Source organism: Pradoshia sp. Z6_59 (assembly GCF_058267515.1).
Map to the genome: position 1 here is coordinate 1 of NZ_JBZCPP010000007.1, position 57,671 is coordinate 57,671.

At 37.1% G+C, this 57,671-nt stretch carries 53 protein-coding genes; 40 read left to right on the forward strand and 13 right to left on the reverse strand.

Annotation, left to right across the window (positions count from 1 at the left end):
- The coding region (locus AC4D4B_RS08925) for a glycoside hydrolase family 2 protein (RefSeq protein ID WP_490999715.1) at nt 1-1,661 on the reverse strand (1,661 nt) is incomplete at its 3' end.
- Between the two features lie 216 nt (nt 1,662-1,877).
- On the opposite strand from AC4D4B_RS08925, the gene AC4D4B_RS08930 reads away from it, so the two are divergent.
- Nucleotides 1,878-3,113 (forward strand): helix-turn-helix domain-containing protein, encoded by a 1,236-nt coding sequence (locus AC4D4B_RS08930; protein ID WP_490999716.1) that lies wholly within the window; start codon nt 1,878-1,880, stop codon nt 3,111-3,113.
- Nucleotides 3,114-3,213: 100 nt separating this feature from the next.
- Complete coding sequence (locus AC4D4B_RS08935; RefSeq protein WP_490999717.1) at nt 3,214-3,885, forward strand: DUF3885 domain-containing protein; 672 nt, start codon at nt 3,214-3,216, stop codon at nt 3,883-3,885.
- Here AC4D4B_RS08935 and AC4D4B_RS08940 read toward each other — a convergent pair.
- Nucleotides 3,865-4,446, reverse strand: coding sequence for a hypothetical protein (locus tag AC4D4B_RS08940; RefSeq protein WP_490999718.1), 582 nt, complete (start codon nt 4,444-4,446; stop codon nt 3,865-3,867). The genes AC4D4B_RS08935 and AC4D4B_RS08940 overlap by 21 nt on opposite strands.
- 238 nt (nt 4,447-4,684) lie before the next feature.
- Between AC4D4B_RS08940 and AC4D4B_RS08945 the strand changes: the two genes are divergently transcribed.
- From AC4D4B_RS08945 to AC4D4B_RS08955, 3 genes are all read left to right on the forward strand, one after another.
- The gene (locus AC4D4B_RS08945; RefSeq protein ID WP_490999719.1) at nt 4,685-5,791 is read left to right on the forward strand and encodes a CotH kinase family protein; all 1,107 of its coding nucleotides are present in this window, start codon (nt 4,685-4,687) and stop codon (nt 5,789-5,791) included.
- 100 nt (nt 5,792-5,891) lie between these two features.
- Nucleotides 5,892-6,929, forward strand: coding sequence for a hypothetical protein (locus AC4D4B_RS08950; protein ID WP_490999720.1), 1,038 nt, complete (start codon nt 5,892-5,894; stop codon nt 6,927-6,929).
- Between the two features lie 189 nt (nt 6,930-7,118).
- Nucleotides 7,119-10,616 carry a S8 family peptidase gene (locus AC4D4B_RS08955; RefSeq protein WP_490999721.1) on the forward strand — a complete coding sequence of 1,166 codons (3,498 nt, stop codon included), beginning with the start codon at nt 7,119-7,121 and terminating at the stop codon, nt 10,614-10,616.
- Between the two features lie 38 nt (nt 10,617-10,654).
- Here AC4D4B_RS08955 and AC4D4B_RS08960 read toward each other — a convergent pair whose 3' ends face one another.
- On the reverse strand, nt 10,655-10,810 hold the full coding sequence (locus AC4D4B_RS08960; protein WP_490994384.1) for a hypothetical protein: 156 nt from the start codon (nt 10,808-10,810) through the stop codon (nt 10,655-10,657).
- The gene (locus AC4D4B_RS08965; RefSeq protein WP_490999722.1) at nt 10,797-11,126 is read right to left on the reverse strand and encodes a hypothetical protein; all 330 of its coding nucleotides are present in this window, start codon (nt 11,124-11,126) and stop codon (nt 10,797-10,799) included. The genes AC4D4B_RS08960 and AC4D4B_RS08965 overlap by 14 nt, the downstream gene beginning before the upstream one ends.
- 230 nt (nt 11,127-11,356) lie before the next feature.
- Here AC4D4B_RS08965 and AC4D4B_RS08970 point away from each other — a divergent pair, with 230 nt between their 5' ends.
- The 3 genes from AC4D4B_RS08970 to floT are packed head-to-tail and all read left to right on the forward strand — an operon-like array spanning nt 11,357 to nt 14,151.
- A complete protein-coding gene (locus AC4D4B_RS08970) occupies nt 11,357-12,031 on the forward strand; it encodes a PspA/IM30 family protein (protein ID WP_490999723.1) in 675 nt (224 codons plus the stop codon).
- Between the two features lie 20 nt (nt 12,032-12,051).
- Entirely contained in the window at nt 12,052-12,585 is a 534-nt protein-coding gene (locus AC4D4B_RS08975; protein WP_490999724.1) for an NfeD family protein, read from the forward strand.
- Nucleotides 12,586-12,600: 15 nt separating this feature from the next.
- Nucleotides 12,601-14,151, forward strand: coding sequence for a flotillin lipid rafts scaffold protein FloT (gene floT / locus AC4D4B_RS08980; protein ID WP_490999725.1), 1,551 nt, complete (start codon nt 12,601-12,603; stop codon nt 14,149-14,151).
- Nucleotides 14,152-14,256: 105 nt separating this feature from the next.
- Here the strand turns inward: floT and AC4D4B_RS08985 are convergent, their stop codons facing one another.
- A complete protein-coding gene (locus AC4D4B_RS08985; protein WP_490994445.1) occupies nt 14,257-14,709 on the reverse strand; it encodes an OsmC family protein in 453 nt (150 codons plus the stop codon).
- Between the two features lie 443 nt (nt 14,710-15,152).
- Between AC4D4B_RS08985 and AC4D4B_RS08990 the strand changes: the two genes are divergently transcribed.
- The 15 genes from AC4D4B_RS08990 to AC4D4B_RS09060 all read left to right on the forward strand — a co-directional run bounded on the left by AC4D4B_RS08990 (nt 15,153) and on the right by AC4D4B_RS09060 (nt 31,038).
- Nucleotides 15,153-16,103 (forward strand): peptidylprolyl isomerase, encoded by a 951-nt coding sequence (locus AC4D4B_RS08990; RefSeq protein WP_490994446.1) that lies wholly within the window; start codon nt 15,153-15,155, stop codon nt 16,101-16,103.
- A 355-nt stretch (nt 16,104-16,458) separates the two neighbouring features.
- The gene (locus tag AC4D4B_RS08995) at nt 16,459-17,031 is read left to right on the forward strand and encodes a nitroreductase family protein (RefSeq protein WP_490994447.1); all 573 of its coding nucleotides are present in this window, start codon (nt 16,459-16,461) and stop codon (nt 17,029-17,031) included.
- A 144-nt stretch (nt 17,032-17,175) separates the two neighbouring features.
- Nucleotides 17,176-17,760, forward strand: a complete 585-nt coding sequence (locus tag AC4D4B_RS09000; RefSeq protein WP_490999726.1) for an RBBP9/YdeN family alpha/beta hydrolase — start codon at nt 17,176-17,178, stop codon at nt 17,758-17,760.
- A 27-nt stretch (nt 17,761-17,787) separates the two neighbouring features.
- Nucleotides 17,788-18,432, forward strand: coding sequence for an SDR family oxidoreductase (locus AC4D4B_RS09005; RefSeq protein WP_490999727.1), 645 nt, complete (start codon nt 17,788-17,790; stop codon nt 18,430-18,432).
- Between the two features lie 405 nt (nt 18,433-18,837).
- Complete coding sequence (gene kamA, locus AC4D4B_RS09010) at nt 18,838-20,268, forward strand: lysine 2,3-aminomutase (protein WP_490999728.1); 1,431 nt, start codon at nt 18,838-18,840, stop codon at nt 20,266-20,268.
- A complete protein-coding gene (locus tag AC4D4B_RS09015; protein WP_490999729.1) occupies nt 20,265-20,534 on the forward strand; it encodes a YokU family protein in 270 nt (89 codons plus the stop codon). Before kamA ends, AC4D4B_RS09015 begins: the two co-directional genes overlap by 4 nt.
- A gap of 95 nt (nt 20,535-20,629) precedes the next feature.
- Entirely contained in the window at nt 20,630-21,289 is a 660-nt protein-coding gene (locus AC4D4B_RS09020) for a CoA transferase subunit A (RefSeq protein WP_490999730.1), read from the forward strand.
- On the forward strand, nt 21,286-21,942 hold the full coding sequence (locus AC4D4B_RS09025) for a 3-oxoacid CoA-transferase subunit B (protein WP_490999731.1): 657 nt from the start codon (nt 21,286-21,288) through the stop codon (nt 21,940-21,942). The genes AC4D4B_RS09020 and AC4D4B_RS09025 overlap by 4 nt, the downstream gene beginning before the upstream one ends.
- 85 nt (nt 21,943-22,027) lie before the next feature.
- Entirely contained in the window at nt 22,028-23,392 is a 1,365-nt protein-coding gene (locus tag AC4D4B_RS09030; protein ID WP_490999732.1) for an aminotransferase family protein, read from the forward strand.
- A complete protein-coding gene (locus tag AC4D4B_RS09035; protein WP_490999733.1) occupies nt 23,379-24,677 on the forward strand; it encodes an aminotransferase class III-fold pyridoxal phosphate-dependent enzyme in 1,299 nt (432 codons plus the stop codon). Before AC4D4B_RS09030 ends, AC4D4B_RS09035 begins: the two co-directional genes overlap by 14 nt.
- Before the next feature lie 3 nt (nt 24,678-24,680).
- Complete coding sequence (locus AC4D4B_RS09040; RefSeq protein WP_490999734.1) at nt 24,681-26,132, forward strand: aldehyde dehydrogenase family protein; 1,452 nt, start codon at nt 24,681-24,683, stop codon at nt 26,130-26,132.
- Between the two features lie 13 nt (nt 26,133-26,145).
- Nucleotides 26,146-27,684 (forward strand): M81 family metallopeptidase, encoded by a 1,539-nt coding sequence (locus AC4D4B_RS09045; RefSeq protein WP_490999735.1) that lies wholly within the window; start codon nt 26,146-26,148, stop codon nt 27,682-27,684.
- Nucleotides 27,653-28,129, forward strand: a complete 477-nt coding sequence (locus tag AC4D4B_RS09050; RefSeq protein WP_490994458.1) for a GNAT family N-acetyltransferase — start codon at nt 27,653-27,655, stop codon at nt 28,127-28,129. Before AC4D4B_RS09045 ends, AC4D4B_RS09050 begins: the two co-directional genes overlap by 32 nt.
- A 499-nt stretch (nt 28,130-28,628) precedes the next feature.
- Nucleotides 28,629-29,192 carry an alkyl hydroperoxide reductase subunit C gene (gene ahpC, locus AC4D4B_RS09055; protein WP_490994459.1) on the forward strand — a complete coding sequence of 188 codons (564 nt, stop codon included), beginning with the start codon at nt 28,629-28,631 and terminating at the stop codon, nt 29,190-29,192.
- 178 nt (nt 29,193-29,370) lie between these two features.
- Nucleotides 29,371-31,038 (forward strand): FAD-dependent oxidoreductase, encoded by a 1,668-nt coding sequence (locus AC4D4B_RS09060; RefSeq protein WP_490999736.1) that lies wholly within the window; start codon nt 29,371-29,373, stop codon nt 31,036-31,038.
- A gap of 15 nt (nt 31,039-31,053) precedes the next feature.
- On the opposite strand, the gene AC4D4B_RS09065 is transcribed toward AC4D4B_RS09060, so the two are convergent.
- Nucleotides 31,054-31,428, reverse strand: coding sequence for a hypothetical protein (locus AC4D4B_RS09065; protein WP_490994461.1), 375 nt, complete (start codon nt 31,426-31,428; stop codon nt 31,054-31,056).
- Nucleotides 31,429-31,703: 275 nt separating this feature from the next.
- On the opposite strand from AC4D4B_RS09065, the gene AC4D4B_RS09070 reads away from it, so the two are divergent.
- Entirely contained in the window at nt 31,704-32,531 is an 828-nt protein-coding gene (locus tag AC4D4B_RS09070) for a GNAT family N-acetyltransferase (protein ID WP_490999841.1), read from the forward strand.
- Nucleotides 32,532-32,649: 118 nt separating this feature from the next.
- Here AC4D4B_RS09070 and AC4D4B_RS09075 read toward each other — a convergent pair whose 3' ends face one another.
- On the reverse strand, nt 32,650-32,886 hold the full coding sequence (locus AC4D4B_RS09075; RefSeq protein ID WP_490994463.1) for a hypothetical protein: 237 nt from the start codon (nt 32,884-32,886) through the stop codon (nt 32,650-32,652).
- Between the two features lie 213 nt (nt 32,887-33,099).
- Nucleotides 33,100-33,594 carry a hypothetical protein gene (locus AC4D4B_RS09080; RefSeq protein ID WP_490999737.1) on the reverse strand — a complete coding sequence of 165 codons (495 nt, stop codon included), beginning with the start codon at nt 33,592-33,594 and terminating at the stop codon, nt 33,100-33,102.
- A gap of 97 nt (nt 33,595-33,691) precedes the next feature.
- On the opposite strand from AC4D4B_RS09080, the gene AC4D4B_RS09085 reads away from it, so the two are divergent.
- From AC4D4B_RS09085 to AC4D4B_RS09100, 4 genes are all read left to right on the forward strand, one after another.
- A complete protein-coding gene (locus tag AC4D4B_RS09085) occupies nt 33,692-34,726 on the forward strand; it encodes a threonine synthase (RefSeq protein WP_490994465.1) in 1,035 nt (344 codons plus the stop codon).
- Between the two features lie 19 nt (nt 34,727-34,745).
- Nucleotides 34,746-36,620: a squalene--hopene cyclase gene (gene shc / locus AC4D4B_RS09090; RefSeq protein WP_490999738.1), complete on the forward strand. Its 1,875-nt coding sequence runs from the start codon at nt 34,746-34,748 to the stop codon at nt 36,618-36,620.
- A 93-nt stretch (nt 36,621-36,713) separates the two neighbouring features.
- Entirely contained in the window at nt 36,714-37,526 is an 813-nt protein-coding gene (gene proC / locus AC4D4B_RS09095) for a pyrroline-5-carboxylate reductase (protein WP_490999739.1), read from the forward strand.
- Nucleotides 37,527-37,766: 240 nt separating this feature from the next.
- On the forward strand, nt 37,767-39,320 hold the full coding sequence (locus AC4D4B_RS09100; protein WP_490999740.1) for a hypothetical protein: 1,554 nt from the start codon (nt 37,767-37,769) through the stop codon (nt 39,318-39,320).
- 34 nt (nt 39,321-39,354) lie between these two features.
- Here the strand turns inward: AC4D4B_RS09100 and AC4D4B_RS09105 are convergent, their stop codons facing one another.
- Complete coding sequence (locus AC4D4B_RS09105; protein ID WP_490994469.1) at nt 39,355-40,047, reverse strand: LrgB family protein; 693 nt, start codon at nt 40,045-40,047, stop codon at nt 39,355-39,357.
- Nucleotides 40,032-40,421 (reverse strand): CidA/LrgA family protein, encoded by a 390-nt coding sequence (locus AC4D4B_RS09110; RefSeq protein ID WP_490994470.1) that lies wholly within the window; start codon nt 40,419-40,421, stop codon nt 40,032-40,034. Before AC4D4B_RS09110 ends, AC4D4B_RS09105 begins: the two co-directional genes overlap by 16 nt.
- 775 nt (nt 40,422-41,196) lie before the next feature.
- Between AC4D4B_RS09110 and AC4D4B_RS09115 the strand changes: the two genes are divergently transcribed.
- From AC4D4B_RS09115 to AC4D4B_RS09165, 11 genes are all read left to right on the forward strand, one after another.
- A complete protein-coding gene (locus tag AC4D4B_RS09115; RefSeq protein WP_490994471.1) occupies nt 41,197-42,606 on the forward strand; it encodes an MFS transporter in 1,410 nt (469 codons plus the stop codon).
- Between the two features lie 250 nt (nt 42,607-42,856).
- Nucleotides 42,857-43,717 (forward strand): SDR family oxidoreductase, encoded by an 861-nt coding sequence (locus AC4D4B_RS09120; protein WP_490999741.1) that lies wholly within the window; start codon nt 42,857-42,859, stop codon nt 43,715-43,717.
- 87 nt (nt 43,718-43,804) lie between these two features.
- Nucleotides 43,805-44,449 (forward strand): bifunctional 2-keto-4-hydroxyglutarate aldolase/2-keto-3-deoxy-6-phosphogluconate aldolase, encoded by a 645-nt coding sequence (locus tag AC4D4B_RS09125; RefSeq protein ID WP_490999742.1) that lies wholly within the window; start codon nt 43,805-43,807, stop codon nt 44,447-44,449.
- 33 nt (nt 44,450-44,482) lie between these two features.
- Complete coding sequence (gene uxaC / locus AC4D4B_RS09130) at nt 44,483-45,901, forward strand: glucuronate isomerase (RefSeq protein WP_490994473.1); 1,419 nt, start codon at nt 44,483-44,485, stop codon at nt 45,899-45,901.
- A 20-nt stretch (nt 45,902-45,921) separates the two neighbouring features.
- Entirely contained in the window at nt 45,922-46,968 is a 1,047-nt protein-coding gene (gene uxuA, locus AC4D4B_RS09135; RefSeq protein WP_490994474.1) for a mannonate dehydratase, read from the forward strand.
- Between the two features lie 76 nt (nt 46,969-47,044).
- Nucleotides 47,045-47,887, forward strand: a complete 843-nt coding sequence (locus AC4D4B_RS09140; protein ID WP_490999743.1) for an HAD family hydrolase — start codon at nt 47,045-47,047, stop codon at nt 47,885-47,887.
- A gap of 18 nt (nt 47,888-47,905) precedes the next feature.
- A complete protein-coding gene (locus AC4D4B_RS09145) occupies nt 47,906-49,654 on the forward strand; it encodes a glycoside hydrolase family 3 protein (protein WP_490999744.1) in 1,749 nt (582 codons plus the stop codon).
- 348 nt (nt 49,655-50,002) lie between these two features.
- Nucleotides 50,003-50,383 carry a Replication termination protein gene (locus AC4D4B_RS09150; RefSeq protein WP_490994477.1) on the forward strand — a complete coding sequence of 127 codons (381 nt, stop codon included), beginning with the start codon at nt 50,003-50,005 and terminating at the stop codon, nt 50,381-50,383.
- A gap of 374 nt (nt 50,384-50,757) precedes the next feature.
- Complete coding sequence (locus AC4D4B_RS09155; protein WP_490999745.1) at nt 50,758-51,213, forward strand: HutP family protein; 456 nt, start codon at nt 50,758-50,760, stop codon at nt 51,211-51,213.
- Between the two features lie 377 nt (nt 51,214-51,590).
- Nucleotides 51,591-52,568, forward strand: a complete 978-nt coding sequence (locus AC4D4B_RS09160) for an NAD(P)H-dependent flavin oxidoreductase (protein WP_490999746.1) — start codon at nt 51,591-51,593, stop codon at nt 52,566-52,568.
- Between the two features lie 68 nt (nt 52,569-52,636).
- Nucleotides 52,637-53,791, forward strand: a complete 1,155-nt coding sequence (locus tag AC4D4B_RS09165; protein WP_490999747.1) for a thiolase family protein — start codon at nt 52,637-52,639, stop codon at nt 53,789-53,791.
- Between the two features lie 70 nt (nt 53,792-53,861).
- On the opposite strand, the gene AC4D4B_RS09170 is transcribed toward AC4D4B_RS09165, so the two are convergent.
- From AC4D4B_RS09170 to AC4D4B_RS09180, 3 genes are all read right to left on the reverse strand, one after another.
- Complete coding sequence (locus AC4D4B_RS09170) at nt 53,862-54,950, reverse strand: aldo/keto reductase (RefSeq protein WP_490999748.1); 1,089 nt, start codon at nt 54,948-54,950, stop codon at nt 53,862-53,864.
- Nucleotides 54,951-55,136: 186 nt separating this feature from the next.
- Nucleotides 55,137-56,033, reverse strand: coding sequence for a sulfurtransferase (locus AC4D4B_RS09175; protein WP_490999749.1), 897 nt, complete (start codon nt 56,031-56,033; stop codon nt 55,137-55,139).
- Between the two features lie 293 nt (nt 56,034-56,326).
- Nucleotides 56,327-56,770, reverse strand: a complete 444-nt coding sequence (locus tag AC4D4B_RS09180; RefSeq protein ID WP_490994483.1) for a hypothetical protein — start codon at nt 56,768-56,770, stop codon at nt 56,327-56,329.
- A gap of 363 nt (nt 56,771-57,133) precedes the next feature.
- Here AC4D4B_RS09180 and AC4D4B_RS09185 point away from each other — a divergent pair, with 363 nt between their 5' ends.
- Entirely contained in the window at nt 57,134-57,580 is a 447-nt protein-coding gene (locus AC4D4B_RS09185) for a DUF6376 family protein (protein WP_490999750.1), read from the forward strand.
- Nucleotides 57,581-57,671: the final 91 nt, after the last annotated feature.

The following is a 57,671-nucleotide window of genomic DNA, read 5'->3' on the forward strand; positions in this document are numbered from 1 at the left end:
GTCATTAGGCCTTTATTATTTCGTCCTTTTACGCCGCCTTCGTCACGGATATTGGCACCGAAGTCAAACATATTCCAAACATATGTTGACCAAAGGAAAGGACGATCAGCGAAGATATTCCATACTGTTTCATGGTATAAAGTATGATATTCCTCTGTGTAATCTTTTACTTTTGGATCGTTTGTATGGTACTGGATAATACCCTCTGCACCGTACTCAGAGATACCAAGGCTAACTTGTGGGTTCGTTGCATGATAACCATCAATCCACTCGGCAAAATCTTCTGCCTTACCTTGATACCATCCGTAATATTTATTGTAACCAACCGTGTCCGTGATATAGTTGTATTCATCTGTGTCAGGAACAAACATAACGTTGGCCTGTGTAGTTAAACGTGTTGGATCTTCTTTTTTTGTTAACTCATTAAGTTCCTTAACAACTTTTCTGACTTCTGGTCTGTTACCGCCAATTTGAATCTCGTTTTGAACACCCCAGAATATAATGGAAGGGTGGTTGTAATTTTGTCGGATTAACTCAACCATTTGCTGTTTAGCATTTATACCCTCAAGCTCAGTCTTGGACATGATAGAGATAAACGGAATCTCAGCCCAAACAACCATACCTTCCCGGTCGCATAAATCATAGAAATATTGATCGTGTTGGTAGTGGGCAAGACGAATGGAAGTAGCGCCAACTTCTTTGATGAATTCCATATCTTCTTTGTGCTCTTTTTTAGTGATAGCCCAGCCCATATCTTTACGGTCCTGGTGACGGGAAACCCCATTAAGACGAAGGTGTTCTCCATTTAAGAAGAAGCCTTTTTCAGGATCCACTTTAAAGTAACGGACCCCAAATGGAATGGAAAGTTCATCAATTACATCATTATAGCTTGTTAAAGATAGGTTAGCTTCATACATATAGGCATTTTTACGGCCATTCCAAAGGATTGGGTTTTCGATTTTGATTGGCAATTCAACAACAGTAGTTTGTCCTGCTGGAAGAACAACCTCTTTTGCTCCATAAGCAGCTGTCTTACCTTCAGCATCAAGCATATCAGCCCATAAACGAACTTTTTTCTCTTCTTCATGATCATTTGTAAGTCTAGTTTTAAGGGTAATGGACGCTTGTTCCTTCGTTACTTCGTCTTGAACGATATAAACCCCTTGAGAACCATGATCCATTAAATCAAAGTGAACATGGCTAGCAATAACTAAATTAACATCACGGTAAATTCCGCCAAAGAAAGTGAAGTCAGCCATTTGAGGATATACATCTTCAACAACTGTATTGTCGACTTTCACCGCAAGCGTGTTTTTGCCTCCAAAAGTAACAACATCTGTAATATCGAATCTGAAAATAGAATAACCGCCGCGATGCTGGCCAAGGTGTTGTCCATTAACATAAACATCTGTTATGCTATTGCTTCCATTAAATTCGATATATACTTTATTGCCGGCATTTACAGTATCTACAGTAAATTCTTTTCTGTACCAGCATGCTCCTTTATAAAAATCAAATCCATTTGCACCATCAATCGCATTCCACGTATGAGGGACATTTACAGACTCCCAATTAGCATCATCATAAACTTGGTTCATTGCATCTTGTACGTTTTCTTTAATGAATTTCCATGCGTCATTCAGATTAATTACTTTTCTCATGTATTGAACTCCCTGTTTATAAATTAATTCAGTAAACAATCAGGATATAAGAACAGATTGTCTTCATATATAGTGTTTACTGAATTAATTTCATTATAGGTATTAATTTTAGAAAAATATCGTACAATTTTTGTTTTTTTAGTATTATTTTTAGTTCATGATGGCGTTTTCATTGTATAATGAAAATAAAAAAGTGAATTTTAAAGGATGATTAGATTGAATCAGGAACAGATAAAAGTATACGCTCAGCTATGTAATCTGGTCAGTTCAATTGTTAAATTGGATGTAAAACTGCTTGACCTGGATGGAAATAAAATTATCCTAATGGCTAAACACCAGATACCAAGTGGATTGGCAAATAACGAAGAGGAAAATAAATCAATCACGGAATTGTTAAAGGCAAGCAAAAAAAATGAATATTTACATTATATTAATTCGGCTAAATTGGAATGTATTTTTGCTGGAATCTGGAAAGATGATCAATATGCAGGCACAGTGATGGTTGGCCCTTTTTTGTCTGATTTACCTTCAGATTTATTTATCAGCCAAATTATCTCCTCTCAAAGTTTACCCATTAGTGACAGAAAGCAATATCAAGATTTCTACGAGACTTTATCAATCCTAAGTGATGAAGAAATAAGAAGTATCGGAGAGTTATTAGTAAATTTGTGTCCTCACGACTATATTTCGTCATCACAGCTGGTTACACCGACTATTAATAAACAAAATAATCCAGTAAAACCTATTCAGCATGAAGAAGAGGATCGTGAAAAGATCATTGAACACCGTTATAAAATAGAAAAAAGAATTATAGACGCCATTGCAAGAGGGGATAAGGAAGGAGCATTAAAGCAATTAACGGGTTTAACTGATGTACATCTTAAAAATAGAGTTCCGGAAAATCCAATTCGATCGTCTAAAAACCTAACATTTGTTCAGAATACGTTATTTAGAATTGCTGCTGAAAAAGGTGGAGTTCATCCGGTTTATTTACATGATGTATCAGAAAAATATGCTATCCTGATTGAAAAAGCAGATAATCTACCATATTTACACAAGCTTATTAGGAATATGCTTGATGCCTATTGTGAACTGGTTAATGAGTTCTCCACACGTAAGTTTAGTCCTATCGTCAAAAATGCTGTGCAATATATTAATTTCAATTTGGAAAGCCCTTTGATGCTTAATGAAATAGCAGAGTCTATTCATGTGAATCCATCACATTTATCAAAAAAATTTAAAATGGAGACAGGCCAGAGTATCACCGATTTCATCAATTTAAAAAGAATAGAGGCGGCCAAATTATATTTATTAAATGGAAATATGTCAATCACAGATGTTGCTTACCTAGTTGGTTTTAATGATGTAAATTACTTCAGTAGAATATTTAAACGGATTACATCTATGACACCTTCTCAATATGTAAAAGGGACCGAAGTAATAGATGCGTAAAAATTTCTCTGGCATAAGAGAGCAAATATATTATTAACCCTATTTAATTAGCAAGGTCAGTCAGTGGTACTCTATCAATAATGAAAGAGAGAATAGAACAATGAGGGTAAAAGACTATCTGAATGGGAAATTTCCATCTATCGAATTAATACCAAGTATATATCATCAATGGGATATAGGAATCCACTTTACGCTCGGTGGTGATAATTATCAGTTCAAAATAAACGGTGAACTAAATTGTGATAGATTCAGGCTTGTGTATAAGCAACTTGATACGATTTTTAATCAGTTATTTGAACAAAATGATGACGTATTCCTTGTAACGAATGTGTACACGAATAAAACTAGTGTAAAGCATACAAGAAAGTTGAAAGTATATAAACCTTTTCTAAAGTATAGAAATTCTTTAAATCATATTCAGGTGAGGACATATCCATATCCTTTTGAGTTCGATGAAGAAGAATATGAAATGCAGCAATTTTCCTTATTGTGTAAAACAAAGGATATACGCATAACTGAATTATTAAAAGCAGCCACTCACGAAGATTTTCCTCTAAAGCCAAGATTCGGAGCGGACATGATTCATTATCCGGATGTCTTCTTCGTGAATATCACTAAAGACCTTATTTTCTTTGTCTATGATGACCGTGGATGTGAAGTTATTGCGCTAAGCGCTGAACGACTGCGCCCGCTATATGAACAACATAAGGATTGGGTGGAAGATGTGGACCGGAAAAAGATTGAGCGAGGATTAAACCGGAGAACAGGTTGATAGAATAAAAGAAGTGCAGTCATCATTTAAGATGCTGCACTTTCTACAGTATTGCTTATTTTTTCTGATGCAAAAGATACATATTACCTTCGTCCCAATATCTAGTTTGTCTTGATGGATTAAACACATCTTCTGTGCGCACGCTTCTTCTGCGACGGGAGCGATTATTGCTGCGGGAACGGCAAGAGCGGGAACGATTATTCTTACGGGAACGGCAAGAACGGGAACGATTATTGCTGCGGGATTGGCAAGAGCGAGAACGATTATTGTTGCGGGAACGACAAGAACGTGATTGCTTATTGTTGCGAGAACGGCAAGAACGTGATTGTTTATTGTTGCGAGAACGGCAAGAACGTGATTGCTTATTGTTGCGGGAACGGCAAGAACGTGATTGCTTATTGTTACGGGAACGGCAAGAGCGAGAACGATTATTGTTGCGAGAACGGCTTTTGTTGTGGGAGCGGTTTTTGTTACGTGAACGAGAACGATTACCTCCTCTGTTGCGAGAGCCAGAACGACCACGAGAACGTTCGGAAGTCGGCTCTTGGTACAAAAATCCATCCATTTGATGTCCTTTTACATCCTCAACCGCTTTCCTAATTTGATCTTCAGTGTATTTCTTCATAAAACAGCCTCCTATTACTTACTTCATAAACTTCTTACCTTAACAGATTACGCTAAAGAAGATTATTTGCTTTGGACAAACGTGTAATTATTTAAAAATAGACGAATTACATCAGTTCCCTCTCTATTTCTATGACATAGACATGTAATAGAAAAGATGATGAGGTGATATTTGATGAGTGTAAAGGAGCTTCCAGTTATTGAACTTTTTATACATCCGCATGATTTATTGGATTTGAAATCGGATATTTGGAATGACGAACCAGTAAATGGGAAATTGAAAGTGGGAAATAAACGGTTTCATATACATGCAAATTATCGGGGATCCCATATTAGAAAATCGAAAAAGAAGTCGTACTTTATAAAATATATTAGCCCTAAGAAACTAAGTGGAGCGAAAGAATTCCATCTAAATGCGGAATATAAAGACCCGTCCATGATACGGAATAAACTATCTTTAGATTTTTTTCGCGATATTGGTGTAATGGCCCCTTCAGCCAATCATGTCATTTTAAAATTGAATGGGAGGAATGAGGGGGTTTATTTACAGCTCGATTCAGTGGATGAATTGTTTTTACAAACTAAAAATAAACCAGCAGGCAGTATTTTTTATGCAGTAGATGATGATGCCAATTTTTCATTGATTGGTTCATTTGAAGAAGGGCCAAAAAAAACATTAATACAGGGCTATGAACAAAAATGTGGTCCAAAAGGAGATGGGAAGAAACTGGAGGAACTCATTTATATCACGAATACTACAGAACGGAACGAGTTTAAAAAGGAAATTGAGAAGTACTTGGATATAAAAAAGTACTTGCAGTGGCTTGCTGGTGTCGTATGTACACAAAATTTCGATGGTTTTGTTCATAACTATTCCTTATATTTAAATAGCGAAACAGGTTTACTTGAAATTATGCCATGGGATTTCGATGCAACATGGGGAAGAGATATTAATGGTAAAGAAATGCCTTATGATTATGTTAGATGCCAGGGTTTCAATACACTTAGTGCAAGATTATTAGATTTGCCCTATTATCAGAACATGTATATCGATATATTGAGAGATATATTGAATGAAATCTTTACTCCTGAATATATGAGCCCGATTATAAATAACCATTTTAATCGGCTTCGCCCATATATTTTGGATGATCCCTATCTTAAAGGACGGCAGGATCGACTTGAGAAAGAGTCTGATTTTATCCTCTCTTTCATAACCAAACGAAATAAATTTTTAAATGAGGATTTGGAAAAATGGGCGGCTGGGTTAGGCAAGAGTTGAATTTCTTCTAAATAGGCTTTTCGTTTAGTACGAATATTAGTAGTGTACGTACACTGTAGTATAAATATCTATGTGGAAAAGCACAGAGGAGGAAGCAGAAATGGCAAGAAGGCGAAAAAAATACCTCTCCCATAAAAAAATTACTGACAGGAATACAGAAGAACAAACACTAACATTTATAGAAGAGACAGCTCCTTTATCTCCATTATTCTCTCTAATAGGAGAAAAAGTTAAAATTAATAGAGGAGGTCCGAACTCAAAAGAAGGTATATTATTAAAAGCAAAGACGGATTATGTTGCACTTTTGGTTAATCAGGAAGTATTATATTTTGCCACCAGTCATATTCACAGTGTTACACACAATATTAAAGAGAGTTCATCCGGCCAAGTTGAGAAAACAGATGAGGAGTTTGAATGTGCTGAATCTGAAACATTTACAGACCTGTTAAGTGAATTCAAGTATCAAAGCATTCAGATTAATCAGGGACCAGAATCAAGAGTTGGTAAATTGTTGAATGTTAACTCATCCATGTTAGTTATCTTACATGAAGAGGATGGGCTAATCTATTATAATTTAGAACACGTGAAATTAATAAAGACCATTTTAACATCAGTAGATGAAAATAAGGGGAACAGCAATAAAAGCCTCAGAGGATATTCAAGGTATGATTATCACAAAAGTTCCAGTCCAGTCCATCCATGGAATTTAACCGATGGTGTTCTGTTTGAATCAGACTCCTTCTTCGAGTTCATTCAAACATTTAAGCATAAATGGGTATCTGTTAATAGAACAGGTCCAGAAGCGTTAGAAGGTGTATTATTAGAGGAAAGCGACGGATTTTTTACAATTGTCAACAATGAAGAAGCATTCCGTATCCATCCCTTTCATATTAAGAGTATTAGCTTAGGAGCAAAAGGGTCATTTAAAGCTGAAAAAGATAATGAGGATGGTAAAGATAGTAAGGAGCAAAGCGCAGAGGATTCATCTTCTTCCTATGAAGTGCAATCATCTTATCAAAGAGAATCTTCTTATAGAGAATCCTGTTCCTGTGAGGACTCCGTGTTATATGAGGATTCTGTAGAAGAAGTTACTTGGAATCCGCAGCATCGCATAAAAACATATGATGTTTTTAATTAAAGATATCCATGAAAATCATAACTCACTGTTTGGCATAAATGCTGAACAGTTTTTTGTCGATTTCAAAGTAGCTGAGAAAGAATTATGTCGAATCTTTTTCATAATTAACAGCAGGTTTTTTGCATAAATGTAACGAATTGGTAATAGTCTTCAATTTAAAAATCAGTGAAGACAAAAAGGGGAGAAAGAATGAAAAAATTAGTAACTGTCATAGCTACTGCCGCTTTACTTCTAACATCGGGCACAAGTGGGGTATTTGCTGCGGCAAAGGTGAGTTCAATAAACCAAAAGGGAGATGAAATCCGCAGTTCCGAAAAAATGGACAAACCAACAACGAAGAAATATGACGAATATATTCAGGCAGACACCTTGGTTATTGAGCATAGTGGACCGTTATCTAAGAAAACTCTGACCAAATATAAGGGTAAAGTGGTAAAGGCTGGCGGGAATCTTGGTTATTCAGTTGTTAAATTCAAAACAGCATCCGCAGCTAAACAAGCTTATACGGAATTAAGTAAGTCTAATTCGGTCACATCGATTGCGCCGAGCGTTAAGTATAAAACTTCTTCTGTCAAAACCGATCCTAAGATCAGTCAACAATATTATAACAAGTTGTTAAACTTACCTGCGGCACAGAAAAAAGCAGGGAAAAATAAAGTATTGGTGGCTGTGATTGATACGGGAATTGATAAAAATCACCCTGAATTAAAAAACAAAATTGTATCAAGCTATAATATCCATAATCCAGTTAACGCATCATTGCCTGAGTATCATGGAACACATGTAGCCGGCATAATTGCAGCTGAGAAGAATAATGGAATTGGCGGTTATGGCATCAATCCAAATGCTTCGGTTTTATCTATTGATGTATTTAATAGAGAAATGGGTGCGTACGATTACAATATCGCAGAAGGTGTTTTATATGCAATTAAAAAGAAAGCGAAGGTAATCAATTTGAGCTTAGGCGGCCCATTCAGTTCACCAGTTCTTGAAGCCGCAATCAAAAAAGCGAAAGCGGCTGGAATTGTGATTGTTGCTGCGGCTGGTAATGAAGGAGCTGATATGAAAAGTTACCCTGCTGCCTATGAAGGAGTCATTAGTGTCGGAGCTGTAAATAAAAGCAAAACACTGACATCCTGGTCATCCTATGGTGTTTCGACAGATATAGTAGCACCTGGGGATAATATTTATGCACCAATCTATGATTATGAGAAAAAGTCGACTTTTGCTTCATTGAGCGGCACATCGATGGCAGCTCCGATGGTGACTGGAACGGTTTCCTTGCTGTTATCTAAATATCCAAAATTAAAACCGGAACAGGTAGAATACATTTTAAAGAAAACAGCTAGTGATTTAAGTACGAAGGGCTACGATAAGAAATATGGATATGGACTAGTCAATCCATCCTCTGCTCTAAGCTTTGATATTAAAAAAATTCCATCCTTAACTGCTGCCGTGTGGAATAAGGATACGATTATGAAAAATGCTAAAACGGTTGGCAACAGCTATACGGTGAAAAAAACATTTATGAAACCATTGGAGCAGCACTGGATCAAGCATACCGTAAAAAAAGGTGAAACATATCAAATTAATTTAAAAGGCTCTAAAGTATTTGATTCCCAATTACTCGTAAATATGTATGGAAAAGATAAATCAAGCACGAAAAAAATCGATGATGTCAGTGAGGGTAAAACAGAGGGCTATTACTTTAAAGCACCATACGATGGTACTTTGACCATTGGTGTAAAAGATATTAGCGGAAATTACGATGTCGCCGGAAGCAAATTATCTGAATATGAATTAGTATTCAAAAAAGTAACTGTTTCAAAAGATGAATCCGGTAAAGAAAACCCGATTATAATACCTAAATTGTCCTATGATACAACAGGTAAAAAAATGCATCTTGTTGGCGAAAATGGAGATGATGATTATTTTCAATTTACAACTGGTGAAAAAGAGGAAAACATTAAGCTTTCTGTAAATGGTACACCTGGTGCAGACGTCAGCATATTTGTCTATGCACTGACAGACATTAGAGATGAAGAAGAGATTGAGGATGACGAGAAGATTACGGAAACTGTGGAAATTAATAAGGAAGCAGCTGAAGACGTAGAGGATGGTAACCAAGAAGATGGACCAACGCATGTAAATATCCTTGAACGTGAAATTAACAGCGGTACCATCGGTGAAAGTGAACAGGATGTCTTCACTGCTGAGCCTAAAACTACCTATACTATAAAAATATCTAACAAATATGAGGGATATTCCGAAAGCTTTACTGACTATTATATCTTCTCGGAAGGATTTGAAACATCGGCTACCAAGATAACTGGTGCAATTCGCCAAAACGCTGATCCTTATACTTTCAAAGCCAGCCTGGTCAAAATGCCAGAGGATGAGGATGGAATTCATTCCATATATGATCGTGAAGGGTATGACGAAGAAGGAGAATATATTGGTGATGATGAAGAATACTGGGAAGAAGAAGAGGGAGACGATTCTGTAATTGAAATGCTGGATGAAATGGCCCTCTCATATAAATTAACAAGTGAAAAATCAGGTTATTTACAGTCACGTTATGAGGAAGATTGGTATAAAGTCAATGTAACATCAGCAGGAATCCATGCTTTTGATTTAGGTACAGCTAAACATTTCTTCTCCATTTACCAGGCTGTGGAATATGAAGGGGAAAACGGTAATACGATCCGTGTACTTGAGACAGTTGCAGAAAATTATGATTGGTATACGGGAGCAAAGCTTAATACTTTTTATGCCTCACTTGAAGCTGGGAAAACGTATTATATGAAGGTTGAGATGGATTGGATGTCTGAATCCTATTCTACGGATAAATATTTCTTTGAATCAAGATTAGTAGGTAAGCCTGCTGATAAATACGAGAACAACGATTCTATGAAAAACGTAAAGACTCTTCCTGCTACGACTGTTAAAGGCGACTACGCAAAATATGCCGATATGGATCTTTATCGATACACAGCTAAAACATCAGGTAACTATGCATTAACGGTGGATAATAATAAACCAAGCACATCAGGACTCCCTGCACTAGTTAAAGGTGATGTTTATTCGTATATTGCCGTAATGGAAGATAAAAATAATAACAAGAATGTAGATGATGCAGATTTAGATACGATTAAATATATAGATTCCTATTATGATCCTGCAGGTGCATATGGCTCACATTATTTCCAAAAGGGTAAAGCGTATTTTATAGCGATTATGGGTGATGGCGAATTTTTACCATTCTCTTTAACACAATATACGTTTAAGCTCAGTCAAGTGAATCACAAAGATGAAGATGCCGGGACTGTTATTAAGAAAAATAAACCATCAAAACCAATCAGCTTTAAGAAATCGAAGGGAAAATGGGAGAAAACAGGCCGATTTAACGCATTTAATACAAAGAAAAATGATGAAGACTGGTACAAGCTTAAAGTGGATAAAGCTTTCAGCGGTCAAATCACTTTAAGTGGCGGCAGGGAATTGGATGGAGCCTTTGAGGTTTATCAAAATGGCAAAAAAATCGCCGGCTCTGACCGATATGCTGAAAATGATACAGAAGTTTTAAATATCAGTCTTAAAAAAGGTACCTATTATATAAAATTAAAAGATGCTCAAGGTTCTGCTTCTTTGTCACCGTACACAATCCGGGTGCAAGAAAAGAAATAGATATTTAGAAGGTTTCCAGGTTTTCTGGAAACCTTTTTTTACACTTCTTCCTTCTGTTTTGGGAGTTGATTTTGAAGATTTCGTTCGTTTTCAATTAGTTTGACTAGAATGTTCCAGAATTGTTGTTGGATAATGGGGTCTGATGTGATTGGCTTAATTTTGTCCCATAAATGATGAATGTCATTCTGTCTCATGTTTTTCACTCCACTTTTGCTTTGCCATCTTTTTGCATATTTTTTTGATGAAACGATTCGGATGAGAATTGGATAGTTCTTTTATTAGTTTGGATGCTATTTGTTGATCTGTTAGGTGTTGGTTTTGAGAAATCAATATACGAGCCATTGACGAAATGGCCATTATATCTGAATCTCTTAATTTTGCCAATTGGGTAGCCGCTTTCAACTCTTCAGGTGATTTTTTAAACGGTGAAAGAGTAGATAATGAGTAGCTTATTTCATTATTCAAGTCACTTATAATTGCATCGATTGATTCTGGTTTTTCTATATTCACTGAAAATCTCCTTTCAGAATAACTATGGCGTTATTTTTTAAGCTTACTATAAAGGTTATTGTTGAGTAAAAGATTGAGCAATAAGCATGATTAGATTATTCCTGGTGTGAATAACCATCGTATTTCACTTATAAATATTTTGTAAATTATTATAATATTTTAAAATAATTGAAACTTTCAGTGATATTCAATCGTATAAAATGGTAAGATTATCCTGGGAGGTTGATAAGATGTTTGAGTTTTTTAAGCGAATGAAGACGGTGGTCAGTTCAGAATTATATGCACTCATTGAAAAAGCAGAAGATCCCATAAAAATGGCCGATCAATACCTAAGAGAAATGAATCATGAAATTGAAGAAGCAGAGAAGACAACTGCAAAGGTCATGGCTGAGGAGAAATTAACCCACAGAAAAATCACCGATTTAAAATTACTGATTGAAAAACGTAATACTCAGGCAATGGAAGCCATTCAAGCTGGTAAAGAGACGCTTGCAAAACAAGCTTTAGAAAACAAACTTCAGCTCGGGACTGAGCTTGCCTCATTGGAGAATTTGCATGAACAGGCTAAACAAAATGTCAAGGATTTGCAAAATCGACTGCGAGAAATGAAAGCTGATTATCAGGAACTTGTGATGCGCAGAGATACATTAAAGGCAAGAGCGCTTTCTGCTAAAGTACAAACTTCAGTAAATCGTTCTTTCCATACAGAAAATCGAAATTCGGCGAAAGCTGGATTCGAACGAATGGAACAAAAAGTTATGGAATATGAAGCAGAAGCGGAAGTCAGTAAAGAGCTTAAAAGTAATCACCTTGAAATTGATAATGAGTTTAAAAAGATGGAAACCGAAAAATTAGTTAAATCAGAATTACAAAGATTAAAGGATTCATTGAATAGCGGAAAATAACTGATAAAGGGTTGATTAGTATGGAATTTTTAGGGGTGGAATTAGCTGACTTTTTCTTATATTCACTGATTATATCCGGTATCCTTACGTTTTTCTTTATATTATTTAATGATCTGTTTGCCGGATTAGATCTCCCTGATTTTTTAAACCCAACCCTTATTCTAAGCTTTTTGACCATTGCAAGCGGATCAGGGTATGTGCTTGTTTCTTTAACCTCATTGCGGGCACTTCCCATTTTTTTAATTTCCTTCGCAATCGCTTTTATACTTGTCTCTATTATTAATCTATTCGTTTTAGTGCCCTTGTCTCTCGCTCATGAATCTTTAACGATTACAGAGGATGAACTAAAGGGACGGTTGGGAAAAGTGATAACATCAGTACCTGTTAACGGGTACGGTGAAGTATTAATAACAAGTAAAAGCGGAACGTTTTCGAAGCCGGCCGTAAGTTTTGACCAAGAAGCGATACCATCTGAGACAAAGGTATTAATCATTGATATCCAAAATGGTGTTCTGCATGTCAGTCCACATGAAGAATTAAATGAACTGGGATAGGAGAGTGGGAGTAGTATGACATTAATCTACGGTATTATTGGGGCAGTGGTATTTATTATATTAGCCCTTATAGGAGTTTTTGTTACAAAATATAGAACAGCTGGACCTGATGAAGCATTGATTGTCACAGGCAGTTACTTAGGCAGTAAAAATGTACATGTTGATGAATCAGGTAATCGAATCAAAATTGTACGAGGAGGAGGGACCTTCGTTCTTCCAGTATTTCAGCAAGCTGAGCCATTGAGCTTATTATCAAGTAAATTAGAGGTTTCAACACCGGAAGTATACACGGAACAGGGTGTTCCGGTAATGGCAGATGGTGTATCCATTATTAAAATAGGTAATACCATTTCTGAAATTGCAACAGCTGCGGAACAATTTTTAGGGAAAACGAAGGATGACCGTGAACAGGAAGCAAGAGAAGTACTGGAGGGGCATTTACGCTCCATTCTTGGTTCGATGACAGTTGAGGAAATCTACAAAAACCGCGAAAAATTTTCACAGGAAGTACAAAGGGTTGCCTCGCAGGATTTAGCGAAAATGGGATTGGTTATCGTTTCTTTTACAATTAAAGATGTGCGTGATAAAAATGGTTATTTGGAATCGCTTGGTAAACCGAGAATAGCTCAGGTAAAAAGGGATGCGGATATCGCAACAGCCGAAGCCGATAAAGAAACACGAATCAAACGGGCTGAAGCATCCAAGGAAGCGCAAAAAGCTGAACTTGAACGTGCAACTGAAATCGCAGAGGCAGAAAAATTAAATCAATTGAAAATTGCTGAATTCAGACGTGAACAGGATATTGCTAAAGCAAAAGCCGATCAGGCATATGATTTAGAAACTGCACGTTCTAAGCAAGATGTTACGGAACAAGAGATGCAAATTAAAATCATTGAGCGGCAGAAGCTGATTGAATTAGAAGAAAAAGAAATTTTACGCCGTGAAAAACAATATGATTCAGAAGTGAAGAAAAAGGCAGATGCAGATCGTTACGCAGTTGAACAAGCAGCTTCTGCCGAAAAGACAAAGCAATTAACCGAAGCCGATGCTAATCAATATCGTATTGAATCAATGGCCAGAGCTGAAGCAGAGAGGGTACGTTTAGATGGTCTTGCAAAAGCGGAAGCCCAAAGAGCACAAGGGGTTTCTGAAGCGGAAATCATTCGTTTAAAAGGCTTGGCGGAAGCTGAAGCAAAGCAAAAAATCGCAGAAGCCTTCGAGCAATTTGGTCAGGCTGCTGTGATGGATATGATGTTAAAAATGCTTCCTGAATATGCAAGGGAAGTTGCTAAACCGTTGAGCAGTATTGATAAAATAACGATTGTTGATACAGGGAGCGGCGGTGCAGGCGGCGGTGCCAATAAAGTGACCGGATATGCGACGAATTTAATGGCAACTTTACAAGAATCATTAAAAGCATCCTCCGGAATCGACATGAAAGAGTTAATTGAAAGCTTTGCAGGTAAAAATTCAGGCGTCAGTCCTAGAATAAACCTTGAAGAAGAGTTGGCTAAAACTGAGATTCCTATTGTTAAGGGACTTGATCGTACTCCAGATCAACTCTAAATAAACAATAAACAAACCTGAGTTCATATGAGCTCAGGTTTTTTCTTGTTTAGTACGGATATTAGGATTGAATAAACTAGAAGCACCTTCTAGAGTTTATAACCATTATTCAGAAATGCGCTTAACTGTGATTTCTAATTCTATCTCTACATTGTCTTTGAGAGCACGGCTGATCATACAGGAAGTTTCTGCTTTTTGGGCTAGTTTTTGGACGAGTGCGATATCATTTGCAGTTGCAGAGTCCTTTAGTATAATCGATGGCCGATGAATAATCTTTTTATAGGTAAACACACCGTTTGTTACATCGACAATTCCCTCTGACTGTAAAGTTAACCCTTCTTTATCTATATGACTGCGTTCCATCATAGCTGCCAGCGTAATAATATAACAGGTTGCTGCAGCACCAAGTAACATCTCATCTGGATTTGTCCCGATTCCGGGTCCATCCATTTCCTCCGGTATCGAAATTTTCGTATGAAGATTTTTAGTATGTATTTCACCTATATCATTACGTAATCCAGGCCAAACAGCCTCTAAAATAAACTGATGCTCTGCCATTATAAAATCCCCTTTATTTACCTATTATTCTTCATTTTAATGTGTAAATGAATCTAATTCACATAAAGTGCTTAAAAATAGTTAAAAAGGGGGTTTTCTTGTTAATTGTCTAATCATACTTTAGAGCAATATTGAAGCATAGAATATTTTATTTATTATCTTAGGAAATTAATGATTGATGAATACCAAATTGTGACTAGTTGTTTACAGGGAGCAAATATCATCTAATGTAGTTTCAAACAAGGATTATATTTTCACTTTATGATGTTTTCATATACTATAATAGGTAATATTACATATAGTCATATTGATTGTATCCATATTTTCATTAACTAAACAATATTTAACATAGGGTATTTTATATTTGACATATTCCTGACACATTATATGATTATAGTAATGTTAACGCAAATCATAAATTTTATTTTGATAGGAGTTATATTATGACCAACGAGATAAAGAATACTTCAGATACAGAAGAGAAAGCTACTGAAATTAAAGCAGATCAAACAAAAAAACCTAAAAATAAGAAATGGATTGCCGGTATTGCAGCAGCTGTCGTATTAACAGGAGCAATAGCTGGTGGGGCATATGCATATACAAAATCTCAAACAGTAGGCAGCGTCAATGGCGACCGCATTACTAAAAATGAATTATATGACACAATGGCCAATGTGTACGGAGCATCTGCTGTAGATAGCTTAATTACGATGAAGGTCATTGAAAAGGAAGCCGATGATCGCAAAGTAAAAGTTTCAGATAGTGAAATAAATGAACAAGTAGATGTTTATAAAGAGAATTATGGCGGAGAAGAAGGCTTAAAATCAGCACTTGAATCCAGTGGTTTATCTATAGAGGATTTGAAAGAAGATATCGCAATAAACATTAAAATTGAAAAGTTAATGCAGGAAGATGTTGAGATCACAGAGGATGAAGTAAAAACTTATTATGAAGAGAATAAAGCAAACTTTGACCAACCTGAACAGGTTGAAGTTAGCCACATCCTTGTTGAAGACGAAGACAAAGCAAATGAACTAATGAAAAAAATCAAAGACGGCGAAGATTTTGCTAAACTAGCCAAAGAAAACTCTACTGATACAGCATCTGCTGAAAGTGGTGGAGAGCTCGGTTATATTTCTAAAGGAGAAATGGTAGAAGAGTTTGAAAAAGCAGCTTTCGCTTTAGAGGTTGATGAAGTTAGTGATGTGGTTAAATCAGAATATGGATACCACATTATTAAATCTACAGGCTATAAAGAAGCGAAAGAATCCACTTATGAAGAATCAAAAGCGGATGCTAAAGAAGCCGCTCTAAGCGAAAAGATTTCTTCTGAGTACAACACATGGCTAGAAGACTTAAAGAAAGATTATAAAATTAAAAATAAATTTGAATAATAATGTTCAAATATCAAGAAGAAGTGACATAAGTATTTCAGTCAATAATAAATCCGACCTATTAGGTGATATTTTAATAAATATCGCCTAATAGGTCGGATTTTTATTTGTTTTCAATAGATTGTTTCCTTCTGTATACCATTATTAAACTTAGCGCAATGGAACGAACTTTTTAAGTAACAAAGTCGATAAATTAGCTATCGTTCGTCTTTACAGGATCGTTTATAAGTTATGTCCCATGCTCTTTTATATTTAAGAAGAAGAAATTTTTGTACTTTCCAACATAGGGATATATAGTATAGTAGTAACTAAATTTTACAAAATATAGAGATAACTAGATAGGGAGGTAATGTTTATGGAACTATTTGAAGCCATTAAAGGAAGAAGAAGTATTGGCAAGGTTAAAAATGAACCAATACCTGATGAGCTCATACATAAAATTATTGAAGCGGGAACATGGGCACCCTGTCATCATCGTACAGAACCATGGAAGTTTTTTGTTTTGAAAGAGGATGGCAGAAAAATCCTCAGTGATGTGTTGGTGGATATCCTGAAATCTGAATTAGATGATTTTGAGTCAGAAGAAAGTAAAAACAGATTAGAAAAAGTGAGCAAGAATCCCTATCGTGCTCCTGTCATCATAGTGACTGCCGTTGAACCAGTGAAGAATGATAAGGTTCTGATTGAAGAAGAATACGCTGCTGTACATGCAGCTACGCAAAATATCCTGCTGGCAGCTCATGCTCTTGGACTGGGTGCCGTATGGAGAACCGGAAAACAATGCCATGATAAACGAATGAGCAAGGCTTTTAATCTTTCTGAGGATGGTGCTGTAACTGGGTTTATCTATATAGGATATCCAGATATGAGTCCTAAAGAAGGTTCAAGAAAATCTATTGATGAAGTGACCAAGTGGATAACCAAGTGATAATGAAAGCCGGTACCAGAGTATATTCACTCTGTACCGGTTTATTTTTTTGAAGAAAGTTTGTTTACTGTAAAAGTAGACATAAAATATATTAATCTGATAAACTTAGTATGAAATTAAATCGGTAAAATAGGAGGGGTTAAAATGGAGCGCAATTTTCTCATATTGCATGGGCTTGGAGGAAGCGGACCTGAACATTGGCAATCCTGGCTGTATAATGAGCTGTTGGATGCAGGTGAAACAGTTTATTATCCGACCCTTCCTGAATATAATGATCCTTATAAAGATAAGTGGATAAAAAAATTGGAAGATACCTTTCATACTATTACCTCAGACCATATAACCATTGTTGCTCACAGTTTAGGGTGTGTCCTATGGATTCATTTTGCTCTCAAAAATGCTCATAAGATAAAAAATTTGGTTAACCGTGTTATTTTAGTGGCACCGCCCTCTCCATATTTAAAGCATGAAATCATCCAAAGGTTTTTCCCCCTTTCAATTAAGGGTAAAGAATTAATACAGTCTTTTGATCATACATTGCAAATTCAATCCACAAACGATACTTATTGCACTGTTGAAGACAGTCAGTATTATAAAGACTTGGGTATTAGACAACTTTTGGTTGTAAATAAAGGACATATTAATATCGACTCCGGTTATGGAAAATGGCAGTGGATGCTTGATTATTGTCTGGATCAAAATCATGATTTTGCAGTAAATGAAGGCTGATGTTTAAATAGGAAGGTGATTGTTTCTATGAATATAGTAGTAGTGGGCGCAAATGGACAAATTGGCAATCAATTGGTTCACCTCATTAAGGAAGATGGACAACACAATGTAAAAGCGATGATCAGAAAAGAAGAACAGACAAAATCATTTGAAAAGATTGGAATACAGACTGTTCTTGCTAATTTAGAAGATAGTGTAGAAAACTTGGCGAGGGCAATTGAAGGATCAGATGCGATTTGTTTTACAGCCGGGTCAGGAGGAAGCACAGGTCATGACAAAACGCTTTTAATTGATCTGGATGGTGCAGTGAAAATGATGGAAGCAGCTGAAAAGGTTGGAATCAAACGATTTATTTTGGTCAGTGCTCTTCAGGCTAACAACCGCGAAAACTGGAGCAATGAAATTAAACCTTATTATGTTGCCAAGCATTATGCTGATCGAATTCTCGAAAACAGCCCATTAACGTATACAATCATAAGGCCTGGTGGATTGTTGAATGAACCAGGAAACGGGAAAATCCGTACGGGGGATACAATAAAGGCTGGAACGATTCCGCGTGAGGATGTGGCCCGAACTATTTTGGCTTCCCTCGAAAATGAGGCAAGCTATAATCGTTCTTTTGATCTAATATCAGGCGATACCCTGATTGAGGAAGCTCTCAACCAATTATAAAATTTGTCGAAGCAGTTCAGTTTTTAGCTGAACTGCTTTATTTGTTTGTCATAAAAAATATGAGTATCTTTCGACTCGAATTATCAAAATTTTTGATCATTGACAATGTAAGGTTAGAGGTGATAGGTTGGGTTAAATACACAAAATTTCCATTCGTTCATATATTAGATTTTGTATCTGTAAATCCAAATTAACTGTTAATCGTCATTCCAATAGGAGACTCCTCTTCGGCTCTCAGCATAGGAACGGAATGATTTAAAATGAGCTTACCATTCAGATATAGTACAATTCACCATAATTCGAATGGCGATAAAGCCTCCGGGAGATGGTGAGAAAGTGATAATGTCTTTTGAGCAGGCTCGAACAATTATCCATTCACATACGAAGTGTTATTGAATATGTACCATGGGAGGGAGAATAGTGGACTATAACTTATACAAACCCAAACGCCATTGGAGTGAAATCGAGTTATGGAAGGACGTAGCGGACGACCAGTGGAATGACTGGATTTGGCAATTAACACACACCATCAAAACATTGGATGATTTAAAAAAAGTGATTCACCTTACACCTGAAGAGGAAGAAGGTGTACGGATCTCTACTAAAACGATTCCCTTGAACATAACACCCTATTACGCATCTTTAATGGATCCTGATGATGAACGCTGTCCAATCCGTATGCAATCCGTTCCTATAGGAAAAGAGCTCCACAAAACGGTGTATGATTTAGAGGATCCCTTACATGAAGATGAGGATTCCCCAGTCCCAGGGTTAACTCACCGTTATCCAGACCGTGTCCTATTTTTAGTAACAAATCAATGCTCCATGTACTGCCGTTATTGTACGAGAAGAAGGTTTTCCGGTCAGATTGGTATGGGAGTTCCAAAGAAGCAGTTAGATAAAGCAATCAATTACATCAGCCAAACACCGGCAGTCCGGGATGTTTTAATCTCTGGTGGTGATGGCCTTCTCATTAATGACAGTATACTGGAATATATATTAAAAAACTTACGCGCCATTCCTCATGTAGAAATTATTCGTATTGGAACTAGAGCCCCGGTAGTATTTCCGCAAAGAATCACAAAAGAATTATGTACTATCCTTAAAAAGTACCATCCTGTTTGGCTGAACACACATTTTAATACATCGATCGAAATTACAGAAGAATCAAAGCGTGCCTGCGAGCTGCTTATTGATTCAGGAGTACCTGTGGGCAATCAGGCGGTTATTTTGGCTGGGATTAATGACAGTGTCCCAATCATGAGAAAATTAATGCATGATTTAGTCAAAATAAGAGTTCGTCCTTATTATATTTACCAATGTGATTTATCAGAAGGGATTGGGCATTTCAGAGCTCCGATTAGTAAAGGCCTAGAAATTATGGAGGGGCTGCGCGGCCATACAAGTGGATATGCTGTTCCGACTTTTGTGGTTGATGCACCAGGCGGGGGTGGGAAAATACCGCTTCAGCCGAACTACATCATTTCACAAAGTTCAAATAAAGTGATCTTACGTAATTTTGAAGGTGTGATTACATCCTATCCAGAACCGGAGAACTATGTGTCCGGTCGTGCAGATGAATATTTCAAACAAACATACCCAAATGTCTATGAGGATTACAACAGCACAGGTATCTTGTCCATTATGGATGATAAAAAGTTTAATATTACACCGGATGGATTAGAAAGATACAACAAGCGCAACGCCTATCAGCAAAATCCGGAGCATTCGTCACTTAAAGATCAACGAGATAAACGGGATGTTTTAAAAGAAAAGAAATTCAAGGCTCAGCAAACAAAAACGACCAAAATCGATGAAGAGGATTCAAAAGTATGAAATGCCAATGGTGCGAACAAGATGGGGCAATAGAGACCAATACTACTGTATTTTGGGAGCTGCCAGATGGAACACAATCACTGGAAATAAAGGAAACACCAGCTATCCATTGTGCCAATTGCCAAATGGAATATTTAACGGATGAACTGACTGAAGAGATAGAGGACCATTTATTGCTCATTAATACTAAACAATTAACAGCTACTGTTCGATTTGAAGAATTGATGAAAATTCCAAGGCTTTTAAAGCGGAACTATTTTAAATAGACAAAATAGTTGTAAGCGGTTTCGAATCTGGACGTCAAAGAAAAGCTATATTCTTTGGCGTTTTTATTAAATTGAAATGGACAGAGGTGAATGGGGTGAAACCAGTACTTACACCTGATGCAGCTGCTTCCTTGCTAAAGAATGGAGCCCGTATTATGGTTGGGGGCTTTGGACTGGTAGGATGTCCAATAACATTGGTACACGCTCTAGACCGAAGGGGGATATATAATCTTGAAATTATCAGTAATAATCTCGGTGAGCCAGGCAGGGGGCTTGGAGTTCTTGTACAGAAAAAGAAGGTAAGAAAGGGCATTGGTTCTTATTTCACATCCAACCCTGATGTAGTGGAGGCTTATCTTCGGGGAGAGCTTGAGATTGAACTTATGCCGCAGGGAACATTGGCAGAAGCGATTCGTGCTGGTGGAGCTGGAATACCGGCATTCTATACACCCGTAGGAGCGGGTACTGACTTAGCAAAGGGGAAAGAAGAAAAGATTTTCAATGATAAAAAATATATATTGCAACATTCTTTAAAGGCTGATTTTTCACTGATCAAGGCCTATAAAGCAGACAAACTCGGTAATTTAATTTATATAAAGTCTGCCCGGAATTTTAATCCTACTATGGCGACGGCCGGGAATATCGTGATTGCTGAAGTGGATGAAATAGTAGAAGCGGGAGAACTTGATTCTGAGGATATTATCACACAGCATTTGTATGTTGATTTCTTAGTTTTAAAGGAGGAGTCGTTGTGAGTTCAAAAGAGACGATTGCCAAACGTGCTGCACGATTCCTTGAAAATGGTAATATTGTCAACTTAGGAATTGGGATTCCAACATTGGTAGCAGATTTTATCGAGCCTCATCTATCCGTATTTCTACATACAGAGAACGGGATTCTTGGGGTGGGACCTACCCCATTAAATGAACCAGATCCCAATTTGGTGAATGCAGGAAAGCTACCCGTAACTGTATTGACCGGCGCCTCTTATTTTGATAGTGCATCATCTTTTGCGATGATACGAGGGGGCCATATTAATATCTCGATTTTAGGTGTTTTACAAATTGATGAGATTGGCAGGATTGCGAATTGGGCGGTTCCGGGAAAAGCAGTTTTAGGTGTAGGAGGGGCGATGGATTTATTAGAGGGCTCTAAAAAAATTATCGTGACAACCTTGCATACAACAAAAGCAGGGAAGCCGAAGCTCGTTAAACATCTTAATTATCCACTAACATCTGAGCGGAAAGTGGATTTTATTATAACTGAATTAGCCGTTTTTGCAGTCGATGATGAGGGGCTTATTTTAGTGGAAACTGCTCCAGGAATAACAGTAGAAATGGTTAAAGAGAAAACGGAAGCTAATTTCAGAATTCAGTTAAACAATGGATTTGTTGGCTTTAATATGTAGCGTAAAAAAGTCTTGAATTCGCTTTTTAAGCATATCTTGTTTGTAGAAAAATGATAGAACATCTCTATGAAATGGAGAGAAGCAAATGGCTGACCATGTCTTTCATCGTGATTTTATGAATAAATACCCTATTATTACACATGGGCAAGGGATTTATTTATACGATCAGGATGGCAAGCAATATATTGATGCATGCTCGGGTGCTGTTGCCGCAAATTTAGGTCACGGGGATGTAACGATTGCTGAAGCGATGGCTGAACAGGCAAAAAAAGCAGCCTTTGTACATTCGATGCGTTTTGAAACCGAGGTATTGCATCTTCTGGCAGAGAGAATTGCCGAGATCGCTCCCGTTCCATTAAACAAGGTTTATTTCACCTGCGGTGGATCGGAGGCGAATGAAAGTGCTATTAAACTTGCAAGGCAATACCATAAAGGTGCAGGAAATCCGGAAAAACATATTGTGATTGGCAGATGGCAATCTTATCATGGAAATACTTTAGGGTCCTTATCTGCCGGAGGTGATATTAAAAGAAGGCAGGTATATACGCAAAATCTACTTGATTTTAAACATGTTTATTCTCCCCATTGTAAACGATGCCCATACCAAAGGAATCTTGATGATTGCAATCAACAACATAATTGGTCATGCATTAAGGATATAGAGAAGTTGATTATTGAGATAGGTCCGGAACAAATATCCTGCTTCATAGCTGAACCAATTGTCGGGAGCCAATTGGGAAGTGTGAGTCCGCCAGAATCGTATTTTAAAGAGGTCAGAAAATTATGTGACGATTACAATATTCTTTTGATTGCAGACGAAGTGATGACGGGGTTTGGGAGAACAGGGACCTATTTTGCTGTAGAGCATTTTGGTTTTATACCGGATATTATTACATTTGGCAAGGGAGTATCAGCCGGTTATTCCCCTCTTGGCGGTATGATTGTTCACGATCGATTAATTGAAGGGATTATTCAAAACAGCAATGGGAAATTTGCACATGGATATACATACAGTGGCCACCCGGTCTCTGTTGCTGCCGGATTGGCAGTTCTGAAAAAATTAGCTGACTATAAAATCCTTTCCAACGCAGTTGTGCAGGGTGAATATTTAATCACACAACTTAAATTGCTTCAGAATCGTTACCCTGTCATTTGGGATGTAAGGGGTAAGGGCCTTTTAATAGGCATTGAATTTGCTGCCAATCCGAAAGGAGACCCTTTCCCTCCCTCTATCTCTGCGTCTGAAGTGATTAATCGGATTGCCATGCAAATTGGAGCTGTCTTTTATCCAGGAAGTGGATCAATTAACGGCTATGAAGGAGATCATTTGTTAATTGCTCCGCCGTTAACAGTCTCCAGGGATGAAATTGATTCAATCATAAATATTTTAGAACTTGCTCTGCAACAATTTATGTATTCAAGGGGGGAAGTAATTCATGAGTCATTCTGAAAAAGTTACTGAATTAACAGAGAAAGCGAGAAAACATATATCTCCAGTTAGCACAAGAGTGACGGAATTAATTATAGACCGAGGCAAGGGAGCGCGTTTTTGGACGAAGGATGGAGAGGAGTATATAGACTTTGTTTCAGGGGTAGCTGTAAATGCACTTGGCCATTCTCATGAAAGAATCGTTAACGCTATAAAAATACAGGCGGAACGACTCGTCCATTTTGGTTTAAATTATGGCTATTACGAGACTGTGATTGGCTTGGCTGAAAAGCTGGCACAAATCACGCCGGGTAATTTGGATACGGTATTCTTCTCCAATTCAGGCGGTGAAGCAATTGATGGAGCACTGAAGCTGGCACGTGCGGCTACTGACCGCCCGGGAATTATCGCTTTCAATGGATCCTTTCATGGACGCACATTAGGTGCTACTACTGTAACAGGATCCAGCAGTAAATATAAAAAGTACTACGAACCGCTGGTAGGAGAGGTTTACCATACACCTTATCCATATCCCGGTTTAGTAAAAAATATCAATCATGCCGATTTGACAAATTATTGTATCAACCAATTACATTCGTTATTTGATTTACATATTGACCCATCGAGAGTGGCCGCTATACTTGTTGAACCTGTTTTGGGGGAAGGCGGATACTATCCCGCACCTCCGTTGTTTTTGCAGGAATTAAGGAGTATTGCTGATGAGCATGGGATTTTATTGATATTTGATGAAGTTCAAACTGGATTTGGCAGAACTGGCCGGATGTTTGCTTCGGAGCACTCAGGAGTAACTCCAGATATCCTCGTTTTAGCAAAGGCTTTATCAGGCGGCCTGCCACTTGGTGCGATTGTGGCAAATAGGGATCTACATAATAAATGGCCTGTAGGGGGACATGGCTCCACATTTGGCGGCAACCCCATTTCATGTGCAGCTGCCCTTGCGAGTATACAGGTGATTGAAGAAGAGAATCTGGTAAAGAGGAGTAAAGAACTCGGTGAGCAAATTGTTAATAGGCTGCAAACTAGTTTGCTAGGATACGAGACAATAAAAGAAGTCCGCGGAGTCGGTATGATGATTGGCATTGAATTCAATGAAACCGATACGAAGTCCATTGTGCCGCTTATCAAAGCGCGATGCCTGGATAAGCATTTACTAATCATGAACTGCGGAGTTAACGGGCAAACCATCAGGCTCATGCTGCCATTAAATATATCAACAGAAGAATTGGATGCCGGGTTAACCATTCTAGAAAGCGTTATTGGAGACGTGGTAAAGGAGGGTATTTAGTAAATGTCCAAAGGATTTACGAAACAGCTGCTTTACATGAATGGTCATTGGACTCACGATTTAGATCAGAATTATCGGGAAAGTAAGAATCCTGCAACGAATGAAGTGGTGGGTAAGTATGCAATCGCAACTTCAAGCCAGGTTGACCAAGCTGTGCAGCATGCTCACCTTGCCTTTAAAAGCTGGAGACGAACACCCGCGCCTGAACGTGCTGTATTTTTATGGAAGGCCGCAGAATTGTTTGAACGAAAAAGAGATCAATTAGCCGAAGTTATGACCAAAGAAATGGGGAAAGTTCTGGCGGAAACACGCGGGGAAGTGAATGTCGTCAAAGAAACATGCCGCTATATGGCTGGAGAAGGCCGCAGAATGTATGGGGAAACCATTGCTTCCGGTAACACCAATCGAACGATTACGATGAATCGGGAGCCGCTTGGTGTAGTTGCATGTATTACTCCATGGAATTTTCCGGTAGCGCTTGCCTCTTATAAAATTTGTGCTGCTTTAATCAGTGGGAATACGATTGTGTGGAAACCAGCTTCTGAGGTTGCACTCTCGGCAGGTATATTTATGCAAGTCTTTCATGAGACCGGACTCCCAAATGGGGTTTTAAATCTCATTACAGGGAGCGGCAGTCAGGTGGGAATGCAGCTTGCTGAACATGAAGATGTCAAAGTGATCTCTTTTACAGGCTCTACTGAAGTAGGCATGCAACTTTCACAGGTAGGTGCCAAACAATTAAAAAGGGTTTCCCTTGAGCTAGGTGGGAAAAATGCAGCAATTGTTCTACAGGACGCAGATTTAGATTATGCAGCAGAGTGTATTGTTAAAGGTGCATTTGGAACAACAGGACAAAAATGCACGGCGACAAGCCGGGTTATTGTTGAACAATCGATAAAAGAGGATTTATTGAAAAGGGTCGTAAAGTTAACGAAGGAATTGAAAATAGGTAATGGCCTTAAAGAAAATATAGACATAGGTCCTTTGGTAAATGAGCAGCAAATGAAGGTGGTTGAGAAATACGTGAGGATAGCTACAGAAGAAGGAGCCTTATTGGAGTGTGGAGGAAAGAAATTAGCTAACGAAGAAGGGTGTTTTTTTGAACCAACTATCTTCAGTGAGGTGAAAAAGGAACATACGATTGCAAAGGAAGAAATATTTGGCCCTGTTCTTGCCTTTATTGAAGTGGATAGCTATGAAGAGGCGATTGAGGTTAATAATAGTACGAAATATGGACTATCGACCGCCATTTTCACGAGCAGTTTGTCTAGTGCAACCCGAGCTGCCGCTGATATTGAAAGTGGATTGGTTTATGTGAATAACGGAACTGCAAATGCTGAAATTGGTGTTGCGTTTGGCGGGATGAAATATTCAGGGAATGGCCATCGGGAAGTATCCCACCATGCTTTGGATAGTATGACGGAATGGAAATCAGTATATATGACTTATCTATAGGAGGGTTTCCCTTGTGAAACATTTGAGAATTGGTATAGCTTTTTTTTATCATGAATCCCATAGTTTCTCTAGAACGATGACGACCATTCAAGATTTTAAGAATGAAGGTTATTTTAAAGGGAACCAAATTTTTGATATTTATACAAATACAAAAACAGAGGTTGGCGGGTTTATTGATGTTCTGAGGAACCTGGAAGACGTAGAGATCGTCCCCCTTCTTTGTGCAGCAGCTGTTCCTTCAGGTCCGGTAACCTATGACACATACGAAGAGATTGAAACAGAGCTTATGGGTTTAATGGAAGCGGCAGGAAAGATTGATGGATTATTGATTGCCCTACATGGAGCAATGGTCATTGAGGGTATTCATGATGCAGAAGAATATTTACTTTTAAAGATTAGAGAAAAACTTGGAGTAGATATTCCAATTGCAACAACCCTGGATCTACATGCCAATATCAGTCCGGCCATTGTTGAGATTACACCCTATCATTTTGGATTTAAAACCTATCCGCATATTGATATGTATGAGCAAGGGGTTAATGCCGCGAATGCTTTGATGAATCATCTTTCACTTGGAGTTAATTATGTAGCAAGATGTGTGAAAATTCCCATGCTGCTTCCCTCGATCAATATGAGAACAAAGGAAGGTCCTATGGCTAAAATGGTGGAGCTTGCTCAACGCCATGAAGAGGAAGATGGTATTTTAAACATCTCTGTATTTGGAGGATTTCCGTATTCAGATGTACCGAGCGCAGGTGCAAGTGTGATAGTGATTGCTGAGAATCAGTTATTGGCCGATCGAACGGCCAGTAACTTGGCCAAATTTTTTTGGAGTCTAAGGGAAGATTTTATCGTCAATTTGCCCGATGTTGCAGAAGCATTTCAACTTGCGTTTGCAATGAAGAAAAACAAACCAATCGCATTAGTCGATATTTCTGATAATCCGTTGAGCGGAGGCAGTGGAGATACAACGAGGCTTTTGAGAGAATGTATAGACCTTAATAGAGAGAAAACACTTTTTGGAGCCCTAACTGCTTCTAAGGCAATTGATATATGCAGGAGCGTGGGAGCTGGTGCAACTGTACGTCTGTCACTTGGCGGGAAAACTTATCCTGAGTTTGGCTTACCGGTTGATGTGCTAGCGACTGTAATCAGGTTAACTGATGGTATATTTTATAATAGTGGTCCATTTAATAGAAATTTGAGAGTAGATGTTAAGGGGGCTTGTTTGATTCAAGTAGGCAAAATAGATATTCTCCTAATTGGAAGACCTATGTCTGCCAATGATCCTGAGCTTTTCCGTCATATTGGGATTGAACCAAGTACGTATAGGTATTTGATATTGAAAGCTAAAAATCATTTCAGAGCAGCGTTTGATCCGCTAATAAGTGAGGTCATTTATGTTGATGCACCAGGCGCAGCCACGAATAATATTGCACAGCTGCCCTATAAAAATATACCGGAACAAACATGGCCCTTAAGAAATATAGAATATCTAAAGGTAGAAGAGAGGAAGAATCATGACACAAACGAATTCGATGTATTACATTGAAATACCCGAATCCCTAACGCCTGCACAGCAGAACATGATGATGGAGCTCGAAAAGGATGCCTTTCCCGGGTTGGGAGCGGTAGATGAACAAACACTGGTTCCATTAGCGAGATACGGAAAACTAATCCTTTATAGACAGCAGGGAGATGAGAGACCAGTTGCGGTTTGTGAATGTATGAGAGATTATAATCAGCCAAATAAAGCTTATATATTTGGCTACTATGTACGATCAGACCAGCATGGTAAAGGCTTGGGGACACAATTTTTACATGAGGTCTTGAACATTCTGAAGGCTGATGGCTTTCATAAAGTCAGTTTAACGGTAAGCGAAGCCAACACGGCTGCTGTTAAATTATATAAAAACATCGGTTTTACTGTAAATGAATGGAGATATGGTGAATTCGGAGATGGTGAGGACCGGTTATATATGGAGAAAATTTTATAATCATCAACGAAAAGACGTGTGACACATCACACGTCTTTTTTGTTGATGAATAATTGCTGTAAAGACCATTACGGCTAGTGCTTCATCTTACTTGATATAAAACAGAAACTTAAAATGGAGATAAAGAGAACGTTGAAAATAGATTGTTTTGAAACATGAACAGATGAAAAAAAATGAACGTTTTTGGGCATGCTAGCAGTGAAAGTAAAAAACAAAATAAATTATATCTATATAATATAATTTGGTGTTTCCCCTTAAGTTTTATCATTAGAATATATTTTAATTGATAAAATTACTGTATCGACAGTAAGTATGTTGAACCTGATTAAGGTTGATATTTAAAGGTTTTATTAAGTTTATCTAATGGAAAGAACGAAAAAAATTAAAGAAATATGATAATAATTATAAATAAGCAATTGACAAATTTCTTTTTAATAATTATTATAATATAGTATTAAACATCACTTAGTTGATGATATTGTTTAGGAGGATATACGATATGTCACTTATTAATAAAAAAATAGAGGATTTTACAGTACAGGCTTACCATGATGGAGAGTTTAAAGAAGTAAGTCTTTCGGATGTTCAAGGTAAATGGTCAATCTTTTTCTTCTATCCAGCTGATTTCACTTTTGTGTGCCCAACTGAATTAGCTGATCTGCAAGATAATTATGATGCCCTTAAAGAAATTAACTGCGAAGTGTACTCCGTATCTACGGACTCTCATTTTGTACATAAAGCTTGGGCAGATGCTACGGATACAATCGGCAAAATTAAATATCCTATGCTTGCAGATCCAGCGCATGTTCTTTCCCGTCAATTTGGAGTATTAATTGAAGAAGCTGGTCAAGCACTTCGCGGAACATTCATTGTGAATCCTGAGGGTGAAATTAAAGCTTATGAAATTCACGACCTAGGTATTGGCCGTAATGCTGAAGAAGTAGTACGTAAAGTACAAGCTGCTCAGTTTGTTGCAGAACACGGTGATAAAGTATGCCCGGCAAAATGGACTCCTGGTGAAGAAACAATTGAGCCAAGCCTTGACCTAGTAGGTAAAATATAATTTTTTAATCATTTGCATTCATCTTTTCAATGAAAGATGAATGCAAATTTTATCTAAAGACACAGACTGACAGCTACTTGTCCAGTTTTTAAATGTTTTTCTATCAGAAGATCAAATGAGGTACTTAACATGATAAGTACCTTTTTTATTAAAAGTTTACGTAAATTAGGTGAGTATTTTGACAAAAGGAATTTTAGATTTAATTATCATTGGCGGAGGTCCTGCTGGATTGTCAGCTGGTATATATGCCGGACGTGGAAAATTAAACACTCTTATTATTGAAAAAGGAAATATGGGTGGCCAAGCTGCTACGACAAATGAAATTGTTAACTACCCTGGTGTTCGCAAAACAACTGGACCTTTATTAATAGAAGAAATGAAAAAACAATGTGAAGATTTTGGTGTTAGATTTACCAAAACAGATGTTACGGATGTTGACCTATCAGGAGAAGTTAAGATAATCAAAACAATCAATGGTGAGTTTCAGGCAAGATCTGTAATCATTGCAGCAGGTGCAGGTCCTCGTAAACTTGGATTCCCTGGAGAAGCAGAATTCACGGGACGTGGTGTTGCCTACTGTTCAACATGCGATGGTGAATTCTTCGAAGGATTAGAAGTGTTTGTCATTGGAGCAGGATTTGCCGCAGCTGAAGAAGCGATGTATTTAACCCGTTTTGCCAGCAAGGTTACCATTATTGCTCGTGAACCTGAGTTTACATGTGCTCCTTCTATCGCAGATAAGGTTTTTGCCAACGAAAATATAGAAGTTAAATTTAATACGGAATTGCTTGAGGTTTCAGGGGTGGAGATGGTTCAGCATGCCCGATTTATTAATAATGTAACGAAGGAAGAATGGGAATACACAGCGAAAGAAGAGGATGGCGCATTCGGTGTATTTGTTTTCGTGGGATATCAGCCTAAGACAGAGATCTTTAAAGGTCATGTAGACATGGATGAACGTGGCTATATTATTACGGATGAAGAAATGAGAACAAATATTAAAGGTGTATATGCTGTTGGAGATCTTCGTCCGAAATCTTTACGTCAAGTTATTACAGCTGTTGCCGATGGGGCGATTGCTGGAACAGACGTACAAAAATATGTTGCTGAAGAAAAAGAGCGTCTTGGCATTGTTGATGAGCCAAAAGAAGAAAAAATGGCAGAGAAAAAAGAATCTGCACCAAAAGAAACAGCTAAAAGTGGTAAGAGCAGCCTACTAAGCGATGCCATCAAAGGACAACTAAAAGGTATTTTCGCCAAAATGGAGAATGATGTAACATTAGTAAGCATTGTGGATGAAAGTATGCCTAAATCTGTAGAATTACGTGATTTCTTGATCGATGTTGCTGAACTTGGCGATAAACTACATTTGGAAGTTTATCCAAAAGGCGAAAATGTTGAAATGGAAACAAAAATCAATGCTGATAAATTCCCGGTTGTTTCGTTGCTTGATCATAAAGGAAATTACAGCGGTGTAAAATTCCATGGTATACCGGGAGGACACGAGCTTAATTCCTTCATCCTCGCCATTTATAACCTGGCAGGTCCTGGACAAGCTTTAGATTCCTCTATCCAACAGTCAATTAAAGCAATAGATAAAAAAGCAAATATTAAGGTTATGGTATCTTTATCATGCCACTACTGCCCAGATGTTGTTGTTGGTGCTCAAAGAATTGCAATTGAAAACCCAAATGTTGAAGCAGAAATGATTGATATCAGCAACTTCCAGGATATTAAAAAGAAATATAAAGTAATGAGTGTTCCAGCCATGATTATTAATGATGAACAAGTAGTCTTTGGTGCTAAAAAAATTAATGAAATTGTAGAAGTGCTTCAGCAAGCTTAAACAATTAACCCAGCCTTACATCAAGGCTGGGTTTTTGTTTTTCCAGGTTTTTATGATCATGGTAACAGATGCAATGACTGAAAGTGAAAAGATTATTATGCCGGTGGTCTCATACAAATGCATGAATAAAAGGAAGGCAATTATTTGAGTGACAGCAATGATTATTCCATAAATTGTGTTCTGTTTTTGATTCTTTTTTATGGCAATGAAGAGCTGGAGTGTAATGAAATTACTGATAACCATAATGGTAATTGCCAAAGTATAGTCCATTGTGGTAATGTTTGTCCCTTTTTCAAACGCGAAAATCGAATAGATCGAAATGGCAAGGGCACAAAGATTTATGCTTAATAAAATCGATACCCATATCATACGATACAAAATTTTCTGCATATATTAGACTCCTTGTTATATTCTATTTTATATTTTGTGCATTATAGAGATGATTATACCCGACTATAAATACTCCAGTTTATATTGCTTGAATTCTTAAACAAATAACTAAATAAATGAAGTATAACTTGTAAATTATGGTAGAATTTCTTTAATACTTTCAAAATTTAGGGAATTTTCTTTAGATTATCCAATCGAATTTTGAAAAAGGAGATTACAATTTGATAACAATTGAAAAAGCAATCTTATGTGACGCTGAAAAATTAACAGAACTAATGAAGAAAACATTTGATGAAGAAGCAACAAGATGGCTAATAAATCAAGAAATTGTGGATTACAATATTCAGCCCCCTGGCTATACTTCAGTTGAAATGACTAAATACATGATCGAAGAATTAGGCTATTACAAAATTATCTATAACGAGGCTATAGTTGGTGGAGTTATCGTTACGATTACCGGTAAATCATATGGAAGGATAGACCGCATATACGTTGATCCGGATTTTCAGAATCTTAAAATCGGTTCCAGAGTAATGGAATTAATTGAGGAGATATTTCCAAGCGTAAGAATATGGGACCTTGAGACATCCAGCAGGCAGCTTAATAATCACCATTTTTACGAGAAATTGGGCTATAAATCGACCTTTAAGTCGGAAGATGAGTTTTGCTACATAAAGAGAATAGAGAGTTCGACAAAATCTGAAAACTTAGTAGAACATCATGATATTTCAAATAAACAATATGAAAATTGCGGTATGGCATATACAGAATGTTACCAAGTTAACTTAGAAGAGAGTTCTTTTAGTAATAGTAACTTGAGAAGTACTCAATTCAGTAACTGTAATCTTAGTCAGTCAAAATTCCAAAACATAAATTTAAAGCAATCCTATTTTGCAGATTTAAACTTTTCCTTTACTAAAATGAGATTAGTTACCCTGGCAGGAACCAAATTTATGGATACAAATCTTGGAGATGACAAAAATCCGATATCCTTTGAAAGATGTGACCTTCAAGGATCAAAGATTAGGAACTGTGACCTCAGTAATCTGGAAATTACGGAAAGTGAGATAACAGGTATGAAGGATATGGCTGGACCGTTATAAATCCATTCTCGAAATAAGTTTTAATTTAACCAAGGTTCAAGGAAATTGAGTGATTTGCTAAAACCATACTTAAATAGTCACAAACAAAAAGAACGAAGATGGTGCGACTATTCACCATTCATCCATTCTTTTTTGCGTTCTCTTCTAGTTTACTGATTCTTTGTTCGAGTTCTTCCATCCCTAATAGTTTGGATTGTCCATCCAGAAAAATATTGAATATCGACGTTAACAGGAAGCCACCGCCCAAACCAACAAGACACCCTACACCTGGAGATCCAATGGATAGTCCAATTCCAAGGCCGGTTAACAGACTGCCTGGAATAAGGTATTCAGTTAATGAATGCTGTTTAGCCAACAAATCTCCTCCGATCTTTTTCGAAAGTTTATGTATTCTGGTTAATATTATAACAACTTTAATTTGCAGAATATATACATATTCTTGAAATTAACCTTATTTAACCATTTAGTATCTAAAAACTTATCATTCAGCCTGGAACCAGGGAACAGTTTTTAAAAAAACGCCATAAGGAAATTGGTGAGGTTTCTCGAATAGCTAGATGGAGGTGGTTTACATGCTAATACAGCTAAGGTCATAAATTGTCAGATCAAAAAATGGACCTTTACTATCTTCTGATGAGATAACAATACCTTTGTAGCCGTTAGAAGTGAGCATTTCGCGAAGCAAGCTGCCTATTTTAAATTCAGTATCTCTAATAAATAATTTAATGTTTGTTCTGTTATTAACTTTAGATAAATTACGAATTTTATCGAATTGTTTATGGTATATATATGCACTTATCGTTTCGTAAGGTTGTACGAATTCATTGGTAAATGAATCATATAATTTAGCATAGTCCTCATCTTCAATAAATAAGAAGTGATCTGTATTGACGTGAAACTCTATAATGTTTGGTCCAAACTTCTTAGCCCAATGTTTACGAGTTGTGGCATAAATAGCATCACCATGCTTTTTGCCATGACTGAACGAGGTTCCAAGTGTAAGGCCTTTATCTAGAATTTTTTCATAATTGGTAGTAGAGGTGCCATGAAATACATCAATCATCTAATCGCCTCCATATTCTCTTACCATCATCATAAATGAAAAAAGCAAACTTTTCCATCTTAATATGTTGATTAACTGATTAACGAGAGGAGCAGGAATGAGTGAAATTCGATTTATTTGCGTAGATTGCCAGGAGCTATTCATGGAGGAACCGGATAAAAATTGTTGTACATGCGGTGGGCTGTTAATCATCAAAACAAGTAATAGTATTTTTAAGGATAATTGGATTAATGGTGAGAACCAGACGATGTGGAAGTACTATCGAGGAGTATCAGTACAAGCAAAAAAACGTGCATGGGAGAAGGTATCATTAGGTGAGGGGAATACCGTCCTCGATAAATTGGACTCGGACAATCAGCAAATCTATTTAAAATTAGAAAATACTTTACCAAGCCAGTCTTATATAGATAGATGCTCAGCATTATTAGTGACTAAGTTACTAGAGAATACGATACAAAACATCCTTATAACGGAGGCGACTTGTATGAGTCTATCTGTTGCTAAATATGCAAAACATGCTCAAATTGCCTGTGAGTTAGCTTTACCTGAAAATACATCATGTCAGCTGGTGGATGCACATAGAAATGAAGGAGTCAGAGTAAGCGATTTTGCTTCTGATCAAGAATCTGCTGCAACTAATTTTATTTTACCCGATTTTCACCCCTATATGATTGAGGGAGCAAAAACATATGCATATGAGATATGGGAGCAGTTAGGACAACAACCTGACATCGTTACGTTTTCGGTTGAAAGCAGCTTGTTAGCAATAGGTGCTTATTATGGATTTAAGGATCTTACAAACAATCATTTAATAGAAAAACTCCCCAGATTTATCATTGTCGACATTCAATCAACTTCTCTGCCTGTAAAAAGGAAAGCTGCTTCTATCCCTCAAACCCTATATAAAGAATTGATAAAAATAATTAAAGAGACAGATGGGCACTTACAAACCATGACGGAAGCTGAAGTCATTCAGGCCAATAAAGCGCTTTTTATGAGAGGTTATCAGACAGATGAACAAAGTGCAGCAGCCTATGCGGGTTGTATGAGATATTATCGCGATTTTTCAATAAAAAATGAATCGATTGTGATCCCCCTTAGTAATTTTAGTGCAATATGCGAATCTAAATAGTTTGTTGGGGTGATAAGAAATGACAAAATCCATAGTTGGAAAATATATAGACTCAAAGATAAAATGGTTAGAAAAAACACAAAATCAGTCAGGATCTTGGACATTCAATTTTGAAGGTTCTTCATTAACGGATTGTTTTATGATCTTACTTATACGGACCTTAGGAATAGAGGAAGAAGAATTAATGCATCAATTAGTGAAAAGGCTACTGCGCACTCAAAATGACAATGGGTCTTGGAGTATCTATCCGGATGAGAAGGATGGTAATTTATCTGCCACCGTTCAATCTTATACAGCTCTGCTCGTTACAGGCAATTTTACTCGGATGGATGAGGAGATGAAGCGAGCTGAACAGTTTATAAATAAGCATGGTGGAGTGTCAAAATCTCACTTTATGACTAAAATGATGCTCGCAGTCAACGGAATGTATAAGTATCCAAGCTTTTTTCATTTTCCGATGAGTTATTTTATGCTTCCGCCCCATGTACCTTTTAACATGTATCAATGCAGTAACTACGCCAGAGTGCATTTAACTCCTATGACCATCTGCATGAATAAACGCTTTATGCATAAACACAAGGGAATTGATACGAGTTTCTTTAATGGGCAGGAAGGAGGTTGGTTTAGAGAGGAACGCTTTTTTCAGACCGATCAATTGATTAAACACCTAAAGTCCCTCGATTTTTCTCCATCCTCTTGGCAAAAAGCTGGCTATCAATCTGCAGAAAAACTGATGATTGACCGGATTGAAAAGAATGGGACATTGTATAGTTATAGTTCAGCTACCTGTTATATGATCTATGCTTTACTTGCTTTGGGGTATAAACGAAACTCACCGATTATTCTTAAGGCGGTGGAAGGGATGAAGAGCTATTTAACAGATACACCATATGGCCTTCATTTGCAAAATTCTCCGTCCATGGTGTGGGATACAGCTTTATTGAGCTATTCCTTACAAGAAGCTGGGTTAAAGACAACTCATCCTGTTATCGAACGAGCAAATGCGTATTTGCTGAAAAAACAACAAAACACGAGAGGGGATTGGATAGTACATGCTCCAGACGTGATTGCTGGGGGATGGGGATTTTCCGATAGCAATCATTATATACCGGATAATGATGATACAAGTGCTGGTTTACGAGCATTAACAATGCAAAGTAAAGTGAACCAACAAGCAAATCTTGCTTGGAAAAAAGGTTTCTCGTATTTGAAGGGTATGCAAAATAAGGATGGAGGATGGGGTGCCTTTGAAAAAGATGCCTATAATTCCTTATTTGCGTATCTGCCAATTGAAAATGCAAAGGATGCCATCATTGACGATTCTACTGCAGACTTGACAGGTCGTGTTTTAGAATTCATGGGTAATTATACTGGATTAACCCATGATCATTCCTTCATTAAACGAGCGGCTGCCTGGCTTCTGAAAGAGCAATTGTCTGATGGCAGCTGGTATGGAAAATGGGGTGTTTGTTATATATATGGTACGTGGGCAGCAGTGACAGGATTATGTGCAATCGGAATCAAGCCTGAGCACCCTTCTATCCAAAAAGCAATCAGATGGCTGGAGTCTATCCAGCTTAAAGATGGAGGGTGGGGAGAATCCTGTATGAGTGCAGATAAAGAACGTTTTATACCATTGTCCTACAGTACTCCGTCCCAAACAGCCTGGGCATTGGACGCCCTCTTAGCAGTTAAACGGGCAACTTCACCAAGTATACAGAAAGGGGTTAACTTTTTAATAAACGAAGAGTTATACCATCCAAATGCAAACAGGTATCCAACAGGTCTTGGTTTACGGGGTGGTTTTTATATCATTTATGAAAGCTATAATTATATTTTTCCTCTGCTAGCACTAGGTCATTATGAAAAGAAACTTATTGCGGAAAATACATAGCTGCTTATGAATAAGCATGTTAATCCTAATTTTCTATTTTTTACTTGTTTTATGTTAGAATAGTGTCAAATGAGGAAGAATAGGTGTTGAAGCATGAATAAAAGAATAGGTTTTATTGGCTGTGGAAATATGGGGAAAGCGATGGTTGGTTCTTTGATCAACAGTAATCCAAAACTCGCTGATCAATTGTTGGTATCTGTGCGCTCAGAAGAATCAAAGGTTGCTATTTCTAAAAAGTGGCCGATTCATACAATCCTGGACAATAAAGAAGTTGTCCAAAATTCAGATATAATCTTTTTAGCAGTTAATCCGAACCAATATGAAGAGGTCATTAAAGAGATACGAGAATATGTTACTGATAAGAAGATTCTTATTTCGATTGCTGCTGGAATTAAAATAAAGCAAATGGGCGAGTGGATTGGAGCAGAGTCGAAATTTATATTGTCTATGCCTAATACTCCTGTCCTGGTGAATGCAGGAATGACAGCTATTTGTCCAAATGAACATGTCACAGGTGAAGAGTTAGAGGAAATTTGCCGTTTATTTAGTGTGTTTGGAGAATATGAAATTCTTAAGGAGGATGATTTCGAAGCGTTTATTGCTTTATGCGGTTCTTCTCCAGCCTATATTTTTGTGTTAATTGAAGCTATGGCAGATGCAGCTGTAAAATTAGGTATAGATCGAAAAAAAGCCTATCGAATGGCTGAACAGACCATTATGGGTTCGGCACAGCTCGCTTTGGAAACAGGGATTCATCCAGCAGAACTGAAGGATCAAGTCTGCTCCCCGGGTGGTGCAACGATTGCTGCGATCACAGAACTGGAGGCACATGGATTCAGAAATTCTGTCATTAAAGCGATGGAGGTTTGTGCTGAACATTCAAAGAAAATGAATGATGAAGTTTAAGTTTACTAGAAGCGAAATAATGAAGCATCCATGTAACCGTTAGGGATAGGATGCTTTTTTTATGCAGTGATTAGTCATGCTTCAACAAATCTCGAAATTAAACCATTTTCTGTCCCTCTATTTATGAAATACACTTTTATCAATCTTAATTAAATTGAAAAGATTTACATTCACACGTATATTAACAACTATTTCCATGTTAAAATGTTTCTATCCGTTAAGGTCGGGAGAGTGAGTATTATGGATGGAACTTTATTATCCAACAGTATCTATTCGTTGAAAGGAACCGATTTACGAATCATTTATAGTTTATTAACAAATATAAATCTAAAAAAACTAATCCCATTTAATTTCAACAAAATCGTTTCAAGGAAACATAATGTAGATTATGTAAACTACCTTCTTGAAAAAACCAACGAATATAATCATCTCTCAGATGAAGCATTACAGGTCAGTTTGTTTCAGGAAATGAATAAAACTCTAGCACTTGAAGGCATGGATTATAGCGAGGTTTCCCATGTGGATAATCAATGTGAAGAAATTGTTAACAAAATATATCAAATATATATAAATCAGGAGAAATCATTCCTCCAAAATACGAAGGAGCAAATTGAGTTTACCAGGATCCACCACATTATTCACTATCAGCTCAGACAGTTGTTTTATGAGGTGGAATATCGCTTTCAAAATCTTTCCGCTGAGGACCAGCAGGATTTTTTAAACACTATATATGAATTTATATTTAAACTCTCAGAGGATGAAAAATGGATCCTGCTTCAACAATTGCCTGTAAATTATTTATCAATTGAGGTTTTTAAGGAAATTGAATTATCCACTTTATTAATTCAGGTATCAAATATTAGTCTTCCTTCATTTTTTGATATGTTCACAAAGCTATTAATGAACTACAATGAAAAACTTCCAATGAATATCCCATTAATCAATCAAGAAAATATTTCCCCTACGATAAAATTATTAACTTCTCCATATTTTATTACACCCTATGTCCTTGGCGGCAGAGTCCTTCAAATAAACTATCAGCAACAGGCTATAAAAAAAAGGCTACTGCCTTATATCCTTATGCAGATTACCTTAACGTATTTATGTGATGAAAAATCTGTATCCAGTCCTGTTTTATTCCTGGATGAATGGAAGAGAAGAGTAGAGGAATACCGTCAATTGGAGTATCATTCTGACTTATTAGAAATGAAACATATCGAAATGAGTACACATGTCCAAAAATCACGGCAAAGAATAAACGAATTTTCATATCAAAAAAATCATATTCAGGAACGTTTGAATATTGAAATATATAAGCTTAAATCTACCCTCCTTTTTATAGATATAAATGAGTTGACGATAAACGAAAGCTTTGAAAGACATCGTACTGAGTACTTTAAAATCCAAAAAACATTAAACCAATTAGCCGCATCAAAAAGCAATGAGATACTGGAAACCAGTTTAATAAAACAATTTACTAATAAATTGCTGAATATGTCAGTGACACTTGATCAGTTTGGTAAAGAGAAAAAAGTGGACGAGCTTTTGGAGAGCTTAGTCAAAGACATTTTAGATTCGGACAGTGACTTTAAACGGACTGATCGAATTGTAATTAAACAAATACAGAAGGAACTGTCGGATATAGATCTCATGATTGAAACGGAGAATAGGATTAAAAATAAATATGAGAAGGAGCTTATCAAACTGAATCAACAATTACAGGAATGCAGCGAAAGGGTAAAGCAAATCGAGAACGAAAATTACGGGATTAAAGAGGTAGCGCAAAGTATATAAAAAGTCCGTTACAGCAAAAACGGACTTTTTATTCCTAATTAATAAATAGGTTCATGATAATTGGGCCTAAAATGGAACCAAAAATTGCACTTAATGTCATGGAGATAGAACTCATGGAAAAGGTTAATTCACCGAATTCAAAAGCCTTTGAGGTACCGATTGCATGGGATGCGCTGCCCAAAGCAATCCCCTTACTTACGGGATTTGTGATGTGGAACAGATTTAAAATAAGCGGTCCTAAAATAGCCCCAGTTAGACCTGCTATCATGACAAAAATAGCTGTTAATGTTGGAACCCCTCCTAATTCCTCTGATATTTGTATAGCAACCGGTGAAGTTAATGATTTTGGCAATATAGAAACGGCCATCTTTTCGGCAACACCAGCAAGTTTACTAAATAGAAGCCCGCTGACCATTCCTGCCAATACCCCAAGGAAGACACCTCCCAAAATGACGAATATATGATCCTTTAGCATTTTCCGTTGTTTATAAAGCGGAAAAGCCAATGCAACTACTGCGGGACCAAGTAATTGATTAATCCAATCTCCGCCAATCATATATGTATCATAAGAAATATTAAAAAATGAAAGGATGCAAACAATTAAAATGGTTGTTGTTAAGATTGGTAAAAGAAATGGAAAGGAAAATCGGATATACAGTTTATTTAATAAAAGAAATATGATGACAGTTATAATAATAATCGAAATTGCAATCAGTAATTTCTCCATTTATTTTGATCCTTTCGCTTGTTCACAGAATTTTCGAGTATCTGGCTTGTTCCTCCTGATATCAGCAGGGTAATGATTGTACTAATAAATACGACACACATAATGATGATCCCTTTAGAGGAGAACAGCTCGGGATACTTTATAATACCGATACAGATAGGAACAAATAACAAAGGCAAGAAAGCAATTAAAAAACCAGCTCCACGATTAATGTATTCAACCGGGATTACTTTGAATTTCAAGCAGACTAATAGTAATAATAACCCAATAATACTTGCGGGGATTGGAATGCTAAGCAGCTCTTGTATGAATACACCGATATAATAAAAAAGAAAAAGAACAAGGATTTGCGAGCATAAGACTAAATATTTCATAATACCTATCGGCTACTATAGAGTAACAGTAACCTTCACCTCCAAATTTAAATGATAATTTGATATTACGCCTACATTCTGACAAGTCAAACAATTTGCACTTTGTGGAAATTACACTTGTATTTCAGCTAGTACTTCTTATTAGCATTTTGCATCCGGTTAAATCAGAGGCTCTGTTTTGAGTTTTCCAAAAGTATTTCTTATTGCTTCTCGTTTGGTTAAGCAAAGATAAGAGAGCGAAATAAGGGTGAAAAGTAATTTGACACTTTACAATCTAGAAAAACGTATGTCCGTATCTCTTCGGGTTGTATCTTTTAAAGCTTCCAGTCTGAAAACGGAAACAGAAAAATTAGTGAGGATTCTTGTTTGGTTTATTTTACCTCCAAAAAAATTAAAAAAAGGTCTTTTAATCTCATCATGCGCATGCTAGTATACTAGTGTAAATGAACGAAACACAGTTTGAACCAAGAAGGAGTTTCAAACATTTATTTTACTCTTGTTTGTGAAATGATGAGCAATAGTAATTATAATCTATTTTTACACGAAATATTAATAATCAGTTTTAGAACAAATTAAATCCAACATTTTATTTTACTTCATTTTGTGAAATGATGAGCAAAAGAAATGTAAATAAAATTTGGGAGTAAGTATATACTACCTGTTAGAGTAGCCTTTACAGTTTTCAGGAGATTGATGGAAGTATGGAGTGTAAGTGTTTGAACCTGCTTGGCGGTATTTTCGTCATTTATAACATAATGTATTTGGAGGTATTTAAATGAGTGCAGAAGCTTTGAAAAAACAAGGCTCACCAGAAGGAAATTCTAATCCTAATGTTCGTCCATTCGGCATGAGGGATAAAATTGGTTACCTATTAGGTGACTTTGGAAACGATTTCTTCTTCTTATTGGTAAGTGCTTACTTAATGGTATTCTATACCGATATTTTTGGCATCAATGCAGCGACAGTTGGTGCACTCTTCATGGCTGCTCGTTTATGGGACGCAGTAGCAGACGTAACTTGGGGACGTTTTATTGACACAAGAAAACCTACTAAAAATGGTAAATTTAGACCATGGGTTTTAAGAATGTCATTCCCGTTAGTTTTCTCAGGAGTTTTAATGTTCGTTACAATTCCTGGTATGGGCGACGGATTCTATCTGGCATGGGCGTTCGTAACATATATCGTTTGGGGTACTTTGTACAGTACAGTTAATATTCCTTACGGATCTATGGCTTCTGTTATGACAGATAAACCTGTTGAACGTACTTCTTTATCTACTTACAGAACAGCTGGTATGATGCTTGCGAGCTTGATCATCAATGCAGTCGGACCAATGATTGTCTTTGTTGATAACAAAATCGATGCAAACCGTATGTTCATGGCTGCTTGTATCTTTGGTGTGTTGGCAATTTCTTGCTACATCGGTTGCTACAAATTAACAACTGAACGTATCGTTCCTGAAACAAATGACGCAGAAAAAATGGATCTTCGTAAAACTCTTAAAGCGATTGGTCAAAACAAACCACTTATTTGGATTTTAACTGCATCCTTATTATTCATGACAAACAGCATGCTTATGGGGGCAGTAAACGTTTACCTATTTAAAGATTATTTCACTAGCACTGCAGCACTAAGCCTTGTTGGTGTTATGACAACAGTTACTTCTTTCATTGCAATGCCAATGGTTAAACCATTAGTTGCTCGTTTCGGTAAAAAAGAAATTGCTTCTATTGGTATGGGATTTGCGGCTATCATTTACTTCGTACTATTCATGCTGAAAGATATTGATGCAATGACATTTGTATGGATTGCAGCACTTGGTATGTTTGGTACAGCATTCTTAAACGTTGTAATTTGGGCGTTTGTAACGGATGTTATTGATTACCATGAGTTCTTAACAGGTCTACGTGAAGATGCAACAATCTATTCCGTTTACTCCTTCGCTCGTAAAGTAGGTCAAGCGGTTGCTGGTGGACTTGGCGGTTTCTTGATCGCAGCAGTTGGTTACAATGCAGCACTTGAGACACAAACAGAAGGTACGTTAAATGGAATTCATGCACTTGGTACATTAGCACCAGCATTGTTCTATGCAGTTATTTTCTTAATCCTAATGTTCTTGTACCCATTAAACAAGAAACGTACAGAGCAACTTGCAATTGATATTGCGGAAAGACGTAAAAAATAATTAGTAAAGAGATAGCTCCGAAACGGGAGCTATCTTTTTTTGTTAGAAACTGAAAAAGAAACACGGAAAATACATACTTTGCTTTGGATGGAGCATCATAAGTAATGAGCATTTAAGTATGAGTTATGTTCAAATTTAGAAAAATAAATTATTGATATAACTCTTCAAGTATGCTAGTATACAAGCATGCAATAACACGTATACATAGTGTTTTTCAAAATTCAATGCAAATATATGGAGGTATGACGAAATGACTACTTTACCTTTTAAAGTTGATTTAACAGATAAAGTTGCAGTTGTTACAGGCGGCGCTGGAATCCTTTGCGGAGCATTTGTTGATGCTTTGGCTGCATGTGGAGCGAAAGTTGCCATTCTTGACCGTGCTTTAGAAGCGGCTGAAAAAAAAGCTGAAGAAGTTCGCCAAAAAGGTGGAAATGCAATTGGTGTTGAAGCTAACGTATTAGACAAAGAAAGCTTGAAAGCTGCTCATGCAGTTGTAAAAGAAAAGTTAGGTCTTTGCGATATCTTAATCAATGGTGCTGGTGGTAACCATCCACTTGGAACTACTACTAAAGAATATTTATTCCCAGAAGATTTGAATGGTCAATTGAAAGATACAATCACGTTCTTCGATTTAGATCCAGAAGGAGTTCAATTCGTATTCAACTTGAATTTCTTAGGTACTCTTTTACCTTCTCAAGAATTCGCAAGTGATATGGTGAATCGTAAAGGTGCAACAATCATCAATGTATCTTCTATGAATGCATACACACCATTAACAAAAATTCCTGCATACAGCGGTGCGAAAGCAGCAGTAAGTAACTTTACACAATGGTTGGCTGTACATATGTCTAAAGTGGGCATCCGTGTTAATGCGATTGCTCCAGGATTCTTCGTTACAGCACAAAACGAAAAATTGTTGAAGAATGAGGATGGTTCTTACACAGAGCGTTCTGAAAAAATTCTTCGCAATACGCCAATGGATCGTTTTGGGGAAGCAGACGAGCTTGTTGGAACAATGTTATATCTTGCAAGCCATGAAGCTTCTAGCTTTGTAAACGGTGTAATTATCCCGGTTGATGGTGCATTCTCTGCATATTCCGGTGTTTAATTTGTTCTAAAAAATAGCAAACAAATAGCGATTAACTATCGCTATTTGTTTTGTTGATATCGACTCGAGAACTGGAGAGTGAATGATATGTTACCAAAATTTGAAGTATTAAATGAAATGCGCAAAGGCTATGTTGTAGCGGTTGTTCGTGGGAAAACAAAAGAAGAAGCTGTTGAAATTGCTAAACAAGCATATGCAGGCGGTATTCGTTCTTTAGAGATTACGTTTACAACACCTGATGCAGGAGATGTTATTGCTGAACTTGCGAGCTTAAATGACAAAAACATGATCATCGGTGCAGGAACTGTATTGGATGAAGCAACTGCTCGTTTAGCAATTATGAAGGGTGCACGCTATATCGTAAGCCCACACTTCGATAAAAATATTTCTTTAATGTGTAATCGTTACTGTGTTCCTTACTTACCAGGCTGCGGTTCTGTAACGGAAGTAATGGAGGCTGTTACATACGGTTCTGATGTTATCAAAATGTTCCCTGGAAGCCTTCTTGGCAAATCCTTCATTAAGGATGTACACGGACCACTTCCACATGTTCAAATGATGCCTTCTGGCGGTGTAAGCAAGGATAATCTTGCTGATTGGATCGAAGTGGGAGCTTTTGCAGTAGGTATCGGAAGTGCCTTGACGAAGAACGTGAAAGATGGAGATTACAGCTCTGTCCAAGCAGTTGCAAGAGAGTTTATGGACCATTTAGCAACACTTCAAAATAAATAATCAAGACCTGCTACATAAAGGAGGGTAAAGCTGATGAGTTCATTTATACATGAGAACTTTATATTGCAAAATGAAACAGCTGTGAAGTTGTATCATGAATACGCTAAGAATATGCCAATTTACGACTACCACTGCCATTTATCCCCAAAGGATATTGCAGAGAATCGTAAATTTAAAAATATTACTGAACTATGGCTCGAAGGTGACCATTATAAATGGAGAGCCATGAGAGCGCATGGTATTGCTGAAAAGTATATTACTGGTGATGCAGATCCGAAGGAGAAGTTTGAAGCCTGGGCTAAAACGGTTCCATATACAGTTGGAAACGCTTTGTATCACTGGACTCATATCGAGTTAAAAAACTACTTCGGTATTGAAGAATTATTAAACGAACATACATGGGAAAGCATTTGGAACCGTTGCAATGAATTGTTGCAGCAAGATGATTTTTCTGTTCGCGAACTCATTAAACGCTCAAATGTAAAAGTAATTGGCACGACAGATGAGCCGACGGATGATCTTCAGTATCATGCACAAATCGCTGAATTGCCTGATTTCCCAGTGAAGGTTCTTCCTTCATTCCGACCTGACAAAGGATTGGAAATCAATAAAGCTACATTCGTTCCATTCGTGGAGACTCTTGAAAAGGTTGCTGACAAATCATTAGCAACTTATGCGGATTATATTGCGGCTCTATTAGATCGAGTTCAATATTTCCACGAAAAAGGCTGCAGAATTTCTGACCATGGTTTATCTGAGGTTCCATTTGCTGAATTCGATGAAAGCGAATTAGATGGAATTTATCAATCTGGACGCAGTGGTAAAGCTGTAAGCCTGGAGGATGAAAATAAATTCAAGACAGCCATCTTGATTGCTCTTGCAAAAGCCTACACAGAAAGAGGCTGGGCAATGCAGCTTCACTTTGGTGCAATCCGCAATAACAACACAAAAATGTTCAAAAGATTAGGACCTGATGCAGGCTTTGACTCCATTAGTGATCAAGGCGAAGTAGCCGCACCATTAAATGCGCTGCTAGACGCGTTAGAAATCAGGGATTCCCTGCCTAGAACAATTGTGTATAATTTGAATCCTGTTTACAACGAACTGATTGGTACAACGATTCAAAACTTCCAAACAAACGAAGAAGGAATCGCAGGTAAAATCCAATTTGGTTCTGGCTGGTGGTTCAATGACACTAAACCAGGCATGATTCGCCAAATGACAGCTCTGGCTGATCAAGGATTATTAAGTCATTTTGTAGGGATGCTGACAGATTCACGCAGCTTTATCTCCTATAGCAGACATGAATACTTCCGCCGCATTCTATGTAACTTAATTGGTACTTGGGTAGAATCTGGCGAGATTCCAAATGATCCGGCATTGCTGCAAAACTTAATTGAAAACATCTGCTTTAATAACGCTAAGAACTATTTTAATATAGATCTTCAATAATTTTTAGGAGGAAACTTACTATGGAAATGTCATTCCGTTGGTATGGAAAAACTGATAGTATTCCTTTGGAGTACATCCGTCAAATTCCAGGTATGAAAGGAATTGTAACAGCTATTTATGATATCCCGGTTGGTGAAGCTTGGCCGATGGATAAAATCGAAGAATTGAAAAAGACTGTAGAAGATGCTGGTATGCACATCTCTGTTATCGAGAGTGTACCGGTTCATGAAGATATCAAAATTGGTTTGCCAACTCGTGATAAATATATCGAGAACTACAAAACAACTTTACGTAACCTTGGTAAAGCTGGCATCCCTGTTGTGTGCTACAACTTCATGCCAATCTTTGACTGGACACGTACAGATTTAGAATACCGTCTTCCAGATGGTTCTACAGCTCTTATCTTCGAAGAAGAAGTAGCTAAGAAAATGGATCCATTAACAGGTGAACTTTCTTTACCAGGTTGGGATTCCAGCTATAAAAAAGAAGACCTGCAACAATTATTTGATCACTACAAAAATGTTGATCATGAAAAACTTTGGGAAAACCTTGAGTATTTCATTAAAGAAATCATTCCAGTTGCAGAAGAAGCTGGTGTAAAAATGGCAATCCACCCAGATGATCCGCCATTTGATATCTTTGGATTACCACGTATCATCACAAACAAAGAAAACCTAGAAAGATTCGTTAACCTATATGACAGCCCATATAACGGTTTAACAATGTGCAGCGGTTCACTTGGTTCTCACCCAGATAACGATTTCCCAGAAATGCTTCGTTACTTTGGTAAGAAAGACCGCGTAAACTTTGTACATGCCCGCAACGTTAAATTAACAGGCGGAATGTCATTCGAAGAAAGTGCTCACCCATCTGAGTATGGTTCTGTTGATATGTATGAAGTAATTAAAGCAATGAAAGACTTCAACTATGAAGGACCAATCCGTCCTGACCATGGTCGTATGATCTGGGGCGAAACTGGTAAGCCTGGTTACGGTTTATATGACCGTGCATTAGGTGCTACTTACCTGATTGGTTTATGGGAAGCAGTAAATAAAAATAATCGCTAATGATTAAAATAAGTCGATGCGGATCTTTTTCGTTAAGAATTCGTATCGGCTTATTAATATAGAAGGAGAGTCAGGAATGAAGGACAACATCAAAGAATTTGTTAAATCAAAAGACTTTTTAGTATGCGTAGATTCCGATGGCTGCGCAATGGATACGATGGGTGTAAAACACGAAGAAGCGTTTGGGCCGCGTGCAGTAGACGTTTGGGAGCTTCATCACATTAAAGATCGTTTCCTTAAGGTATGGAATGATATCAACCTTTACACAAGAACAAGAGGAATCAACCGCTTTAAAGGCGTTGTCGCTACTTTCGAAGCTTTAGAAAAAGAAGGCATTGAAATGCCTGATATCACTTCTTTCAAAAAATGGGCTGAAACAACGAATGAACTTTCCAATCCATCACTTGAAAGAGCGATTGCGGAAACAAATGACGAGCAATTAAAGAAAGCATTAGAGTGGAGCCATGCGGTTAACCGTACAATTGAAGAAGAATTGGCTGGTAACGATAAACCTGTTGAAGGCGCTAAAGAAGGCTTAGCTGCAGCTAATAATGTTGCTGATGTAGCGATTGTTTCTTCTGCAAATGGCGCAGCAGTATTAGATGAATGGACAAGACATGAATTAAACGTACATGTTGATGTTATGCTTGGCCAAGAAGCTGGTACAAAAGCGTACTGCATTGAGCAATTGAAAAAATTCGGATATGAGAACACTCGTGTATTAATGATCGGTGATGCTCCTGGAGATTTATCTGCTGCAGAAGTAAATGATGTTCTATATTACCCAATTCTTGTTGGTAAAGAAAAGTTCTCATGGGATCGTTTCCAAAATGAAGCTCTAGCTAAATTCTTGGACGGCAGCTTCGCAGGTGAATACCAAGAACAATTGATCAAGGAATTCAACGATAACTTAAAATAAGGTTTGGAGGAAGTACAGATGATTCAAAAAATCGCTAAAAATATCCCGATGCCTAAAGTTGATTTAAAGGCAAAGCCATATAATCTTTCTGATGAAGATATCAAGTGGGTACAGGATACTATTGCCGGAATGACGGTTGAAGAGAAGATTGGTCAGTTATTCATTAACCTATTCTTCTTTGGTGATGATAAATTCAGCGGAAACAGCTTCACAAACAAAGAGCTTCTTGAAAAATACCATATTGGCGGAGCACGTTATATGGGTGCTACTTCCGATAAAGTACAAGCACTTATCAATGAACTTCAAAAGGATACCAAAATTCCATTACTAGTAGCAGCGAACTGTGATGCCGGCGGTAATGGTGCGGTAAACGATGGTACATATGTGGCCTCAGCTGCTATGTGTGAAGCTTCTGGTGATGAACAAGTATCCTTTGATGCCGGTTATGTAAGCGGTCGTGAAGCGCATGCGGTTGGTGTTAACTGGAACTTCGACCCATGTGTGGATATCCTGAAAAACTGGAGAAATACAATCGTAAATACTCGTGCTTACGGTACAACTGCTGAACCGGTTATCAAGCACACAAATTCATACATTAAAGGGCTAACAGAAAGCAATGTTGGTGTTTGCATTAAGCACTGGCCTGGTGATGGAACAGAAGAACGTGACCAACACTTAGTGATGGGCGTAAATGAATTGTCTGTAGATGAATGGGAAAAATCCTTCGGTGAAGTATACCGTAACCATATTGAGAACGGTGTACACTCTATTATGGCTGGTCATATTGCTTTGCCGGAATATCAAAAAGCATTGGTACCTGAATTGGAAGACCATGATATCCTGCCAGCTACATTAGCGCCAGAATTAATTAATGGTCTCCTAAAAGGTAAATTAGGCTTCAACGGTCTAGTTTTGACTGATGCATCTCATATGCTTGGAATGACAGCAGCAATGAGACGTGAAGAATATGTACCTCAATCCATTGCAGCAGGCTGTGATATGTTCTTGTTCTTCAACGATATTGATGAAGATTACAATTTCATGTTAAATGGATACAAAAACGGTATCATTACAGAAGAACGTCTTCAGGATGCATTAGAAAGAATCTTAGGATTCAAAGCGACACTTGGCTTGCACAAAGCAAAAGAAGATGGTTCTATTTTCCGTAATGAGGAAGATTTAAAAGTAATTGGCTGTGAAGATCATATCGAGCGTGCTAAACAAGCTGCAGATAAAGGGATTACGCTTGTTAAAAACACATTGGATCAACTGCCAATCCGACCAGAAACACATAAACGCATTCGCCTGTATTTCTTAGAAGGTGAAAAAGGCGGCATTTATGAAGGCGATGATAAAACTCTTAACTATATTGTGAAAGAGCTTGAAAGCAGAGGCTTTGAAGTAACTGTTAACGAAGGTGACACTCGTGTTAAAGGCCCTACATTAAAATACCGTGAAGAAGTAGATGCAGCACTTGTATTTGCCAATGTCATTGGTTATGGTGCAGAAAACAACTACCGCATCAGATGGAAAACGGCAATGGCAAACGAGATTCCTTGGTATGTACATGAGGTTCCAACTGTATTCGTTTCATTGAACTTCACAACGCATTTAACTGATGTACCAATGGTAAAATGCTATATTAACGCATACAAAGATACTGAAATCACAATCAAAGCCGTGATTGACAAAATCATGGGCGAATCTGAATTCCATGGTACACCAAATGAAAACGTTTGGTGCAATAAGTGGGATACAAGACTGTAATAAACGGTCATTGCTATATTAAAATTGTATTCAAACCACAAGAAACGCGCGGATCTACATGCTTTAAGCATGCGGGTCCGCTTTTTTATTGGTTCATTTAACTTTAAAATAATAAACTTCAATGAATTAACACTAAAAGTATAATAACTCCGGTAACATTTATAATTACTATTTATGAGAGAAAATAACATATATTTTCATTGATACGAAATAAATAAACTATGTTCCAAATCTTCATGGTTTTCTCTAAAAACCCAGCCACCAAGAAAAAATCATAAAACCAACCAAGAAAGCAAAAATTTGATACTATAAGATTAAAAGGGATGTTTAATGTAAGAGGTGAGGGGAATGAACAGAGGGTTCTTATTAAAACAAAAAGCATTTTTAAAGCTTTATCTACTGGAGATTGCTTCTCATCCAAGGGACTATGGTTCCATGGTGTTAAATGATTTAAGAGAAAAATTTAAACCATTTGGCTATTCGCCAACCCATACGGAAATTTATAAAACCTATAAAGAATTGTATAAAGCCGGATTCGTAAAAAAGAGAACCGAAATACTCGGCGATCCGCAGGAGAATGTTCAGGAAGTTTTTATTTATTATTTAACGGACAAAGGGAAAGAAGAATTAGAAATTTACCGGAAGTTAATGAAAAAAGAGCTAGAACGCTCAATCGGCATACTGCAGGTTGCTTTAGAAGATCATTTTGGCCCGATTAAGAAAATATAATGGTCAGGACTCAAAATAACAGTAAAAAAATAAATTTTGAAAAGGCAGACTGATTTGCATAGCAAATTGGTCTGTTTTGCATATACAGAATGAATAACACCTTAAGTTTCCATATTTATAATTTAAAGGGGATTCAATAAAACATTTTAAATAAGATCCTTCCTTATTGAAAAAAATAAATAAATCAATTCGAATTAAAATACATATATAGTAATGAGATAAAGGTGTTCAATACAGTTAGCTCTCAAGAATGTCTTTGTTTACATGTATAAAATGCACTGATGAACGAAATATTAAGTTGTAATTATTAAACTGGTTTAAGGGCAATTTATTCTCACTTGGCAATTGCTTTATTTACTGAGGGGGTGCTAAAGATGATCATACAGGATCACGATTTCACGATGGGCAAGTTAACATCTTTATTGGTACTCTTACATAACAATGAAGCGGGAGAATTGATAAAGAAGCAGTTAAATATGGAGAATTGCCGGTACACTGTAGGAAGTATAGGATCTATCGACTTAAATAAAGTTATCTCTGTCATCGAAGCAAGTGCAAAAACACAGGGAATTATAAATTCGGAATCATACAATGAACGAAATACGTTATATCATACCATTTTAGAGGCAGTACAAGGCGTCGGCAGAGGAACCATTCAAGTAGGTGACTTACTAAAGAAAGTTGACTTGACCTATGGCATAGTAAGAGGTAAAAATAAAAAAATAAGCACGGGCAATGATTGGATTGGTGTTTGTATATATGGACGATCAGATTCAGAGGAAAAAGGGATTGAACAAGAAACATTAGGCCTGGGTTTTAATCATTTATAGCCAGTGCTATCTGTTACCCTATTCAGAGGACTTCATCAGGAATATTTCTTCCTGGTGAAGTCTTCTTTTTTTATCCCCTATGAATAACGTATTTGACAAATATCAAGGCAGGACTATGTATATGGATATTTAAACAGAAAGCGCAAGCATTTTACGGTTAAATTAAAGGAAATATCTAACTGTTGTTGAAAAAGTATTATATGACGTTATAGCGTCTGCTTCAATGACCGATTTTGATACCGATGCAGGATTGTTATTATCAGTATTTTATTGAAGTGTTACATAATCTTTTCTCAAATTATGATTTTATTTCACTGCAAAATTGAGATGTTATTTGTAAATTTAAAAAATGATAAATACTTGGAGGTGGAGAACAAATGAGAAAAGAAAGTGTCAAAGAATTAATGGAGCAAGCTGTTTTGCCGATTATTGTTTCACCAATGTTTATTATTTCTACTCCTGAAATGGTACTGGCAAGCTGTAAATCTGGAGTAATTGGTACTTTTCCAACCTTAAATGCACGAACTGAGGAACAATTGGAGGAATGGTTTCAAGAAATAAAGGAAGGGCATGCGAAATTGCAAAAGGAACATACAAACAAAAAAGTAGCACCTTGGGGAGTAAACTTAATTGTTCATTCGACTAATCATCGTTATGAAAGTGATTTAGCGTTAATAAAGAAATACCAACCACCTATCGTAATTACGTCGCTTGGAAAACCAGTAAATGAAGTTAAGATTGTCCATGAATACGGAGGGCTGGTATTTTCTGATGTTATAAGCATTAAGCATGCAAAAAAAGCAGCCGAGGCTGGAGTGGATGGATTAATTCTTGTTTGCAATGGCGCGGGTGGTCATGGAGGTACATTGAATCCTTTTGCTTTTATAGCTGAAGTAAAGCAATTTTGGGATGGAATCATTATTTTGGCAGGCTGTATATCAAACGGACAAGAAATCGTAGCAGCAAAAGCGCTTGGAGCTGATTTTGTTTATATGGGTACTCGGTTTATCGCTTCTTTGGAAGCGGTTACTAAAGAAGGGTATAAAGAAATGTTAATTGAATCGAATGCCAGCGATATTATCTATACGGATAACTTTAGTGGTGTGAATGCCAATTATCTTATCCCAAGCATTAAAAGAGCTGGATTGGATCCTGCAAATCTACCTGGAAAAAGCGAAATGAATGTGGTTCGTAAAGAAAATGATGCAAAAGCTTGGAAGGATATTTGGTCTGCTGGCCAAGGAGTAGGGTCGATTAAAGATATGCAACCAATAGAGTCTATTATTAAAAGTTTGCAGCAGGAATATGAGGAAGCAATTTACAAATTAACCTCTGGACATGTTTCAAAGGTATAGCGCGAAATTATTAGTAATCAATAATAGACATTTATTTTCATAGAGGAATTCAAAGGGGGAAAATTCGAATGAGAGAAGCGGTTATAGTCGAAGCAGTCAGGACTCCAGTCGGGAAAAGAAAGGGTGTATTCAGTTCAGTTCGTCCAGATGATTTACTTGCAGAAGTTTTACGTAAACTTACCGAAAAAGCTGGTATTTCCAGTGGTTTGGTTGAAGATGTTATTATTGGCTGTGTTTCTCAGGTTGAAGAACAAGCCATAAACATTGCAAGATCAGCTGTACTGATGGCCGATTTCCCAATCCATGTACCTGCCACAACGATTGATCGTCAATGCGGCTCAAGTCAACAGGCGGTTCATTTTGCTGCACAGGCTATTTTAAGCGGTGATATGGATATTGTAATTGCAGGTGGAGTTGAAAGTATGACTCGCGTGCCAATGGGGTCAAATAGGTTACATGCAAAACCAAGTGAAGAACTTTCTTCACGTTATGAATTAATTAACCAGGGATTATCTGCAGAGAGAATTGCAGAAAAATGGGGATTCAGCCGAAATCAGCTAGATGAATTTTCAATTAAAAGTCATCAAAAGGCTATCCGGGCACAGGATGAAGGACGTTTTGAACGAGAAATCATGCCAGTAGAAGTAGTTAATGATGACGGGACTAAAACTGTGGTTACTCAGGATGAGGGACCGCGTCGTGAGTCTTCAATGGAGAAGCTGGCCACACTGCCAACCGTATTTAAAGAAAACGGAGTTATTCATGCGGGTAACGCGAGTCAAATGAGTGATGGGGCTGCTGCACTCCTTATTATGTCAAAAGAGAAAGCAATTGAATTGGGATTAAAACCACGTTTTAAAATAATATCCAGAACAGTAATAGGTTCTGATCCGACCTTAATGCTTACAGGTCCGATTGAGGCTTCTAAAATGGTATTAAAAAAGAGCGGTTTGACCATTAATGATATGGATTTATATGAGGTAAATGAAGCTTTCGCACCTGTTCCTTTATGCTGGATGGAGGAGCTAGGAGCTGACCCGGAAAAATTAAATGTTAACGGAGGAGCTATTGCACTAGGCCATCCATTAGGAGCTAGTGGCGCCCGCGTCATGATTACGTTAATGCATGAATTAGAACGGATAGAGGGTAGGTATGGTCTACAGGCCATTTGTGAGGGAGCAGGAATGGCGAACGCTACAATTATTGAAAGAATTGATGAATGAACTATTTTAAACAAGAATAGCAAAAGGCATAAACCAAGTTTATGCCTTTTCAATTCATCGATTTCAATTTTCAATGTTTTATCTGTATTAATCTAAGATTGTTAACCACATGGTTCGGATGTTTCATTCCCACCATTACTGAGCTAATGTTTTGCTCTCCCAAAATGGAGAGTAAATAATCGTCTGGAGTACATTCTCTATCAATTAATTTACCTAAGTTAAATGGAGCGCTGGTCACTGTAGTTAACCCAAATTCCTTCGCGGCATCTAAAACAGTATGAAATTTTTGATTTACTTGTTGATTTCGTCTTGTTTTGGCATAGTGAAGGATTTTGTTATAGGGGAATTGTAGAAATTTGAAATGATGATTTACTCCAACAACTTTTATTAAAGTTTGCATAACTTTCTCCAATGATACATACCCTTTCTCTTTAGGATTACATAATAATCCACCCCAGGTTGCAAACCCGTAATAACGAATATTTCCCCTGGATACTTGTTCCTCATAAAATAAAAAAAGTGATTCAAGCTGATGATAAAAAGTTTCTTCTCCTAAAACCACCATTGAGAGTTCGGGATTATGTATATAATGGATGTCAATGGTATTTATTCTGAGATGCTTCTTACTTTGTTCGATTGCGAACTGATAATAGGAAGGAGCCAAAACGTGTCGCTGATTTCCTACGATATGTAAATCGGCTTCTTCAACTATTGCTGCATCTAGGAGTATTTTCTGTAAATAATCTTTAGGTACAAGCCCTATATCAATATCTCCTGGGATAATTCCGGCTTTTGTAGAAATCACTATTTCCTCGCGATTTATTGTTCCATTATCAATTAAACGAGATAAAACTAAGCCGATATCACGTTCTGATCGCATTCCTCGATAATTAATGGCTGTATCTACAAAATTGATTCCATTTTCCAATCCATATTCAATCGAAGTTTGATAAAGTCTTGAGTCTGTTTCATCCATATTGCCTAAATGTGTGCCAATGGCGATTGGAGAGACTGAAAAATGATAAAGGTCTCTTTTTATAACTCCATGTCTATCTAAATATGCAGAAGTAGCTTTTGAAGTTGCAGAACCATTATTCATTAAATTTTCATCTTTATTCAAATCCCCAACTCCATTCTCGGAATATCTTTCTGCATACATATTTCTTTATCTTTGAGTAAGAATCCTTCCTAACAGTTCAATCTAACCGACAATCCAGCCAAACCCATACAAAATCCAGCCAATTCGCTCAATTATATAGCCGATGCTCAACACAAACTTGCAATCTAGAGTAAAAGGCCCCCAAATCGAAAATTTGAGGGTCTTCTCTAATTAACAATTAATCTATCATTTACTTCCAGTTACTAATGGTAGGTCAGGCTTGGAGGCCCATTCATTCATGGAGCCATCATACACCGCGACATTTTGCACACCTAATTTTTCTAGTATTAAAGCATTCCAGGTAGCAGCGATCCCGCCACCGCAATAGGTGATTACTTTTTTATTGGAGTCAAATACACCGGTATCCGCAAAGTTATCCTTCAATTCTTCATCGGAAAGAATATTTTTTGTTGCTGAATCCGTATGGCATCCGAAGAATACATTGGCACTGCCTGGGATATGGCCTTTTCTAGGATAACTGTTAGTTTCACCGCGAAAATCCTCTGGAGAGAGACTGTTGATTAGAATAACCGAATCATCATCTAAAGATTTTAAAACCTCATCCATTGTTACCAACAATTCATCTCTTCTGTTGCCTTTAAATGAAGCTTTAGGATAGAATGCCTTTTCGGTTGAAGTTGGACGACCTTCTTCAATCCATTTTGGCAAACCGCCATCCAAAACAGCAATATTGTCTAAGCCCTCATATTTAAGCTGCCATCTTAAACGAGATGCCCAATATGGAGCAAAAAATGGAGCCCCAACAACCGCTCCTCGGTCATAGATTACCGTGTAAGTATCCGGATCGCCGATTCCTAATTCTGAAACCTTTTCTATGAAATAATCTCTATCAGGAATAGTGAACGGAAAATCAGAAGCGGTATCAGACAGTTCATTTATTAAATCTGCATACACTGCCCCAGGTATATGTTCCTTTTCATATGATTCCTTACCTGATGAGAGTGCGATGCTGCCATTTTCTATGGGTTTCATAAGAGTAGTTACGTCTATTAATCTTAATTTAGGGTCATCAAGTCGGCTTGATAACCATTCGGTAGAAACAATAATAGGGATTGTTTGCATGTATATTTCCTCCTATATAAGTTATTCTATCAAATATATAACAATTTCTATGTAAATACTATGAATTAGCTTCTTATCAAACATCAGTGACAATTTAATTTAGATCCCCATAACTATCAGGAAAGACTATACTTAATAAATTGGCACTGTTTATGAATAATAGATATTTACTTTGAGAGAAAATATCTATCCACCGCTAGTGATCTACTTATCGTATCGGTGGACAGATGGTTGACTTTTAGCCGTCATATTAAGAGATTCGTGGTATTTGCATATGTCTAGATCATTAATAATTAGCAACTATAAGCTAATATACTGGATGTAGGGAAAGAGGCAAAAGTAAAAGCGGGAAAAATGATGCCTGTAGTATTACCAAATGGACTTGCTGATAGGACCCACATTAATACATAACGACCATTATTTAAAAGCATAATTGTCCAGCGTCTATCACAGCCCACCCCAAAAGTTGTTCCAGTTCCTGAACCAACCCATGTACCTGATGTTAGAACCTCTTGGCCTTTTGACGGGTTTTGTAGAAGATATTGATACATATTAATCGTATTCTGTGAAGGTGGGGGTGTGCCCCCAGTTGGTGAACCACCTGTGCCTGGCATCCCTGTCGGTGTACCGGGCATTCCAGTATTGGTATTCGGCCACCCTGTTGATGTTCCAGGCCATCCTGGAACAGGAAACGGAAGATTGGGAAGCCCGGGAATTTGTCGATTATAATATTCCATTAATATACACTCCTAATTCAATTTTTTATAGGCTAACGACAGTATATTATTTGGTTTGATTAAGGGTGTGGGCAATAATTCTTTTTAACATTAAATATACAATCATGGAATAGATTGTTTTGTTATAGTTGAATGTTTGCTTTTGATTGGCTCGAGAATAAATGGAGTAATTGGTTAATGTGTTAAACTAGAAGATATCAGTAGGTTTGTGGGAGAGCTTCTGTTAAAGATAAATGCTATTCTTACATTGATCACATTTTATATTAATAATTCGGAAGACTGATAATGAGATGAAATATAGTTGTCCATTATGTGAGTCTTTTAGGAATATAATTTGTTTATATTGAGGGATGGAGGAAAAAAATGAAAAAATTATTATCATTGCTTATTATACCAATGACTATTTTTCTGACGAGTTGTTCGACAATAGAGGAAGTGTCAAATTCTTTAAATTATGTTACGGAAGCTACTGACTATATTGATGATATAAATCAATTTGCAAATGAATTACCAACTGTAGCAGAAGCAGCAATAAACGATTTAAATTCAAAAATTCAATTAGAAGAGTTATTAACAGAAATGCAAAATGAATTAGAAGAATTCAATATCCTTGAAGCACCGGCTATGTTAGAGGATATCCATAATCAAGTGGTAGAGCATAATATGGAACTAGCAAGTGGTATTGAGTTGTATTTAGAAAATATAGAGGCAGGCACATTAAGTTCAGAATTACTTTCGGAAATTGGTTTATTGGAGGAAATCGCTGTTTATAATGATCTGTTAAGCCAAATTAAGAAATTAAGCGAATAAAATAATATTCTACTGAGGCGCTACAGGATTTAAAATCCTGTAGCCAGTTTTTTATTGTACTACTATCAGTCCGTTGATCCAGGAAGGATTT

Excerpts from the sequence above, each read along its gene's own strand:
- AC4D4B_RS08935 (WP_490999717.1), top strand. The coding sequence starts at position 3,214 with ATGAGGGTAAAAGACTATCTGAATGGGAAATTTCCATCTATCGAATTA.
- AC4D4B_RS08940 (WP_490999718.1), bottom strand. The coding sequence starts at position 4,446 with ATGGATTTTTGTACCAAGAGCCGACTTCCGAACGTTCTCGTGGTCGTT.
- AC4D4B_RS08945 (WP_490999719.1), top strand. The coding sequence starts at position 4,685 with ATGAGTGTAAAGGAGCTTCCAGTTATTGAACTTTTTATACATCCGCAT.
- AC4D4B_RS08950 (WP_490999720.1), top strand. The coding sequence starts at position 5,892 with ATGGCAAGAAGGCGAAAAAAATACCTCTCCCATAAAAAAATTACTGAC.
- AC4D4B_RS08955 (WP_490999721.1), top strand. The coding sequence starts at position 7,119 with ATGAAAAAATTAGTAACTGTCATAGCTACTGCCGCTTTACTTCTAACA.
- AC4D4B_RS08960 (WP_490994384.1), bottom strand. The coding sequence starts at position 10,810 with ATGAGACAGAATGACATTCATCATTTATGGGACAAAATTAAGCCAATC.
- AC4D4B_RS08970 (WP_490999723.1), top strand. The coding sequence starts at position 11,357 with ATGTTTGAGTTTTTTAAGCGAATGAAGACGGTGGTCAGTTCAGAATTA.
- AC4D4B_RS08975 (WP_490999724.1), top strand. The coding sequence starts at position 12,052 with ATGGAATTTTTAGGGGTGGAATTAGCTGACTTTTTCTTATATTCACTG.
- floT (WP_490999725.1), top strand. The coding sequence starts at position 12,601 with ATGACATTAATCTACGGTATTATTGGGGCAGTGGTATTTATTATATTA.
- AC4D4B_RS08985 (WP_490994445.1), bottom strand. The coding sequence starts at position 14,709 with ATGGCAGAGCATCAGTTTATTTTAGAGGCTGTTTGGCCTGGATTACGT.
- AC4D4B_RS08990 (WP_490994446.1), top strand. The coding sequence starts at position 15,153 with ATGACCAACGAGATAAAGAATACTTCAGATACAGAAGAGAAAGCTACT.
- AC4D4B_RS08995 (WP_490994447.1), top strand. The coding sequence starts at position 16,459 with ATGGAACTATTTGAAGCCATTAAAGGAAGAAGAAGTATTGGCAAGGTT.
- AC4D4B_RS09000 (WP_490999726.1), top strand. The coding sequence starts at position 17,176 with ATGGAGCGCAATTTTCTCATATTGCATGGGCTTGGAGGAAGCGGACCT.
- AC4D4B_RS09005 (WP_490999727.1), top strand. The coding sequence starts at position 17,788 with ATGAATATAGTAGTAGTGGGCGCAAATGGACAAATTGGCAATCAATTG.
- kamA (WP_490999728.1), top strand. The coding sequence starts at position 18,838 with ATGGGAGGGAGAATAGTGGACTATAACTTATACAAACCCAAACGCCAT.
- AC4D4B_RS09015 (WP_490999729.1), top strand. The coding sequence starts at position 20,265 with ATGAAATGCCAATGGTGCGAACAAGATGGGGCAATAGAGACCAATACT.
- AC4D4B_RS09030 (WP_490999732.1), top strand. The coding sequence starts at position 22,028 with ATGGCTGACCATGTCTTTCATCGTGATTTTATGAATAAATACCCTATT.
- AC4D4B_RS09035 (WP_490999733.1), top strand. The coding sequence starts at position 23,379 with ATGAGTCATTCTGAAAAAGTTACTGAATTAACAGAGAAAGCGAGAAAA.
- AC4D4B_RS09040 (WP_490999734.1), top strand. The coding sequence starts at position 24,681 with ATGTCCAAAGGATTTACGAAACAGCTGCTTTACATGAATGGTCATTGG.
- AC4D4B_RS09050 (WP_490994458.1), top strand. The coding sequence starts at position 27,653 with ATGACACAAACGAATTCGATGTATTACATTGAAATACCCGAATCCCTA.
- ahpC (WP_490994459.1), top strand. The coding sequence starts at position 28,629 with ATGTCACTTATTAATAAAAAAATAGAGGATTTTACAGTACAGGCTTAC.
- AC4D4B_RS09065 (WP_490994461.1), bottom strand. The coding sequence starts at position 31,428 with ATGCAGAAAATTTTGTATCGTATGATATGGGTATCGATTTTATTAAGC.
- AC4D4B_RS09070 (WP_490999841.1), top strand. The coding sequence starts at position 31,704 with ATGAAGAAAACATTTGATGAAGAAGCAACAAGATGGCTAATAAATCAA.
- AC4D4B_RS09080 (WP_490999737.1), bottom strand. The coding sequence starts at position 33,594 with ATGATTGATGTATTTCATGGCACCTCTACTACCAATTATGAAAAAATT.
- AC4D4B_RS09085 (WP_490994465.1), top strand. The coding sequence starts at position 33,692 with ATGAGTGAAATTCGATTTATTTGCGTAGATTGCCAGGAGCTATTCATG.
- shc (WP_490999738.1), top strand. The coding sequence starts at position 34,746 with ATGACAAAATCCATAGTTGGAAAATATATAGACTCAAAGATAAAATGG.
- proC (WP_490999739.1), top strand. The coding sequence starts at position 36,714 with ATGAATAAAAGAATAGGTTTTATTGGCTGTGGAAATATGGGGAAAGCG.
- AC4D4B_RS09100 (WP_490999740.1), top strand. The coding sequence starts at position 37,767 with ATGGATGGAACTTTATTATCCAACAGTATCTATTCGTTGAAAGGAACC.
- AC4D4B_RS09105 (WP_490994469.1), bottom strand. The coding sequence starts at position 40,047 with ATGGAGAAATTACTGATTGCAATTTCGATTATTATTATAACTGTCATC.
- AC4D4B_RS09110 (WP_490994470.1), bottom strand. The coding sequence starts at position 40,421 with ATGAAATATTTAGTCTTATGCTCGCAAATCCTTGTTCTTTTTCTTTTT.
- AC4D4B_RS09115 (WP_490994471.1), top strand. The coding sequence starts at position 41,197 with ATGAGTGCAGAAGCTTTGAAAAAACAAGGCTCACCAGAAGGAAATTCT.
- AC4D4B_RS09120 (WP_490999741.1), top strand. The coding sequence starts at position 42,857 with ATGACTACTTTACCTTTTAAAGTTGATTTAACAGATAAAGTTGCAGTT.
- AC4D4B_RS09125 (WP_490999742.1), top strand. The coding sequence starts at position 43,805 with ATGTTACCAAAATTTGAAGTATTAAATGAAATGCGCAAAGGCTATGTT.
- uxaC (WP_490994473.1), top strand. The coding sequence starts at position 44,483 with ATGAGTTCATTTATACATGAGAACTTTATATTGCAAAATGAAACAGCT.
- uxuA (WP_490994474.1), top strand. The coding sequence starts at position 45,922 with ATGGAAATGTCATTCCGTTGGTATGGAAAAACTGATAGTATTCCTTTG.
- AC4D4B_RS09140 (WP_490999743.1), top strand. The coding sequence starts at position 47,045 with ATGAAGGACAACATCAAAGAATTTGTTAAATCAAAAGACTTTTTAGTA.
- AC4D4B_RS09145 (WP_490999744.1), top strand. The coding sequence starts at position 47,906 with ATGATTCAAAAAATCGCTAAAAATATCCCGATGCCTAAAGTTGATTTA.
- AC4D4B_RS09150 (WP_490994477.1), top strand. The coding sequence starts at position 50,003 with ATGAACAGAGGGTTCTTATTAAAACAAAAAGCATTTTTAAAGCTTTAT.
- AC4D4B_RS09155 (WP_490999745.1), top strand. The coding sequence starts at position 50,758 with ATGATCATACAGGATCACGATTTCACGATGGGCAAGTTAACATCTTTA.
- AC4D4B_RS09160 (WP_490999746.1), top strand. The coding sequence starts at position 51,591 with ATGAGAAAAGAAAGTGTCAAAGAATTAATGGAGCAAGCTGTTTTGCCG.
- AC4D4B_RS09165 (WP_490999747.1), top strand. The coding sequence starts at position 52,637 with ATGAGAGAAGCGGTTATAGTCGAAGCAGTCAGGACTCCAGTCGGGAAA.
- AC4D4B_RS09170 (WP_490999748.1), bottom strand. The coding sequence starts at position 54,950 with ATGTATGCAGAAAGATATTCCGAGAATGGAGTTGGGGATTTGAATAAA.
- AC4D4B_RS09175 (WP_490999749.1), bottom strand. The coding sequence starts at position 56,033 with ATGCAAACAATCCCTATTATTGTTTCTACCGAATGGTTATCAAGCCGA.
- AC4D4B_RS09180 (WP_490994483.1), bottom strand. The coding sequence starts at position 56,770 with ATGGAATATTATAATCGACAAATTCCCGGGCTTCCCAATCTTCCGTTT.
- AC4D4B_RS09185 (WP_490999750.1), top strand. The coding sequence starts at position 57,134 with ATGAAAAAATTATTATCATTGCTTATTATACCAATGACTATTTTTCTG.